This is a genomic window from Okeania sp. KiyG1 (assembly GCF_014132355.1).
In the GTDB taxonomy this organism is placed as follows: Bacteria; Cyanobacteriota; Cyanobacteriia; order Cyanobacteriales; family Microcoleaceae; genus Okeania.
In genome coordinates this window covers 1-43,282 of the sequence record NZ_BLZO01000125.1, presented here as the reverse complement: position 1 = coordinate 43,282, position 43,282 = coordinate 1, and the positions used below count along the sequence as shown (strand labels likewise).

General features: G+C 36.0%; 34 protein-coding genes and 3 pseudogenes. 19 read left to right on the top strand and 18 right to left on the bottom strand.

Annotation, left to right across the window (positions count from 1 at the left end; translation table 11 throughout):
• Positions 1 to 259 precede the first annotated feature (259 nt).
• On the top strand, positions 260 to 1,009 hold the full coding sequence (locus SAGCYANO_RS30240; RefSeq protein WP_202223446.1) for a cobalt-precorrin-6A reductase: 750 nt from the start codon (positions 260 to 262) through the stop codon (positions 1,007 to 1,009).
• A 714-nt stretch (positions 1,010 to 1,723) separates the two neighbouring features.
• On the opposite strand, the gene SAGCYANO_RS30230 is transcribed toward SAGCYANO_RS30240, so the two are convergent.
• Positions 1,724 to 3,139: an ATP-binding protein gene (locus SAGCYANO_RS30230; RefSeq protein WP_202223444.1), complete on the bottom strand. Its 1,416-nt coding sequence runs from the start codon at positions 3,137 to 3,139 to the stop codon at positions 1,724 to 1,726.
• Positions 3,140 to 3,357: 218 nt separating this feature from the next.
• Here SAGCYANO_RS30230 and SAGCYANO_RS30225 point away from each other — a divergent pair, with 218 nt between their 5' ends.
• The 5 genes from SAGCYANO_RS30225 (at position 3,358) to SAGCYANO_RS30205 (ending at position 6,653) form a co-directional block, all read left to right on the top strand.
• Positions 3,358 to 3,804 (top strand): hypothetical protein, encoded by a 447-nt coding sequence (locus SAGCYANO_RS30225; RefSeq protein WP_202223443.1) that lies wholly within the window; start codon positions 3,358 to 3,360, stop codon positions 3,802 to 3,804.
• 82 nt (positions 3,805 to 3,886) lie between these two features.
• Positions 3,887 to 4,303 (top strand): hypothetical protein, encoded by a 417-nt coding sequence (locus SAGCYANO_RS30220; protein WP_202223442.1) that lies wholly within the window; start codon positions 3,887 to 3,889, stop codon positions 4,301 to 4,303.
• Between the two features lie 91 nt (positions 4,304 to 4,394).
• On the top strand, positions 4,395 to 4,979 hold the full coding sequence (locus tag SAGCYANO_RS30215) for a hypothetical protein (RefSeq protein ID WP_202223441.1): 585 nt from the start codon (positions 4,395 to 4,397) through the stop codon (positions 4,977 to 4,979).
• Positions 4,980 to 5,084: 105 nt separating this feature from the next.
• Positions 5,085 to 5,765 carry a hypothetical protein gene (locus SAGCYANO_RS30210; RefSeq protein ID WP_202223440.1) on the top strand — a complete coding sequence of 227 codons (681 nt, stop codon included), beginning with the start codon at positions 5,085 to 5,087 and terminating at the stop codon, positions 5,763 to 5,765.
• A gap of 219 nt (positions 5,766 to 5,984) precedes the next feature.
• Complete coding sequence (locus SAGCYANO_RS30205) at positions 5,985 to 6,653, top strand: hypothetical protein (protein WP_202223439.1); 669 nt, start codon at positions 5,985 to 5,987, stop codon at positions 6,651 to 6,653.
• A 527-nt stretch (positions 6,654 to 7,180) separates the two neighbouring features.
• On the opposite strand, the gene SAGCYANO_RS30200 is transcribed toward SAGCYANO_RS30205, so the two are convergent.
• Complete coding sequence (locus tag SAGCYANO_RS30200) at positions 7,181 to 7,636, bottom strand: hypothetical protein (RefSeq protein WP_202223438.1); 456 nt, start codon at positions 7,634 to 7,636, stop codon at positions 7,181 to 7,183.
• A gap of 296 nt (positions 7,637 to 7,932) precedes the next feature.
• On the opposite strand from SAGCYANO_RS30200, the pseudogene SAGCYANO_RS30195 reads away from it, so the two are divergent.
• From SAGCYANO_RS30195 to SAGCYANO_RS30185, 3 genes and pseudogenes are all read left to right on the top strand, one after another.
• Positions 7,933 to 8,888, top strand: a pseudogene (locus SAGCYANO_RS30195) (hypothetical protein).
• Positions 8,889 to 9,054: 166 nt separating this feature from the next.
• Entirely contained in the window at positions 9,055 to 9,294 is a 240-nt protein-coding gene (locus SAGCYANO_RS30190) for a hypothetical protein (RefSeq protein ID WP_202223437.1), read from the top strand.
• A 229-nt stretch (positions 9,295 to 9,523) separates the two neighbouring features.
• The gene (locus SAGCYANO_RS30185; protein WP_202223436.1) at positions 9,524 to 9,733 is read left to right on the top strand and encodes a hypothetical protein; all 210 of its coding nucleotides are present in this window, start codon (positions 9,524 to 9,526) and stop codon (positions 9,731 to 9,733) included.
• Between the two features lie 52 nt (positions 9,734 to 9,785).
• On the opposite strand, the pseudogene SAGCYANO_RS30180 reads toward SAGCYANO_RS30185, so the two are convergent.
• Positions 9,786 to 13,048: pseudogene (locus tag SAGCYANO_RS30180) on the bottom strand (efflux RND transporter permease subunit).
• A 951-nt stretch (positions 13,049 to 13,999) separates the two neighbouring features.
• Positions 14,000 to 15,970: an efflux RND transporter periplasmic adaptor subunit gene (locus SAGCYANO_RS30175; protein ID WP_237396852.1), complete on the bottom strand. Its 1,971-nt coding sequence runs from the start codon at positions 15,968 to 15,970 to the stop codon at positions 14,000 to 14,002.
• Between the two features lie 254 nt (positions 15,971 to 16,224).
• Here SAGCYANO_RS30175 and SAGCYANO_RS30170 point away from each other — a divergent pair, with 254 nt between their 5' ends.
• The 5 genes from SAGCYANO_RS30170 (at position 16,225) to SAGCYANO_RS30150 (ending at position 21,676) form a co-directional block, all read left to right on the top strand.
• Positions 16,225 to 17,073 carry an Npun_R2479 family HD domain-containing metalloprotein gene (locus SAGCYANO_RS30170; protein WP_202223435.1) on the top strand — a complete coding sequence of 283 codons (849 nt, stop codon included), beginning with the start codon at positions 16,225 to 16,227 and terminating at the stop codon, positions 17,071 to 17,073.
• Entirely contained in the window at positions 17,063 to 17,206 is a 144-nt protein-coding gene (locus SAGCYANO_RS30165; protein ID WP_202223434.1) for a hypothetical protein, read from the top strand. The genes SAGCYANO_RS30170 and SAGCYANO_RS30165 overlap by 11 nt, the downstream gene beginning before the upstream one ends.
• A 247-nt stretch (positions 17,207 to 17,453) precedes the next feature.
• Complete coding sequence (locus SAGCYANO_RS30160; RefSeq protein ID WP_202223433.1) at positions 17,454 to 18,563, top strand: AI-2E family transporter; 1,110 nt, start codon at positions 17,454 to 17,456, stop codon at positions 18,561 to 18,563.
• 533 nt (positions 18,564 to 19,096) lie between these two features.
• A complete protein-coding gene (locus SAGCYANO_RS30155; RefSeq protein WP_202223432.1) occupies positions 19,097 to 20,164 on the top strand; it encodes an ABC transporter permease in 1,068 nt (355 codons plus the stop codon).
• 597 nt (positions 20,165 to 20,761) lie between these two features.
• Entirely contained in the window at positions 20,762 to 21,676 is a 915-nt protein-coding gene (locus SAGCYANO_RS30150) for a class I SAM-dependent methyltransferase (protein ID WP_202223431.1), read from the top strand.
• 245 nt (positions 21,677 to 21,921) lie between these two features.
• Here SAGCYANO_RS30150 and SAGCYANO_RS30145 read toward each other — a convergent pair whose 3' ends face one another.
• Positions 21,922 to 22,275 (bottom strand): Dethiobiotin synthetase, encoded by a 354-nt coding sequence (locus SAGCYANO_RS30145; protein ID WP_202223430.1) that lies wholly within the window; start codon positions 22,273 to 22,275, stop codon positions 21,922 to 21,924.
• A gap of 264 nt (positions 22,276 to 22,539) precedes the next feature.
• Here SAGCYANO_RS30145 and SAGCYANO_RS30140 point away from each other — a divergent pair, with 264 nt between their 5' ends.
• Positions 22,540 to 22,767 (top strand): hypothetical protein, encoded by a 228-nt coding sequence (locus tag SAGCYANO_RS30140; protein ID WP_202223429.1) that lies wholly within the window; start codon positions 22,540 to 22,542, stop codon positions 22,765 to 22,767.
• Between the two features lie 21 nt (positions 22,768 to 22,788).
• Here SAGCYANO_RS30140 and SAGCYANO_RS30135 read toward each other — a convergent pair whose 3' ends face one another.
• From SAGCYANO_RS30135 to SAGCYANO_RS30110, 6 genes and pseudogenes are all read right to left on the bottom strand, one after another.
• Complete coding sequence (locus SAGCYANO_RS30135) at positions 22,789 to 24,018, bottom strand: DUF6232 family protein (protein ID WP_202223428.1); 1,230 nt, start codon at positions 24,016 to 24,018, stop codon at positions 22,789 to 22,791.
• Positions 24,019 to 24,275: 257 nt separating this feature from the next.
• Positions 24,276 to 25,454, bottom strand: coding sequence for a pentapeptide repeat-containing protein (locus SAGCYANO_RS30130; RefSeq protein WP_202223427.1), 1,179 nt, complete (start codon positions 25,452 to 25,454; stop codon positions 24,276 to 24,278).
• Positions 25,455 to 26,021: 567 nt separating this feature from the next.
• Positions 26,022 to 26,396 (bottom strand): hypothetical protein, encoded by a 375-nt coding sequence (locus tag SAGCYANO_RS30125; RefSeq protein WP_202223426.1) that lies wholly within the window; start codon positions 26,394 to 26,396, stop codon positions 26,022 to 26,024.
• Positions 26,397 to 26,743: 347 nt separating this feature from the next.
• Positions 26,744 to 26,887, bottom strand: a pseudogene (locus SAGCYANO_RS30120) (carotenoid oxygenase family protein); the annotation flags it as partial.
• Positions 26,888 to 27,052: 165 nt separating this feature from the next.
• Complete coding sequence (locus SAGCYANO_RS30115; RefSeq protein WP_202223425.1) at positions 27,053 to 28,522, bottom strand: carotenoid oxygenase family protein; 1,470 nt, start codon at positions 28,520 to 28,522, stop codon at positions 27,053 to 27,055.
• Between the two features lie 1,117 nt (positions 28,523 to 29,639).
• Entirely contained in the window at positions 29,640 to 31,058 is a 1,419-nt protein-coding gene (locus tag SAGCYANO_RS30110) for a folate/biopterin family MFS transporter (RefSeq protein ID WP_202223424.1), read from the bottom strand.
• A 1,094-nt stretch (positions 31,059 to 32,152) separates the two neighbouring features.
• On the opposite strand from SAGCYANO_RS30110, the gene SAGCYANO_RS30105 reads away from it, so the two are divergent.
• The 4 genes from SAGCYANO_RS30105 to SAGCYANO_RS30090 all read left to right on the top strand — a co-directional run bounded on the left by SAGCYANO_RS30105 (position 32,153) and on the right by SAGCYANO_RS30090 (position 38,565).
• Positions 32,153 to 32,920, top strand: a complete 768-nt coding sequence (locus SAGCYANO_RS30105) for a WG repeat-containing protein (RefSeq protein ID WP_202223423.1) — start codon at positions 32,153 to 32,155, stop codon at positions 32,918 to 32,920.
• A 1,399-nt stretch (positions 32,921 to 34,319) separates the two neighbouring features.
• Positions 34,320 to 35,975 carry an ATP-binding protein gene (locus tag SAGCYANO_RS30100; RefSeq protein ID WP_202223422.1) on the top strand — a complete coding sequence of 552 codons (1,656 nt, stop codon included), beginning with the start codon at positions 34,320 to 34,322 and terminating at the stop codon, positions 35,973 to 35,975.
• A 403-nt stretch (positions 35,976 to 36,378) separates the two neighbouring features.
• A complete protein-coding gene (locus tag SAGCYANO_RS30095) occupies positions 36,379 to 37,422 on the top strand; it encodes an RNA-guided endonuclease TnpB family protein (RefSeq protein ID WP_237396850.1) in 1,044 nt (347 codons plus the stop codon).
• A gap of 876 nt (positions 37,423 to 38,298) precedes the next feature.
• Entirely contained in the window at positions 38,299 to 38,565 is a 267-nt protein-coding gene (locus SAGCYANO_RS30090; RefSeq protein WP_202223421.1) for a hypothetical protein, read from the top strand.
• A 370-nt stretch (positions 38,566 to 38,935) separates the two neighbouring features.
• On the opposite strand, the gene SAGCYANO_RS30085 is transcribed toward SAGCYANO_RS30090, so the two are convergent.
• The 7 genes from SAGCYANO_RS30085 to SAGCYANO_RS30055 form a co-directional block, all read right to left on the bottom strand.
• Complete coding sequence (locus SAGCYANO_RS30085; protein ID WP_202223420.1) at positions 38,936 to 39,628, bottom strand: sigma-70 family RNA polymerase sigma factor; 693 nt, start codon at positions 39,626 to 39,628, stop codon at positions 38,936 to 38,938.
• Between the two features lie 739 nt (positions 39,629 to 40,367).
• Complete coding sequence (locus SAGCYANO_RS30080) at positions 40,368 to 40,811, bottom strand: YbjN domain-containing protein (RefSeq protein ID WP_202223419.1); 444 nt, start codon at positions 40,809 to 40,811, stop codon at positions 40,368 to 40,370.
• Positions 40,812 to 40,956: 145 nt separating this feature from the next.
• The gene (locus SAGCYANO_RS30075; protein WP_202223418.1) at positions 40,957 to 41,169 is read right to left on the bottom strand and encodes a hypothetical protein; all 213 of its coding nucleotides are present in this window, start codon (positions 41,167 to 41,169) and stop codon (positions 40,957 to 40,959) included.
• 476 nt (positions 41,170 to 41,645) lie between these two features.
• Positions 41,646 to 42,422 carry a WD40 repeat domain-containing protein gene (locus SAGCYANO_RS30070; RefSeq protein WP_202223447.1) on the bottom strand — a complete coding sequence of 259 codons (777 nt, stop codon included), beginning with the start codon at positions 42,420 to 42,422 and terminating at the stop codon, positions 41,646 to 41,648.
• Positions 42,419 to 42,793: a WD40 repeat domain-containing protein gene (locus tag SAGCYANO_RS30065; protein ID WP_202223417.1), complete on the bottom strand. Its 375-nt coding sequence runs from the start codon at positions 42,791 to 42,793 to the stop codon at positions 42,419 to 42,421. Before SAGCYANO_RS30065 ends, SAGCYANO_RS30070 begins: the two co-directional genes overlap by 4 nt.
• Positions 42,763 to 42,951, bottom strand: coding sequence for a WD40 repeat domain-containing protein (locus tag SAGCYANO_RS30060; RefSeq protein WP_237396853.1), 189 nt, complete (start codon positions 42,949 to 42,951; stop codon positions 42,763 to 42,765). Before SAGCYANO_RS30060 ends, SAGCYANO_RS30065 begins: the two co-directional genes overlap by 31 nt.
• 29 nt (positions 42,952 to 42,980) lie before the next feature.
• Positions 42,981 to 43,282: WD40 repeat domain-containing protein (locus tag SAGCYANO_RS30055; protein WP_375340020.1), on the bottom strand; the 302-nt coding region annotated here is incomplete at its 5' end.

Sequence of the window (43,282 nt, the reverse complement as noted above, 5' to 3'; positions counted from 1 at the left end):
CAAAACACTATATGTACCATAGTGCTATAGTTATTATCTACTATATGTACTTCCTTTGCGTAAGTCCTGATAATTAGTGATAAAAAAACTTTCTCCTTCTCCTCCTCTTTGTTCTTCTTTATTTCCTCCTGACTCCTGTACGTCGCCAATCCGACGGTTCCCCTACCTGACTTCCCCTCCACGGTCGGGGTTAGGGGTGGGTTGACTCCTAAGAAATATCCTAGCTATTTGTAGCAAAAACTTATCAATTTGATATAAAATGACAAAACAAAAACGAGTGCTGATTTTGGGAGGCACTGGAAATGGATGGAAACTGGCAGCTTTAGCTACTAAAATACCAGGGTTAGAGGTAATCAATTCCCTAGCTGGTCGCACTCGTCAACCTTCGATAAAATCTACCCATACAAGAATAGGGAATTTTGGTGGTGTACCAGGGTTAACAGAATATCTACGATCGCAACAAATAAATTTGCTAATTGATGCAACTCATCCTTTTGCCGTTCAAATTTCTTGGAATGCAGCGATCGCTACTTCAGAATTGAATATTCCTCATTTGATGCTCATCTCCCCTGCATGGGAAAAAACAGAAGGCGACCGCTGGGTGGAAGTAGCAAATAACGAAACTGTTATCGAAATTTTACCAAAATTCGCTCAACGAGTATTTCTGAGCATCGGTCGTCAAGAGTTAGCAAGTTATGCTCATCTCCACAACCTCTGGTTTTTAATGCGGACCATAGACCAACCTCAACTGAATAGCTTAATACCCCCAGGAAAACTATTGACTAAACGTGGACCTTTTTCCTTATTAGAAGAGCGGTCGCTTTTACAAAAATACAATATAGAGGCGATCGTTAGTAAAAATAGTGGTGGCGATGCTACATATCCAAAAATTATTGCGGCGCGGGAATTAGGTATTCCAGTGGTAATGATCCAACGACCTCCTCTTCCTGATGGAAAACAGGTAACTGATGTAGAAAGTGCCGTCTCTTGGATCGGAAATTATATTTAGGGTTTGCTTATGGAAGTCTTATGGGTGAGAGTAGGAGTCAGGAGTCAGGAGTCAGGAGACAGGAGAAATGGGAATGAGCGAGGAGTTAGGAGTAAGAATTGTTCCTTGATTTTTCTGTCCAAAGGAAGAGGAAGAATAGGAGAAGAAGAAGAAAGTTTTTTTATAACTAATTATCCGGACATGATATTAGGAGTCAGGATGGAAAAAGAGGGAAGAGCAGGAGAAAGTTTTTTTCATCACTAATTATCCGGACATGATATAACTTCTTGGATAGTCCTGCTCGCGTAATGGTAGATGGGGATGAACAGCGACGCTTCATGGGAGCAAAATACGAGTAATATGATGTCCGGTTGAACAGTGATAAATAAATAACTACGGAGGAGTCAGGAGTCAACCCACCCCCTAACCCCTCCTGGGAGGGGAAGTCAGGAGTCAGGAGGAAAGAGGGAAGAAAGAAGAAGAACTGGAGTTGAAGGAGAAAGTTTTTTTTTATAACTAATTATCCGGACATGATATAAGGGAAGGGAGCAAGATGCTCCCACTGTTTTTGTCCTTGAGCAAAATAATTACTTTTCAAATTGATGAACCACATCGTCACAACAAAAATCGTGTAGGGGCGTTTTGCTCCGCAACATATAAAGCAGCAGCTCTACGTTAGCAAATGGCCATCCGCCCCTACTTCTTCCCTCTTCCCTCTTCCTTCTTCCTTCTTACCTATGTCCTTACCCGATAATTTTTTATGTAATGCTTAAATATAGCTTTAACGCCAAATGAAATCTCTTTTTCCTCTGTAATTTTATCTATCAAACTTCGTCTTTCTAGAGATAGTAATGTTTGAAATAATTCTGGTGATGATAATTGGGATTTTTCTAATATTTGGGAAACTGAAACAGATTTTGGTTGTTCGCTGAGTAGAAAAATAATTTGTTTTTCTAATTCAGACAAACGTTGAAAATGTTGCTGGAAAATATTGGTTAATTCTCTGCACAAAAATAATGGTTGATAACTCAAATATTGAGCGACACTCCCACCCAATAAATTTTTAATTGTCTGCCCTACTAATTTTAACCATTGAGGATTACTTTGATAGAAGTTTATCAATTCTTGCCATTTTTCCTCATCCGATAATCCTTGATTTTTCAGCATCTCACGCGCCACCTTTTCCGTTAAACCAGTTAACTGAAATAAATGTACTGCTGAGTCATTATCTGTAAAACTGAAAACTTCTAAAGGTGGCTCCCAACTATTCAGAATCAAACAACTATTGTGAGGAAGTTCGCCGATAATTTTAAATAGGTTGCCATAGTTTTCGTATGCTGGTTTATAGTTACCAATAAGTTGCCCACTACTGAGTATTTGTTGTAGGTCATCTAGAATAATTAGACAACGCATATCTCGTAATTTTTCAACGAGCAATGACAGTTGACCATCGGTGTTATTGGAGAGGTTTATTTCTGTTACGTTGGAGATAATTTCAATTAAATTTTTGAGGGTTACGTTTAGGGGTGGAGATGTGCGGAGGGTGCGCCAGATGATGTAGTCGAAATTAGATTCTATTTCTGGGATGAGGTGACGAATAATAGTGCTTTTACCGATACCGCTTATTCCTGAGACGGCGATAAGACGACAGCGATGTTTGACTATCCAGGTTTTGAGAGTTGTGAGTTCGGTGGAGCGATCGTAGAATGTTTTTTTGATATCTGGTGCGTCTCTGAGGTCGAGTTTTGGCAGTGGGGTGTTATTTTTGTTTGCTGTTTGTGTAGTGGGTAATTTTTGTTTGGTTTCTGGGGAATGAGTGTTATCTGTACAGAGATTAATATTACCTTTTACATAATTACTTTGTCCGAAATTAAATATACTTGAAACATTAGAAACTTGATATCTTTCCATCGCAGCGCGGAAATTTGACTTATGAATTTTTTCTTTTAATTCCTGAGAAATAAGTTGCCATAAATTGGAAGCGACATTGCCCACATGAAATTTAGTGCAGTGATATTGTTGAGCAACCTTTGAGTATTTTTCCCCTTGCCAAGTAGCGCGTAAAATAGCTTCTTGCAGACTATCAAGGTGTTTGCCAGTTTTGTCAAAAACCACATCATCAACAAACCTTAAAACTTCATTAAGAGTCATTAGTCAAATTTAGTTAGGAATTTATTCCTATTATATCTGATGTTTTCTGATATTTCGGGAAAAAAATCTGATATTTTCTGATGATTATGTTTAGTCATACATTATTTTTTGTGAGGTTTTATAAGTAGTAGGTCTGATTATCTGTTGTAGTAAATTATTAGGTATTAGATTACTTGGTAAAACTATAACAATTTTTATCGCTGGAGAATATCTAATCTATGAAAGCCACAAAAGTTACATCTATGTTTTTCAATAGAAAAAAACGCAAAAAACAAGAAGAACTTAAGAAGGTAATTAAATTACTTTCTCAACTAAATAACAAAACATCAACAGTTAGAAAAAATCAACACAATCCATCATTTAAAATACCGAAAGCCCTTTGGGTAGCTGTTAGGTTAGCTCTAATTTTTGGACCAATAATTGGATGGGCAGAACCAGCAATAGCAGACGTTTTTGAGGATCTTGATTGGGATGGAGATGACATAGACATTAATGAAATTGATCCGACAGTTCTAGATAGTTTTACTGATATATTAGACAGTTTAAACGAGCTAGATTTTGATGAATTATATCTTAACGTTGAATATATTGATGTTAGCGATTTAACTTTAGATGAATTACAGTCTGCTAGGTGTAACATTGAATTGGTATTAAGAAACTTATGAAAAATTCAAAATTGATCGGGTATTAAGACATATTTCATTAGCTGTTTATGAACACTAAGTTATTTACTAATAAAGGATAAGTATGAAAAATCAATATTTAAAATTAACGGCTGTTTTGTTAATTACCTTTCCTTCATTATTGGGATGTAGAGTAGCAAAACAGCTTATTAAAATTGGGCCTGAAGTAATTGAACCAGCATCAGATGCTGTAAGACAAGGGGGAAGAGCGTTAAAAACCCTAGACCAAAGCCAAGTTTCTCAGTTGAAAAAGTCAATTAGACAAGCAGCATCTTTCAATATTACACAAGAAGCAATTAATAATGGGAATAAAATTTCCAAGCAGAAGGTAGAAAAACATATTGCCGACGAGATTGAACGAGAAATGAAAAGAATGAAGCGAACCTTGAATAGGACACAAAAACAACAAATAGAAGAAGAGGTAGAAGAAGAAGTAGAAAAAGACCTCGAAGAAAACGGAATAACTGTAACTGGTTATTAAGATTTGAATTATTTGATAATCTTCAATCTATTATTGTCATTATTGATGAATCTATCTATTAATTAAGTCATCCAGATTTAGGATAAATATTATGCCTAAAAACTTCAAAAAAATAGGCTATTGTTTTGTAGCAACAACACTATTGATACTTGGTATTAGTTCAAAAACAAATAGTCAAAATACTGCTCCCGGTTTATGTCTGAGACATACAAGAATAAGTGGTTCATCTGGAAATGTGATAGATACTAATTGGATATGTTCAAGAGCAGGTGATTTTAGTCAATGGATTGGATTAGGAGATGATACTGGTTGGAAGGATCAAGAATTAGCTTTTAGAGCAATTGGTGGCGCAAAAATTTGTTTGGAGCATACTAGAATTAGCCCCGCTAGCGGATTACTTAGAAGTAGCAAATGTAGCAAATCTTATAATGATATTCAGTCAGTAGGTTTAGGAGACGATACTGGTTGGAAAGATCAAAAATTGACTTTTACTATTTATACTCCTAAAGAGAATTACGAAATGTGTTTACAACATAGAAGAAGAAGTGGTAGTTCAGGAAAAGTAATTAATACTGGTTGGAAATGTGCCTGTGAGTATGATATGGCAACCATTTATTTAGGAGATGATACTGGTTGGAAAGACCAAAATTTAAGATTTACAGTAAGAAATAGATAATAACTTTAGAAAGGGAAAGATAACTATTTCTTGAAAATTTAATTATTTGACAATATTCCATCTATTAATTTGACGTAAAGTAAATTTTTAATAGGAATAAAAATTATGAAATCACGAAAATTATTGAATCTAGCCACAACATTTCCAATCGTCAGAAAAAGAAAGTTGTTCAAAAACTTATTGTTGTATCCTACTGCGCTTTTAACAGCTTTAAGTTCAACTTTTTTGATACAGGAAAAAACCAACTCCATTGATATTGAAAATGTTGAAATACGTGCCCCTATTCAAGTCTGCAACGAATATAAAAATAAAATATATGTAGCTAGGGCAAGACGGCGAGTTTATATAGGAGGAGGAAGAACTGGAATTGGTACTCGATACAGTACAACACTACAAGCATCAAAAGTTACGGGATGGATTTCGGTTCTTCCTAACCAATGTAAAAATTTTTACACTCTAGCATTAGATGCTGCTCATCCAAAAAATTTAAAAAGTTGGGGTCAGGAAAACTGGATATATATAGAGAGTTCTGACAATAAAAAGTTTCCTCCGCAAAATATAACCAGTTATAAAAAGCAGGGGCGTAACTATACAAAACCAGAATTTTGTGTAACTAATAAGGGTTTTAATTTTTCTTCGAGAAACTATCAAGACTCTCAAAGAATAGGAAACAGAATTTGTCCTGGTTATCATGATGGGTATCAAAAATCTACCTTACCTGAAGGTGCATACTTTGTCAGATTTTATTATGTTACCTCCAAAAACAATGAGATAGTTTTTCGCTAGATTTAGTTCTCGTGGGCAAATTTTGATAAATCTATATGAACAGTAAAATTTTTTATATTTGCCTATCCTGCTCCTAGCGATCGCTGTAAACCACGAGCAATAAGAAATAGATAATAACTTTATAAAGGGAAAGATAACTGTTTCTTGAAATTGAAATTATTTGACAATATTCAATTTATTAATTTGACGTAAAGTAAATTTTTAATAGGAATAAAAATTATGAATCCACAAAAATTATTGAATCTAACCACAGCATTTCCAATAGTCAGTAAAAGAAAGTGGCTCAAAAACTTATTGTTGTATCCTACTGCGTTTTTAACAGCTCTAAGTTTAACTTTTTTGATAGAGGAAAAAACAAATTCACAAGTAAATATTATTACTGAAATATTTTACAATGTTAAAGTCTGCAACGAGTATAAAAAGAAAATATTTGTAGCTAGGGCAAAACAACGAATTTATACGGTAGCAGGAGCTCGCAATTATGGTAGTCCATACGGTGTAACAGTAGAAGCATCAAAACTGAGGGGATGGGGTTCAGTTCCTCCTAACGAATGTAAAAGTTTTCCCATTTTAAAATTAGATATTGATGCTCCACAAGGACGGTATGACCGCACAGAAGACTGGATATATCTAGAGAGTTCTGACAATAAAAAATTTCCTCGACAAGACATAACAAGTTATAAAAATTCTCAGGGAGGTAACTCTAGAAAACCAGAATTTTGTGTAACGAATAAGGCTTTTAATTTATCTTCTAGAAATTATCAAAAAATAGGAACCAGAATTTGTCCTGGTTATAATGCTTATCAAGAATCTACCTTACCTGAAGGTACATACTTTGTCAGGTTTTATAGGGTTTCTCCTGAGAAAAATCAGATAGTTTTTCGCTAGATTTATTTATGGTGGGCAAATGTTGACGAATTTATATCCACAGTAAAATTTTTGATATTTGCCTACCCTACTTATTACTTTAATACCTAATTACAAAGACTTAACCGATCTAATCATTTCCACCAAAATTCTTATAATTTTCCTCGAATCTTTAATATAGTAATTCTCCACATCAATAAACACTTCATTCTTTTCCAATTTCAAAAATTTCCAGACATGACCTGTCTTCATTAATTGATAATTGATAATGGATAATTGATAATTACCTCGGGTTTTAACCGTTACGGAATTGAATATAAGGAAATATTATTTCTTTTTTTTCCCCGATCAAGGGGAAGCTTTAAACCAGAATTATTTAATTATTAATTATTAATTATTCGGTAACTACACCATAAATAAATAAAAGGAACATCTTTACCGAAAAATTGTGGTTGAAAGCCTCCTCTTTTAAGAGGATAAAAAGAAAAATTTTCATAATTAGTCAATCTTATCCGTTTTAAAGGAGAGGTAATTCTAAATTCTAAATTCTAAATTCTAAATTCTTGAACATCTTGTTTATTATATATTTCCGCCGCCACCATTTCTGCAATACATTGTCCTAAACCACCAACTATCCTTTCATTTTTAGCCTCTACAAGAACAATGACAGGAGTATCCAAATATAGTTGTTCCGGAGATTGACTAATAATAAAATCACAAAATCCATTCAATCCCTTATCTCGATCCACTGAGAAATCTATACCCGAAAAAAAACTAATTTGAAGTTGCCTTTTAATCTCCAACAAAATATTAATAATTATTAGTTCAGAACTTGCCTTTTCTGTAGCGATCGCTAAAGCAATAGGAACATTTTGCTTTAACATTTCAGCTAAAAGATTACTAATCTCTACAGGTTCAACTTGAGAAAATAAATCTTCTGTTTCTATAATTTTTAAATTAAACTCAGCTTTGACTTTTTTTAAATCAAAATCACTATATGACATTTTACCTATTCCTGATTTCCTCAATCAGAATTTTCCGATTAATTACAAAGAATTTTATATCCTCAACTATACTCTTAATTACCCATAAAACTTCCTGTAAAAAACTGATAACTGAAGAGTTGCACCCACGCGAGCAAGATGCTCGCACTGGGAAAATTAAATTATTAATATCTGTACTTCAGATACTTGGAATATGCTGTAATTTTTCCATAAATTATAAATAATTTGATATCCTCAATTATACTCTATGATTACCCATAAAACTTCCTGTAAAAAACTGATAACTGATAACTGAAATGACGCGAACTCCCCACGACCAATTTGCCAAACAATATTTAGAAGAATTACTAACTCTATTAGGCAAAGTAGAAACCAGTCGCGATGTTGCCAGCGAAGTCCGAGAAATAGACGTATATTTCATCTTATTTTCAAAAAGAGGTAATTCTAAATTCTAAATTCTAAATTCTAAATTCTTGAAGAGCCATTTCGCAATCAACCACAACGACTAGAAATACTCGACTGTCAAGCCAAACTTAACTTTGTTATTAACCAACAAAAACGTAAAGCTAGACGAGAAAACACTCCTTATACTGAAGCTGAATGGCCTCTATTGTGGATTTTGTCCCCCTCTTGTTCGGCCAGAATCATTGATGGTTTTGGCGCTAAACTAGACTCAAGCGGTCAATGGCCTACAGGTGTTTATTTTTTACCAAAGTTTCAAAACACAGCAATAGTAGCCATTAATCAATTACCAATTAACCAGGATACTCTCTGGTTAAGGGTATTGGGAAAAGGTCAGACACAAGAGCAAGCCATTTTAGAATTAGAAGCTTTACCACCAGGAAACCCACTTAGGGAAAATCTAACCGAGCTTTTGGCAAGCTGGCACATCACAATTCAAGTAAGAGACAATATAAATGAAGATGACCAGGAGTTACTAATGAAACTATCACCTGTTTATTTGCGTTGGCGCGAAGAGACCTTGGAGGAAGGTATCCAGCGAGGTATCCAGCAAGGTATCCAGCAAGGTATCCAACAAGGTGTCCAACAAGGTATCCAGCGAGGTGTCCAACAAGGCGAACAAAGGATAAAGCAACAAATGATTGAAAATTTCCTCAATGTCCGGTTTGGCTCCCTCGACCCAGAACTATTGGCCATTATCGAGCCGATGTTGCAGTTGTCTCCAGAGGAGTTGACTCCTTTATTATTGAGTGCTTCGCGGGAGGAATTATTGGAGAGGTTTGGTGAGTAGTTACTGATAGGAGTTACTGATGAAGCGATCGCCTGTTTATTTACGATGGCGCGAGGATACCTTGGAGCAAGGTCGCCAAGAAGCTCGCCAAGAAGGCCAATAGAAAATAAAGCAAATAATTGAACATTTACTCAATGCTCGGTTTGGTTCCCTCGACCCAGAACTATTGCCCATTATCGAGCCGATGTTGCAGTTGTCTCCAGAGGAGTTATATCAAATCCGTTTAATTCGGTATAAAAAAATGTTCCATCTTCAACGATTACCAAATATTTCTCCATCTCCCCATCCCCCATCTCCCCATCCCCCATCTCCCCATCTAATTACACCGATGCTACCGGATTTGATATTAGCTCCTTTGTTGTTAAATGGTTCTCGTGAGGAATTATTGGAGAGGTTTAATGGGTAATTTGATGAAGTTATTTTCTATTTGTTGAAGTTGTGGCTAGGATATTTTCAGCTTGCTAAAAATATCCACAGAAAAATCAAGAATAGTAGGAAGGTAGGCAAATATTTAGTTAGGGCTTGCTGATTAAATATCAAAGCATTGACTGATATTGGTTTTAGCATTTTTTGGTCTAAAAAAGTGTCAGCTTTTCGGTGGAAAAAGCTCAAAAAGCTGCTATTTTGGGATGATTATGGCAGAACAATTTTGGGAAAATTTTCCGACTACCTCTTCTATAATTCCCATTTCTCCTATCTCCTGTCTCCTACCCCCACCAAAAGACTTTATTCAGCAAGCCCTAGTTATCTATCTCAATGGTAAATATTGTGATTTTTGTCTACCCGCTCTTTTCTTAAAGATAATTGAATTTATAGATCGAGAACTTATGAGTATGAAAGCATAAAAAAATGTTGGGTTTCGCTACCGCTTAACCCAACCTACAGTATTGTAACTAATTAGTTAATAATAGAATCCTTTTTCAATACACTCGGACTTTTCCCATTACCATTACCATTACCATTACCATTAACAGAAACATCTAACTGCGGGCGAATTTCCTTACCCCGGAATAATTTCTGTAACCAATGTATAAAATTATCAATATAGGTAAACCACACAGGTACTACCAACAACGTCAACAATGTTGCAGTCGAAAATCCACCAATAACAGCGATCGCCATGGGACTTCTTTCTGCTCCTCCTGCTCCTAATTCTAATGCGATGGGTAACATTCCAGCAATAGTAGAAAGGGTGGTCATTAAAATTGGTCGCAACCGGGAAATACCTGCCTCTCGCACTGCATGAAACTGAGACATTCCTTCTTTTTCATTTGCCAACGAACAGTCTACTAACAAAATTGCATTCTTAGTTACCAAACCCATCAACAATACAATACCAATTAAAGCATATAAACCCAACTCTTTCTGCATCACTAATAACCCTAACAACGCTCCACCAATAGATAACGGCAATGCCACCAAAATTGCCATTGGATAAAGAAAGTTATTGTATAGCAATACCAAAATTGCATAAATACATAACACTGCAAAGCCCAGAGCGCTCAAAAACCGACTAAACACCTCAATCATAATCTCGGCATCACCATCAGACTGTTCCATAACATCCTCAGGTAGTGGGTTCATTGCTGGTAATGCTTGCACCTCTGCTACTGCATCTCCTAGAGAAATTCCCTGTAAATTGGCCTCCAAGGAAACTTGACGATAGCGGTCAAAACGATTAATTTCAGCAGGCCCACTACCTATAGTAATTTCAGCTACTGCAGACAATGGCACTAACCCACCATTTTGACTAGGAATGCGTAAATTTTTAATTGCATCCAAGTCATTTCTAAATTCCCCTGCCAACTGTACTCTAATCGGAATTTGACGGTCTGGTAAATCAAACTTAGCTAAATTTGACTCATTATCTCCCAAAGTCGCCAATGAAGCTGTACGAGCGATCGTCTGTACAGAAATGCCTAGATCTCCAGCCCTAGCAGGTAATGGTTTAATCAAAATCTCCGGTTTCACCAAGCTGGCACTGGAAGTCACATCCACCAAACCAGGAACTTCTCGCATTTGCCGTTCTAAAGCATCTGCAGTCTGCTTCAGAGCAGTTGCATTTTCACTTTTAAGAACAAGAGCTAAGTCTTTATCACTACCTCCTGCACCCCCACCAGCAAAACTCAGCCGCGCCCCTGGAATATTCTGAAATAGAGGTCGCATCTGTTGTTCAAACTCCTTTTGGGAAATCTCCCGCTCTTGCCTAGGCAATATATTCACATACAACTTGCCTTCATTTACGGCTTCACTATTGCCCCTAGTACCAACTTCAGCAAACACACTGTTAACAATCGAATTTTGCTCTAATAATTGCATTGCCTGTTGAGCTACTTGTTCAGTTTCAGACAAAGTCGATCCAGGAGGCAATTCTAGGGAAACTATACTCACAACATCGTCCCCACCACTTATGAACCCTTTAGGAATTAGTGGAACCAGTTGCAAGCTACCAATAAAGAAAGCTACTGCAATAATTAAAGTAGTAATTTTATGGCGCAGTGCCCAAGTTAATAAGCTATTATAGGGACGATTTTTGCTTTGTTTGTGATGTTTTACTCCCACTTTACCATTGAAAAATGAAGAACTTTGAGACTGTTTCGACTTCAACAACCGCGCTCCTAACATTGGTGTCATAGTACAAGCAACCAATGTGGAAAACATGGTAGAAACTGCTACCGTTACCCCAAAAGGCTGGAAGAATTGACCGGGGACTCCCCCCCATAAACGCCACAGGTAAAAACACTGCCACAATAGTTGCGGTTGTTGCTACCACAGCCAAACCAATTTCTGCTGACGCATCTAGAGCTGCCTGGAATGGCTTTTTACCCATCTGAGTATGTTGGTCAATATTCTCGATCATACAGATGGCATCATCCACTAAGTTTCCCATTGCTAATGCTAGTGCTAACAAGCTCATATTATTGAGGGTGTAGTCTAAAATTTGCATTACTAAAAAAGGTGGGAATAATGGATAATGGCAATGCTACTGCCGTGACTAGAGTCGGCCGCCAATCTCGCAAAAATACACCGACCACTACAACAGTGAGAATAGAACCAATAATTAGAGCGTCTACAGATGCTTGATAGGATTCTTCTATATCTGTTGCCCGGGTAAAAATTAGTTCTAAATCTACATCTTCTGGTAATGTTTGTTCTAGTTCGGCAACTTTTGCCCGCACACCTTTTTCTACACTCACCAGGGTAGTACCTGTGCTACGGAGTACGCTAAAAGCAACAACTGGTTTACCAATTTTATTTGACTGGGTAGTGGTTTTTATTGATGAGTCTTGTGCAAAACCCTGAGTTTCATCTTCACTATTTTTTTCTACTAACCAAGCTGTTTGTCTAGTTTCGCCAAAACCATCAATAACTTCACCTACACTGGAAAGTGGTATTGCTCCACCAGAGGGAAGGATGATTCGATATTCTTTCAAAGCTGCTACTGTGTTAGCACTACCAAGGGTACGAATACTTTTTTCTGTGCCTCCACCTTGAGAACGTCCACCGGGTATATTAGTGTTGAGGGCGCGAATTTGGTCATTGACTTGAGTAGCAGTAATGCCAAGACTTTCGAGTCTGTCTGGGTTGAGTTCGATCAGAATTTCTCGGTCTACTCCGCCAATACGGTTGATTTCGGCAACACCGGAAACGCTAAGAATAGCACGACTAATTTCTTTGTCAACGAGTTCACTTAGTTCTTCGACTGAACGTTTGTCTGAGGTGACAGCGTATGTAATGATCGGACCGCCTCCAGCAAATTCTAATCTTTTCACAACAGGGTCGTTGATATCTGAAGGTAGGTCCTCGCGAATTTCGGTAACGGCATTACGAACGTCGTTGGTGGCGCGGTCGCTATCTACTCCCAAGTCAAAAGTGATGGTGGTTGTAGAAACTCCATCAGTTACTGTTGAGGTTAATTTATCGATATTTCCCAAACCCGCCACAGAGTCTTCTATTTTTTTTGTTACCTGAGTTTCTAGTTCTGTTGGGCCTGCTCCTCGTTGAGTTACTGTGACTGATACTGCTGGAACATCGACATTAGGAGTGTTGTCTATTCCTAGTTGGAAAAATGACATTAATCCTACTATTGTTAAGATTAAAAACATCACAATGGTAGGAACTGGTTTTTTGATTGATAAAGCTGAGATATGAAATGACATAGTTATTAATTCAAAAGTCAAAAGTCAAAAGTCAAAAGTAAGAAGTAATTAATTCAAAAGTTAAAACTAATTAATTCAAAAGTTAAAAGTCAAAAGTCAAAAGTAAGAATTAATTAATTCAAAATTTAAAAGTCAAAAGTCAAAACTAATTAATTCAAAATTTAAAAGTCAAAAGTAAGAATTAATTAATTCAAAAGTTAAAAGTCAAAAGTCAAAAGTAAGAACTAATTAATTCAAAAGTCAAAACTAATTAATTCAAAAGTTAAAAGTCAAAAGTCAAAAGTCAAAACTAATTAATTCAAAAGTTAAAAGTCAAAACTAATTAATTCAAAAGTCAAAAGTCAAAATTTAAAAGTCAAAAGTCAAAACTAATTAATTCAAAAGTTAAAAGTCAAAACTAATAACTAATTAATTCAAAAGTCAAAACTAATTAATTCAAAAGTTAAAAGTCAAAAGTCAAAAGTCAAAACTAATTAATTCAAAAGTTAAAAGTCAAAACTAATAACTAATTAATTCAAAAGTCAAAAGTCAAAAGTAAGAATTAATTAATTCAAAAGTCAAAAGTCAAAAGTAAGAACTAATTAATTCAAAATTTAAAAGTCAAAAGTCAAAAGTAAGAATTAATTAATTCAAAAGTCAAAAGTCAAAAGTAAGAACTAATTAATTCAAAATTTAAAAGTCAAAAGTCAAAAGTAAGAACTAATTAATTCAAAAGTAAGAAGTAATAGGGAGTTAATTTGAGTATGTTTAAGCAAGCAAAGTTCGTTTATATACTATTCTAAAGATGTGTTTTAGCTGTTCAGCAAAAATTCATTCCTAGATTCAGCAACACCGTTATGTTAGTTGAATGCTAGTTATTTATAAAAGGTGGAAATATGGAAATCAACTAATCTATAAAGTACATTTTTTTATTGTTATGAAATTTCATCCAAAATCCAAAATTTACTAATTTTATTCAATTACTTTTACAACATCTCCATCTTTGAGATAACCTGCACCTGCAACAACTACACGATCGCCTAATTTTAAACCTTCTTTTATTTCAATTTTAGCATTAGCTAAATCGCTATTTTTACTCAGGATTTTTCCTACTTCTATAGGCACGGCTTTAACTTGATTATTTTCTGCCAAAACATAAACAATAGATGTTCCATCTGCTTGAGGTAATACTGCTTTTGTCGGAACTTTCAACCCTTGATTAGTTGCTGTTGTAATTGTTGCTCGCAAAAACATTCCTGGTCGTAATAAATCGCTTTTAGGCAGGTCAATTTTGATTGTAGCTTCGCGACTTTCTTGGTCAACTAATGGCGCTATTTCTCTAACTGTTCCTAACATTTTTATCCGACTATCAGCATCAGAACTTATCTGAACTTTCTTGCCAACTTTTACTTGCGCTAATTGAGTTTCTGGTACTTTTAATTGTAGTTCTAATTGATTATCTTTAATAATAGAAAACAACATTTTACTACCAGAAGTAACATCACCAACCCTAGCTATCCGTTCCGCCACTATGCCATTTGCTGGTGCCCGGACTAAAGTCTGTGCTAACTGAGTTTGTCTCTCTTCTACACGAGCTTTGTCACTGTTAACATTTGCGATAGCACTGTCAATATTTGATAAAGCGCTATCAACTTCTGCCTGAGCACTATTTACATTAGCACTTGCACTACTAACTTTTGCTTCTGCACTGCGTAGTTGAGCCATAACACTACTGACATTTGCTTCTGCACTTTCAACTCTAGCTTCTGCACTGCTAACATTTGAGCTAGCAATATCAACTTTGGCTTTAGCACTACTAACGTTGGCATCGGCAATTTCAATTTTGGCTTCAGCACTACTGAGGTTAGCATCAGCAATTTCAACTCTAGCTTTAGCACTATCAATATTAGCCTCAGCAACTCGCACTCCTTCCCTAGCAGTCTTCACAGCAGTACTACGAGTTTCTAATTCTTGAGCACTAATAACTCCCTCTGACTCCAGAGTTTGATATCGCTCAAACTCTCTCAGAGCTTGTTCTTTGTTAGCTTTAGCTTCTGCTAACTTAGCTTCAGTTTGAGCGACAGATGCCAGAGCTTCATTACGACTCGCTTGTGCTTGTTTCAGTGCAGCAACAGCATCATTACGACTTGCTTGTGCTTGTTTCAGTGCAGCAACAGCATCATCGCGACTTGCTTTTGTTTGTTTCAGGCCAGCGATCGCCTCATCTGTACCTGCTTTGGCCTGAGTAATAGCAGCTTTAATTTGGTCCCGGTCGGCCTCAGCTTGTTCGCGGGCAGCAATTGCTTGCTCTACCCCTACCTTAGCCTTGCTGTAAGTAGCTCTTCTTTGTTTAACTTGACTGTCAGCAGATTCTACTTGAGATTTGGCCTGGTTAATTTGCGATTTCAAAACGGAGTCATCTAAAATTGCCATTACTTGGCCTAGAGTAACTTTGTCTCCTTCTTCTATCAATACTTGTTGAATTTGCAACCCAGTCGCCTGTGGCAATACTGGCAACAAATCAAAGGCAACAACATCACCTGTGGCATCAAAGGTACGTTCTACTGTTGCTAATTCTACGGTCGCTACTGTGACACTCATACTAGGAGCCAAGTTATTTTCGGCCGCATCTGTAACAGTTTGTGTGAGAGAATTTCCCGGAATAGTTTCGCTCCCAGGGTTGTCCTTTTGTCCAGAAACTAACTGCATACTTGCCACACTAGCAACTACACCGATGCCAATACCAATTATTAATCCTTGCCATCTAACTCTATTTTTCTGGGGAGGAAATGCGCCATTGTCACTAATGATTTCTTCGCCTTCCTCTTTTTGAGCATAGATACTCAGAGTATCTATATTGTAGGTCTCGCCTTGATGACAATCGTCTAGACGATCGCTATCTTGCTTTTTTAGTATATTTTCTGGTATAATGTTACTTTTCAATTTACTTTCACCCATTTCCATAACCACTCAACACTTATTTATATTGTAAAGAAAAATTATAGTTTTGTTAGATTTCTTTAAACCATAAAGTAACAGGAGATAAAAATGACTCTGAATGTTGGTTTCTGTGTATCATTACCTTTAGCACTATTTATAATATTAAGTAAGAATAAATGACTTCAGAAACCAAAAATAACTCAAACAACTACAATATTAAAAAAGTCTAAACAATCAAAACAAATTTAAGAAAAAATATGTTTAATGCCACTGAAGTATTAATTAATTCATTTGTCGAAAAAATTAAAGATGGCTACCGTCGTACTTACGGCGGTTATAAGTCTAACTACGAAGAAATTATTGGTTGGGCAGGAAATATGGCACTAGAAAATATTGCCAATAGCGATGCCCTTTACCATAATGTAGAACATACTATTCTGGTGACTCTTGTAGGCCAAGAAATTCTACGAGGAAAACATATTCGAGAAGGAGGAGTTGCCTGTGAAGATTGGTTACATTATATTATTTCCTTAGTTTGCCATGACATTGGATATGTAAAAGGAGTTTGTCAGAAAGACAAAAAAGGGTGGTACGCTACGGGTAAGGGAGATGAAATGGTTAATTTGCCATTAGGTTGTACGGATGCTAGTTTAACTCCTTATCATGTGGACCGGGCAAAATTATTTATTAATGAACGATTTGGCGGTCATAAATTAATTGATGTGGAAATAATTAAGTACAATATTGAGCTAACGCGTTTTCCTGTTCCTACAGAATCAGATCATCAAGATACTGTTAATTATCCTGGTTTAGTACGAGCGGCAGATTTAATTGGCCAGTTAAGTGACCCCCGCTATCTCAATAAAATTTGTTCTTTATATTATGAATTTGAAGAAACAGGTTTTAATGAAAAAGTAGGGTATAAAAATCCTAGCGATCTGCGTGATAATTATCCGCAATTTTTCTGGCAAGGAGTTCATCCTTATGTCAAAAATGCTCTGAAATATTTGTCTCTAACACAGCAAGGTAAGCAAATTATTGCTAATCTTTACTCTAATGTATTTGTCATAGAGCATGACCCTTTATCTAATAAGGTTGCTGTTTAGAGAAGGAAGAAGGAAGAAGGAAGGAGGAAGAAGGGAAGAGGAAGGAGGAAGGAGGAAGAAGGCGTTTAGTTATCTAGACAATTTGTGGGATGGGGCGGGTCCATCTAAATTTAATGTTGAGCAAGAAATTTAATGCGGAACCCGCTCCTACTATGGGATGGTGAGTGCATTAGATTATTGGGGCGGGGGCGGGTTTACTCAGTCGTGGGTTACACCATTAACTTAACGTGGAACCCGCCCCTACTATTGCACCATTTTAAGCGTGTCACGCCACTACGCGATTTAATATTTATTTTACTAAAATTATGTAAAACTGAGATTTTATAAATGTTGAAGCTGTCTAAGCTATTACTAATTACTAATTACCAATTACCGACTTTATGAATGTCAAATTTTCACCTATTCAACAGTTTCTAATTACATGGTTATTGTTATTAGTAGCAGGATGGTTAACAATCGAAGCAATTAGTTATGTAGGTGAAATAGTTAGTATTCTAATTACAGCAGGATTAGTGGCATTTTTGTTAAACTATCCAGTGTCTAAACTACAAAAAATTTTGCCCCGAACTTTGGCAGCAGGTTTAGTATATTTAACCGCTGCTTTAATAATATTAGTTATCGTCCTAACTATTGTTCCACCAGTTCTTAATCAAGCTCGACAATTGTGGTTGAAATTTCCCGACTTATTAGAATCTGCCAGATGGCAATTAACAGAATTTCAAACCTGGAGTGAAAATAATAACTTACCCTTCGATGTCGGTATTTGGCAACAACAATTACTAGCAGAAACCCAAGAACAAATACAGGCGATCGCCACTACCAGTTTTGGTTTGGTCTTAGGAACAGTTAACTGGTTTTTCGACTTAATCTTAATCTTAGTAATCTCTTTTTATATGCTCTTGGATGGAGAAAGAGTTTGGGATAATCTTACAAGTATTATTGTTCCAAAAGTACGGGATGTATTTACAAAATCCCTAGAAGTTAATCTGCAAAGTTTTGTCTCTGGACAGTTGTTATTAGGTTTATTTATGGCAACTACTTTATCTTTTGCTTTTTGGCTTCTTGGTGTTCCCTATTTTCTACTATTTGCAGTATTTATAGGTGTCATGGAATTAATTCCATTTATTGGGGCAACTTTGGGCATTGGGACTGTAGGCAGCATAGTAACATTTATTAATTGGTGGTTAGCTTTAAAAGTATTAATCGTAGCGATCGCTCTCCAACAAATTAAAGATAATATAGTTGCCCCGAGAGTCATGGGTAAATTAACCGGACTTAGTCCAGTAATTATTTTTGCAGCATTACTATTAGGTGGTAAAATAGGAGGACTTTTGGGAGTAATATTAGCAATTCCACTCACTGGAGTTTTAAAAAGTATTGTAGAAGTTGTGCTAAATCCAAAATTACCACCCCAAACAGGCTCTTTCTTTTATAATCCTATGGATGAAGAAAATGGATTCTCAGAAATAGAAATAAAACAATTAAATTAACAAATTTATTCTTAAATTTTTCCTTTTTATCTCCTAGCTTCTGTCTAATATCAAGTCTCATTAATTAGCCATAAGAAATTAGCTATCTTTAGTCATCTATTAGAGGATATCTGAAAAGTTTTTTGATACTAAATTTTGCCCCCCTAACCCCCCAACTTTGGGGGGAACAAGAGTCAATTTGCTATCTTTAAGTCCCCCAATTTTGGGGGATGCACGGGGGCTTGGATGTAGTTGCCAAGGCAAGTTTGCCAAAGATTGAATTTTGCCCCCCTAACCCCCCAACTTTGGGGGGAATAAGAGTCAATTTGCTATCTTTAAGTCCCCCAATTTTGGGGGATGCACGGGGGCTTAGATGTAGTTGCAAAGCCAAGTTCGCCAAGGATTTCAATCCTTGGCTAATAGTTTAAGTCATCTTAAGATGACTATTGAGAAGTATGCCATCTTTTTATATTGTGGTTAATCAGTGCAACTTGATATAATTTATTAAATTTCTTCCTTCTTCCTTCTTCCCTCTTACTTCTTCCTTCTTAAATATGAAATGGTGGAAAAATCTTAAAAAAAATCCTCTAGCAAGATTTGGTGCATTATTACTATTAGTTTTTTACATAGTAGTAATTGCTGCTGATTTTGTTGCCCCTTATGACCCCTACACATCTCAAACTAATGGTTCCCTATTACCACCCACTACAATTTATTGGCAAAACAAAACAGGTGATTTTATTGGACCCCACATTTACCCCACAACTCAAGGACCAGTAGACTTAGAAACTGGACTGCGCAAATTAAACGTAGACTTAGGTAAACCATCCCCTCTCAGTTTATTTGTTAAAGGAACACCCTATAAACTGTTTGGCATCTTGTCGCTAGATCGACATTTATTTGGCAGTACAGGTGAAGCAAAATTTAACTTATTAGGCACTGATGAACAAGCAAGAGACCAATTTAGTCGCCTAATTTTTGGCGGTCGTATTAGTCTATTTATTGGTTTAGTAGGTATTATGATTTACTTTCCTCTAGGGATGATTATTGGAGGAATTTCTGGTTATTTTGGTGGTTTAGTAGATAGTATTTTGATGCGCTTTGCCGAAGTACTAATGACAATTCCAGGTATCTATTTGTTAGTAGCATTAGCTGCTGTATTACCACCTGGTTTAACTAGCACTCAAAGATTTCTATTAATTGTAGTTATTACTTCATTTATTAGTTGGGCAGGTTTAGCAAGGGTAATTCGTGGACAAGTACTATCCATAAAAGAACAAGAATTTGTCCAAGCTGTGAGGGCCATGGGAGCAAATTCTTTTTACATCATCATCCGTCATGTATTGCCTCAAACTGCAACATACATAATTATCTCAGCCACCTTAGCTATTCCTAGCTTTATTATCTCAGAATCAGTTTTAAGTTTGATTGGTTTAGGCATTCAACAACCAGACCCATCTTGGGGAAATATGCTATCTCTAGCCACGAACGCTTCAATCTTAGTATTACAACCATGGTTAGTATGGCCACCAGCACTATTGATTATTTTGACAGTATTAGCCTTTAATTTATTAGGAGATGGGTTGCGAGATGCTCTAGATCCAAGAAATTTACAACGGTAATTGTTGTCACAGAGATAGTAGGGGCGGGTTCCACGTTAAGTTAATGGGTCTCATCCAGGACTGGGTAAACCCGCCCCCCAACAGTCAGAGAGCTCGTAGGGGCGGGTTCCGCGTTAAGTTAATGGTCTCACCCACGACTGAGTAAACCCGCCCCCGCCAGTCAGAGAGCTCGTAGGGGCGGGTTCCGCGTTAAGTTAATGGTCTCACCCACAACTGGGTAAACCCGCCCCCGCCCCAATAATCTAATGATCTGGTAGGGTGCGTTAGACGGCTAAAATCTAGATTGTGAAAGGCATTTAACAATCCATCGCAACGCACCATTCTAGCTGTGTCTGTCCACTACTAGGGGATGGGGCGGGTTTATCTAAATTTAATGTTAAGCAATTAATTTAATGCGGAACCCGCCCCTACAGGGGATGGGGCGGGTTTATCTAAATTTAATGTTAAGCAATTAATTTAATGCGGAACCCGCCCCTACAGGGGATGGGGCGGGTTTATCTAAATTTAATGTTAAGCAATTAATTTAATGCCGAACCCGCCCCTACGATTGCAACATTATGGTATTTACTAACTGATAACTGATAACTGATAACTGAAATGACTACTACTTTAAAACCTAAGTCTGATATAGCGACACAATTAGTAAATGGAATTCTCTCTATTAAACCTCTGTCAAATTTGGCAAAAACTCAAGCACGAAAGATGATTATTAAACGTGCAGAAAAAATTGGTGTACCTTGGCGCAAACAAGCAAAGGAACTTTCTGAACGTAATTGGAATAAAGAATGGGAAATAGTAAATAATCCTAATTTGATTTATCCAGAATATTACTTTACTTCATTTCATGCTTATGAAAAAGGTAATATGAGTTGGGAAGCTGCAACAGAAGTAGAAGCAGCATCTCTAGCAGTTCATGCAAGTATTTGGCCGGAATTAGGTATTGCTGGAGATGCTAAATTTCGTCAGAGTTATTCTGATATTCTCAAAGCAGAAATTCCTACACCAAATGATATTTTAGACTTGGGATGTAGCGTGGGATTAAATACTTTTCCTCTACAAAAAGTTTACCCAGAAGCTAAGTTGACAGGGGTAGATTTATCACCTTATTTTTTAGCAGTTGGTTTGTATCGTTCCCAACAACAAAATTTAGATATTAATTGGGTTCATGCTGCTGCGGAAGAAACTGGTTTGCCTGATGCTTCTTTTGATTTAGTTTCTATTTCTTTAGTCTGTCATGAACTACCACAAACTGCTACTAGAAAAATATTTCGGGAGGCAAGGCGGTTATTACGTCCAAACGGCAGTATTGCAATTATGGATATGAACCCTAAATCAGAAGTTTATGCCACAATGAAACCTTATGTTTTTACCTTGTTGAAGAGTACGGAACCTTATATGGATGAATATTTCACTTTAGATATAGAAAAAGAATTGATAGATGCTGGTTTTATGACTCCCAAAATAATATGTAATACTTATCGTCATCGCACAGTTATTGGTTTGGTAAGGTGAAATATAGCGATCTTTAGAAGGCGTGAGGTACATCAACGATCCCCTAAATCCCCCTTAAAAAGGGGGACTTCCGGTTCCCCCCTTCTCAAGGGGGGTTAGGGGGGATCTCCAGCATCGTAGCTAAAACTTACTGAATAATGCTATAATTACTTAATTTTGAGTTTTTAATTAGGGTTTGCTGGGCGATCGTTTAAGTCCCCATCCACTTCTTCCTTCTTCCTTCTTCCTTCTTCCTTCTTCCTTCTTCAATTACCTTCAGGCCAAACACCAGAAAAGATATTTTTCACTGCAATTGAAATTCGTTCAATATCTTCTTTTAAAAGTGGCGGCCACATTACTCCTTTTCGTCTACCAGCTTCAAATAATTTGAGGCTTTCCATTGCTAATAAATATAATCCGGCAACTAATTCTCGGTCTAGAAGGGGGTCTCCTTGTAACATTTCAAAAGAGATTTTTAGGGCTAACAAAATATTAGTTGCTTGACCAGGAATAGGAGGTTTTCCTTGTTCGAGACGCATGAGGAAAGCATCTGGATTAATTTTAGTTTCTAAAGCTGTTCCTTGATCGATGAGAAATTGACGGGCAGTTTCGTAATTCATTTTAATAATTAGGTTTCAACAATTAATTATTAATTATTAATTATTAATAATTACCTTTCCTTGAAAAGAAGAGGACTGACTCAAAAGAAAATTTTTACTTATTATCCCCTTAAAAGGGAAAGCTTTAAACCACAATTTTTTAGTAAGTCTTAGGCGTTAGGTAGTTGGTTGAGAGAAGATTTACCAGATATGGGCATTTGGTCTTTCAGGACAAAGTGCTATGATTCAACTATATTTATTTAAGTTGTACCACTTATAGCAAAAATGTCACGGGAAAATATAGCAACGGTTGTTAAAATTTTAGAATCTCTTTCTGATGCACAACAAGAGCAAATTATTGAGCATTTACGGGAATATATTGCTGATTTAGAAGATGAATTACAGTGGGATAAATCTTTTCAGAGAACACAAAATAAATTAGTAGAAGTAGCCAGACTTGCTAAACAACAAATTGTTCAAGGAAAGGGGCAAGTAATAATAAATTATATATAATTCGGATGAAAAATAATCATATCAAACCCTAGTTTTTCGTACCTCATCTGTAAGTCTTGAATATTTGGTATCAAATCCAATAGCAAAGGAAGAATTTTGGTTTACTACGTCTTCATTAGACACCTTGAAAGTATAGTTAGCAGGTTTATCCTGGTTGTTCATAATTTCAGCAATTGTGTTAAGAATTCTGTTGATGAGACTTTTATCTTTAGATATGAGCAATTTGCTCATTCCGGCGTTTGTTTCTATGGCGATGCCATATCTTTTAGACTTAGTAAATCGCTCTATAATCCCACATGCAGCCAAAAAAATTACGCTAAATGTAAACCACTTCACATCTGGGTTACTTTTCATCAATTCAATTCCAATCAAACTGAGGATTACACAAATAATAATAAAATTTAACTTGAAAAAATAGTTTGGTTTAATTCGGTACTTTCCAACAGCAGTAATATTTCTAACTTGGTAAATTTCGTTGTTCAAAGTAATAGTATTGTTAGTTACATTTAATATACTCATTTTGATTTTGTTGAGGTCGGATCTACTGAAGTTTAATTTTTTGTCTCCCTTATTAGGTCTAATTTTCTGAATTAATAGTTCTGTTTCATCAACTCCAGTAACTGCAGTTTTGAGCTTTGCCACATCAGTGTAAGAAATATCTCCAGCAATTGTAAATGCTAATTTTTCCTTCTCAGGCCCGATAAATTCAACACTTTCTATTGGCACATCAAATATTTCTGTTAATTCCCCAGAGTTAAATAATCTTTCAATTCTTTCTAGACCTTCTGGAGAACCTTTTAACACAAACTTTAAACTTCCTTCATCAACATCATCAATTACTAATGTTGGGTCACAACCTAATTCTTGTAGAAGTTTTTCAATTGCTTTTACTTTCCGTTTGTGTCTAGTATTTTTGATACTGCCAGTGATAATAAATTCTATATCTGTCTCTTCTTTTAGATTCTCAATTTTTTCAGATTTATCTACAGATGAATCTAATAAATTACTGGCTTGATATATTTTAGAAACTTTAATTTCTACGCTAATATTTTCTTGAGGAGGAGTTTCATTGATTTGATATATGTTATTACTGTTACCCTGAATAATTTGATTATTATTTTCCTTATCGCTAACTGTATTATTATTTTGTTGAGATTCTATTTTGCCATTATCCTTAATCACATTTGCATGACTCAAAGCTCCATCAATAGTATTGTCAGAAATTTCAGATTTAGACTTGTTGGTTGACATAACTTTTGTATTTCTATATTGGTTCAACATAACCCAGAAGAAAGTCAATTATTCCTCTCAACTATTTCTCTTCAGATTTTCAATCCTGATGGCACTTTTGTCATTTTTCATCTACTAATATTTGGCTTGTAGTTTCATCAAAAAATTATTATTGCCAGGGTAGTAAATAACTTCTTAAGTTTGAGAATTCCTTTATTTCATTCGCAATGACTTATTATTCAGTAGTAAAGCGGGTCACTTCAGTTATCAGTATTATTCTATACAAGTAGTGTAAGTGCCATAAATATTAATTGCTTCACACTCTCAGTAACTGCTGCTTCATCTGCTTTAGTTAATAGAAATTTTCCCAGACTTTTGAGACTTTCCTTAAATGAAGGATTTTGTTTAGCTTTTGTAGCAATTTCTTCTGCTGCTTTTTGTTTAGCTTCTTCAGGGTTAGAGTAAGTTATAGAAAGTTGGTCTAACAATTCCTGAATTTCTGCTGCAGCTTCTGCTAAAAATTTTTTCTCCTCAGAAGAATAGTTGTATTGATGTACTTCTACTTTGCCGTGGTCTTTGATAATATTGGTATTAACTACAGGTTCTTCAAGTCCTCTAACAGTATTTCCTGATATTTCAGATTTAGACTCGTCGTTAATCATAAGGTTAGCTCTATTGAGGTTAGATCTACTGACGTCGGCTCCACTGAAGTCAGCTCTTCTGAGGTTAGCTTCACTGAGGTTTGCTCCTCTAAGATTTAATTTTTCGTTCCCTTGATAAGTTCTAGTTTTCTGAATTAATAGTTCTTTTTCATCAACTCCAGTAACTGCAGTTTTGAGCTTTGCCACATCAGTGTAAGAAATATCTCCAGCAATTGTAAATGCTAATTTTTCCTTCTCAGGCCCGATAAATTCAACACTTTCTATTGGCACATCAAATATTTCTGTTAATTCCCCAGAGTTAAATAATCTTTCAATTCTTTCTAGACCTTCTGGAGAACCTTTTAACACAAACTTTAAACTTCCTTCATCAACATCATCAATTACTAATGTTGGGTCACAACCTAATTCTTGTAGAAGTTTTTCAATTGCTTTTACTTTTCGCTTGTGTCTAGTATTTTTGATACTGCCAGTGATAATAAATTCTATATCTGTCTCTTCTTTTAGATTCTCAATTTTTTCAGATTTATCTACAGATGAATCTAATAAATTACTGGCTTGATATATTTTAGAAACTTTAATTTCTACGCTAATATTTTCTTGAGGAGGAGTTTCATTGATTTGATATATGTTATTACTGTTACCCTGAATAATTTGATTATTATTTTCCTTATCGCTAACTGTATTATTATTTTGTTGAGATTCTATTTTGCCATTATCCTTAATCACATTTGCATGACTCAAAGCTCCATCAATAGTATTGTCAGAAATTTCAGATTTAGACTTGTTGGTTGACATAACTTTTGTATTTCTATATTGGTTCAACATAACCTAGAAGAAAGTCAATTATTCCTCTAAACTATTTCTCTTCAAATTTTCAATCCTAATGGCAACTTTGTCATTTTTCATCTACTAATATTTGGCTTGTAATATCATCAAAAAATTATTATTACATTTCTCAGTAAGTGTGAATTACAGTGCTGGAGATCCCTCCTAACCCCCCTTTACAAGGAAGTCCCCCTTTTTAAGGGAGATTTAGGGGGATCTTTTTTAGACTTGTTAGTTGACATAACTTTTGTTTTTCTATATTGGTTCAACATAACCCAGAAGAAAGTCAATTATTCCTCTCAACTATTTCTCTTCAAATTTTCAATCCTGATGACACCTTTGTCATTTTTCATCTACTAATATTTGGCTTGTAATCTCATCAAAAATTATTATTTCATTTCTCAGTAAGTATTAGATAGAGTGCTGGAGATCCCCCCTAACCCCCCTTGACAAGGGGGGGACCGGAAGTCCCCCTTTTTAAGGGGGATTTAGGGGATCTTTACCTTTTATCTGATTTTTATTAATTGCCGTATTATTCTACAAAAGTAGTGCAAGTGCCATAGGTATTAATTGCTTAACACCCTCAGTAACTGCTGTTTCACCCGCTTTGCTTCCTAAAGATTTACCCAGATTTTTCAGACTTTCCTTAAATGAAGGATTTTCTTGAGCTTTTGTAGCAATTTCTTCTGCTGTTTTTTGTTTTGCTTCTTCAGGATTAGAATAAGTTTGAGAAAGTTGGTCTAACAATTCCTGAATTTCTGCTGCTGCCTCTGCTAAATATTTTTTATCTTCAGAATAATAGTTATTTTGATGTGCTTCTATTTTGCCGTGGTCTTTGATAGTATTGGCATTATTTAAATTGCCGTTAATAGTATTTCTCGATATTTCGGCTCTAGACTTGTTGTTACTCATATTTTTAATTTTTAGATAAGTTAGTTTGAATTGCCTTTAGCTTAACAAATCAATTTTATATACAGCAGCTTCCTACTTGATGAAGTACATATATTGATGGTTTTAGGCAGTAGGAAGTAGATAAGATGGGGAGGAAATAAAAAATAAATTTTGCTTTATTCTTTTCTTTTACCTAACACCTAATACCTACCACCCATAGCACTTCTCTAATTTATGAGATACAGTTTTAGATCCCCCCTAACCCCCCTTAGTAAGGGGGGAACTTTCAAAGTCCCCCTTTTCAAGGGGGATTTAGGGGGATCGTAAATTTACTTCATCTTTATCAGAAATGCTATACCACCTATCACCTATTCCCCAAAATAATGAGGTGTAAAACTCCCATGTAAACCATAAGGAATATGATGCTTTAAATGCAATCTTGCCACAGGTTTTTTATTCAAATCTCTAGCATCCAAAATCACAACATCTGACCGATGTTCCGCCGCGTCATAATACCTACTACCTATAGCACTTCTCTAATTTATGAGATACAGTTTTAGATCCCCCCTAACCCCCCTTAATAAGGGGGGAACTTTCAAAGTCCCCCTTTTTAAGGGGGATTTAGGGGGATCGTAAATTTACTTCATCTTTATCAGAAATGCTATACCACCTATCACCTATTCCCCAAAATAATGAGGTGTAAAACTCCCATGTAAACCATAAGGAACATGATGCTTTAAATGCAACCTCGCCACAGGTTCCTTACTCAAATCTCTAGCATCCAAAATCACAACATCCGACCGATGTTCCGCCGCATCATACATCAACATTAATAACCAACCATCATCCTCATTCACCCCATTCGGAAAAGGAACAAATAAAGGTTCTCCCGCAAAACCTCGCGGTGCAACACTAAAAATTTGACGTTCTCCTGTTTGCCAATCAATCTTTAATATTGCTTGTAAAGGAGCATTTCCTGTGGGAATATCCGTAGCGCCAATAAACAAATATCGATAAGCTTTTCCCACATTATTCGGATGTAAAGTTGGAAACTCACAACAACGACTTTCTACTACTTTACTTTCCACATTTTCCTGAGCAAGATTAATCTTAAATCTCCATAACTGACCTTCAGGAACTGAGTCAAAATCTACATCTTTAAAATTAATATCGGGGTCAACTTGTGGGAAAGAATCATAACAAATAGAATCTACATAAATTTCCCCATCCTCTTCCCAAGCATTGGCATGATGAAACACAAAACAAGGCTCAGTTTCCAAAATTTTCATGTCTTTACTACCATCACGAGGAATTACAATAACCTGCGTCGGTTGATTAGGTGAAAATTCCAAACATTGACCAGCACCTCGCAGTCCTAATAAGAAAGGAATAGGATTCAAAGTAACAGGATTTTGGAAAAAGATACAATAATTTGGAGTAATTACCATATCGTGTAAAAAGGCAAAACCAGGAATCGAATGAGAATAACGTTTTAATAACTTTCCCTGACTATTAAACTCAAAAATAGTGATAGTACTCGATAAACCAGGCTTTACAGAAAAATTAACTAAAACATCTCCTTTGCCATCCTTTCCTTTCTCAATTCTGGGGTGAGCAGAAAAAGCTTGACCAGGTTGTAAAATTCCATCTAAATCATCAATTCCAATAGTTTCTAAATTATTTGGATTTAAACGATGAGGTCCTGCTCCTTCCCACAATGCCAAAAGTTTATCGCCCCAATAAAGAATACCAGTATTAGCAATATTTTTATTGTTCAAATCGAAAATATTAGCTAACCAACCACCAGGTTTTTGAGTGCCAAAAACCCCTCGATAGAGAATTTTTCCTGCTGCCTTTTCTGCCACATAACCTTCCGTTTTAACAAAGCTATTTCGGAAGTAGGCACGACCATTTTTAAAACCAATAGCACAAACCATTCCATCCCCATCAAAAGGATGAGCGATCGCCTGACCGTTAATATCTAATAAACCGGGTCCGTTGCGGAAAAAAGTACCATTCAAATCTGTTGGTATTTCACCTTCTATATCATCAATCCAATAACTATATTCATTGGGTTGAGATTCATATCCTTTTTGCCAATCTTCACGAGTATAAGATGTAGATTTTTCAATTTGTAAATTTGCCATTTTAGTTATCAGTTATCGAGTTGATGAAAGTACAAAGTTTTATGTTTTTAGGGAATAGGGAATACCGTTTCACGGAATTCAAAAGTCAAAAGTCAAAAGTCATGCATTATGATTTTATAGCTCAAAAATTTGATGCTTCAGTAATTTCAGCAAATTATTCTACATCTAAAGTTTTAAACTATTTTAGGACTTACGCATGAACGCTATTGGTAGGGTGTGTTAGCGACAGCGTAACTGAGCGAGACCCTATATATATTGCCTTTGCGTAAATCCTGTATTTGTAACATTCTTTTTTCAAATTGGTAGAACAGGGAACAGGGAACAGGGATAAAACAATGAATAAAAATTACAGCAAATTCCATTGAGGTACACCCATCGCGGGCAAGATGCCCGCACTACATTTCTACATTTGATTAATTTATAGTAGTTGAAGTCAAGATAGTAGATATATTTATTGCCTCTTTTTCATTGTCTATTTTATATCCTATTAATTTGGGATTTTTTGGATTCAAATTTAACATATTTTCCTCAGTTATCGAGTTAATGAAACTACAAATTTTTATGCTTTTAGGGAACAGGAAACAGGAAATAGAGATAAAACAATGAATAAAAATTACAGCAGATTCTATTTTATAGAGGTACACCCGTCGCGGGCAAGATGCCCGCACTACATTTCTACATTTGATTAATTTATAGTAGTTGAAGTCAAGATAGTAGATGTATTTATTACCTCTTTTTTATGCTCTATTTTATATCCTATTAATTTGGGATTATTTGGAGTCTAGGTTAACATATTTTCCTCAGTTATTGAGTTGATGAAAGTACAAATTTTTATGCTTTTAGGGAACAGTAAACAGGAAATGAGTAGTAAAGTGAATGCAAGTGCGGGCATCTTGCCCGCGACTGATGTACCTTACTAATATAAAATACGCTGTATTTATTATTCCTTCTTCAACCACCTATAAACTTGGTTAATTTATAGTAGTTTAAATCAAGATAGTAGATGTATTTATTGCCGAAATATTGTGGTTTAAAGCCTCCCATCTTAAGGGGATAATAAATCAAAATTTTCCTTTGAGTCAATCCTCTCCTTAAAAAGAAGAGGTAATTCTAAATTCTAAATTCTTAATTCTAAATTCTTGAACTCTTCTTCATGCTCTATTTTCTCTCCTATTAATTTTCCAGTCTTGGGAGTCAAAGTTAACATATTTTCCTCCTCTTTATCCCCTGTTTGAGCATTAGCTGCGGGCAACCAATTTAGTAAAAGTAATGGCAATAAGGTAGATAGGTTAGTGATAACTATTAACAACCACAAATTATCAAAATTTGTCTCTGTAACTTCTAACCAATGCATTAACAATGCACCTCCTTCATGGGATATAAGTCCAGCTAAATTATAGATAGACATTAATAAAGCAAATAGGGTTGCTTCTACTCCCGGTGGGCAAAGTCTAGCAGCTAAAACTAATACGGGCATGAAAGCAATTTCTCCCATTACTGTTAGCACTAAACTATCTCCTAAACTAAACCAATGGTCATCGATACCTAAACTGCGGTTAGCATGAGTAACTAGCAGTAAGGTAGTCATTCCTAAAACAGCAGAAATAACTATAGACCATCCGAAAATTTTCCGAAAAGGAACAGATTTAAAAAAGCGTTGAAATAGCCAAACACCTATAAAAGCAGCAATACTTGTTACTAACCGTATTCTGCCTAAAAATTCTGGTTGAAATCCTAATTCATTTGTGGAAAAGAAAAAGAAAGCTGACTCAGAATTAGGAGTTGCCTGCCAAAGAAAAAGGAAAGCAGTTGGTAATAAAATTGATTTTTTTGTAACAGCTATTTTTACCTGCTTAATTTGCTGTTTTACATTGTCAAAATTAATCCCAATAGTAACTTTTTCTTCATTAATTAACCAGGCTACAGCAGAAACAATCAAAGGAAAAATAGCTGTCATTAAAAACACAGTTTGATTGCTAAAATGCTCCAGTAAATAACCACTCAAATAAGCAGTTATTAGTCCTCCTAATGCTGAAGCAGCCCAACATAAAGATTGTAGAGAACCCGTACTACTAACAGATTCTTTTTGCACCCTTTGTACAACTAAAGAATCAACAATTACATCACTAATAGCCACCGATAAAGAACTAAGAGCGATCGCTCCTGTAGCTGCTAGTGGAGTATGTACCCATTTTGCCAATGCTACCCAAGAAAACGCCCCCAGTATGCCAGAAAAAATCATATAAGGTCGTCGTCGATAGCCTAATATTGGCACTCCATCTGAAATGAACCCAAAAACAGGTTTAATCATCCACGGTATGACCACAACGCCCAACATTGCCGATACTTCAGCGGGACTCATGGCCAATTCATCTTTGAGAAAGAAACTGACAGCCAGACGTCCCAATCCTAAAATTCCTTGGACGAAGTAAACAAGCAATATAGCTATGAGTTCCGGTGTCGGTTCATTGCCAAAAAATACTCTCTGTTTGAGGGATTTTTTGAGCTTGATTATGCCTTGAGAAGATATAAACATCAGTTAACGCTTATTAACATTTTTTAACCAATATAATCATATCTTAACTAGCCATCAGCTATCAGTTATAGCGCTGTGCGCAGGCAACAGCTCCGGAAAGCAACAGCTCATCTGGGGGAATAAATTGCCTATCATACAAGACTTTTAGCTATTTGGCCTTTCCTGTAATTTGTAAATATACCAGCGCTCATTGCTATATCAGCCGAAAAATTTGTGCATATATTTAGACACCTGTTTGCGCAGTATTTCGTTAGGAAAGGCTTTTAAATGCTACTTTTTCGTAGATTTTTCGCCAATAACAGGACAATTTATCAGGACTTACGTAAAGGCACTATTTATAGAGTATAAAGACTATTGGACAATAGTTTTGAGCGCTATATATAGCGTATCTGCGTAAATCCTATTTATATCAAAAGTATGAAATTCAAGTTATAGCGATCGCCACAACAAAAACTAATCTAAAATCTAAAAACCCAGGCGCTATAGTTGAAAAAACATCAATCTATAGATTCACACTATCTATATCTATAGCGATCGCCACAACAAAAACCAATAGAACTTACGCAGATACACTATATATAGTACTCATAACTATTGTCCAATAGTTACTGGACTCTATACACAGTGTCTTTGCGTAAGTCCTGACTTTTTTACTTTTTTCGTCGATCAAATTCCGAGTAAATAATTAAGTATAAATACTTGCTATACATGATTACTCAATCGCGGCAGCTATGATTTTGTTCTAAAATTCTGTCTCCTTAGTTCCCCTCCCCTCCTGGGAGGGCTAGGGGTGGGTTGGGAGGGGAGGGGCTAGGGGTGGGTTGTCTCCTGACTCCTTCTTCGGTTGCTACATTTTGTCGTGCGGAATGTAGGCTTAAACATCACTTTTTCGTAGAGTCATGGCCCACAATAAGACAATTCATATCAAAAGTATGAAATTTATTTTGATTATCTCTATGTATTGCTGATTTTTGGGAATTTTTGCAATATTTACGATTTGAAATTGAGTCTCTTTAAAAGCATCAACTGTAGTTTGAATTGAAGTATAATAAAATATTATAAATTCTCGCCAAATTTTGCATAAATTATCATCAATGACTAAGTTTTTAATCCCTTTTCAGAGTGATGGGAAATGGGGGTATAAAGATCGAGCTGGAAAGGTTGTAATTCCGCCAAAATTAGAAACAGCAAGTGAGTTTTCTTTAGGAGTAGCAAAAGTCAAGATTAATAATCAAATTCAATATATTGACTCTAATGGAAAATTTTTGGATGTTAATCAACCACAAGAATTAAAAAATTATCATGATGAAGTAACCGATAATACTGAAGAATTAATACGATTTAAAGTCAACGATATGCATGGTTATAAAAATAGAGAAGGAAAAGAGATAATACCTCCTACTTATGTAGCAGCTTGGCAATTTTCTGAAGGTTTAGCACTTGTAAAACAAGACCAAAAGTGGGGTTATATAAACTATAAGGAAAAAATTGTTATTGATTTTATCTATGATTTTGCCGATAGTTTTAGTCAAGGAATAGCAAGGGTAAGGCTAGACAAAAAATATGGTTATATCAATAATTGTGGAGAGGAAGTTATTCCAATTTGTTATGACGAATTAGGAAGATTTAATGGAGAACTTACATTTTTTAAGCAAGGAAAAAAGAGGGGATATATTAATAAAAGGGGAGAAGTAGTTGAAACACCTACTAATCAAGATTTACCAAAGAAAAAACAAGTCAATCTAAAATGTCAAGATACCAAAGCGAACCAAAGTACAATAACAAAAAAACAACTGGAAAATACAAACTATTCACGCAGCAGAAGAACACGCAAAAGAAGTAGCAGCAAAGTCAAGAATTAAAATATAGTGCTTCTCAGATTCATGAGTTACACTTGTTTTTCTTCTTTTCTCTTTCCTGTTCCCAGTTAAAATATTCCCAGTTAAGGTTTTCCCTAAAACCCATAACTTTGTACCTCACAAATATAATAATGTAAGCATTCAGCTATTAGCTGTCAGCTATCAGCAAAAAGATTCTTTCTTATGGGAAAGTGTTTAAATTAATATAGACTTTAAGGGCAAGGGAAGCAACTTTTGTAGTAATACCATTAAATATTGCTTTTATCCTAAACTAAAAGCAATAGCTGATAGCTGATGGCTGACTGCTGAATGCTTACACTTTTTGGTCACTAAAGCTGAAAAGTTGGCACTTTTTTTTCCCTCCAAAAAGGCTAAAACTTTTATATGTCAGTGCTTTTAGATTTAATCAACAAATCCTAATTATTTCTGTTTTAATCTCCTAAAAATCAAACCTAAAATATTATTTAATTTCATAGATTATATGTAAGCATTCAGCCGTCAGCTATCAGCTATCAGCCATGAGTTATTAACTTATTATCTTGGAAGAAGGAATGAGTAGTCAAGGAGTGAAATATATTTGCGCAGCATTCCGCAGGAAATGAAATATTTCTGTCAGCTAACCTTAGTATTTACTTGATTCTTTAAAAAGCTGATAGCTTTTTGTGGAACATTCCGTAGGAAATGCGAGCTAGCTGAATGCTTACATAATAATTGCTATATTCCCTAGATACACTGACCTTTTTACAGCAAAATTAAAATTATGATTTTTTTGATTCAGGAGATGGTATTTATACTCCCAGATTTATTTCTGCTTCCTGCCTGATAAATCACATTCCCCATATCAATTTGCCATATAGAACCCCCGATTATATCTTCATAAATATGCGCGTTTTTTTAGCTAGGAGTTAGGAGTCAGGAGACAGGAGACAACCCACCCTAATCCCTCCCAGGAGGGGGAGGTAAGAGGAAAGAGGGAAGATGTGGGGATAAACAATACAAAAAACACTCCTTCTTCAGATTTTTCCTCAAAATTGATGCGCGAAAAGACTTGACTACCATAATTATATAGATATTAAATGGGTTCCATACAAAAAAAGTATAAAAATCGGTGAATTACCAAATATTTATAATCTGCAAATCATGATAATAAATCAAGAATAAACACTTAATTTATTCTGGCAATTAGCAATAAATATTCACCTCTCAATACTGACTACTAAGTAGGTGAACATAAATAAATTAAATATTAGAGAGGGCTGATTTTTAGAACTCATCACGCTTAATTCAAAGCTTTCGGTTAAACCTGCCCCTAAAATTTTTTGAACGTTTAATTAGACCTACCTACTTACTGACTACTTATCCTTTATACTATGTTTTGAACTGCGAAATGTAGGTGATAAATATGTTTCAAAAAAGTCGTCGTCGTTTAGCAATTTGGTACACCACAGTAACAGCTATTTTATTACTAATATTTGTCACAGGATTTTATATCTATTTCCGAAATACCTTAATCGAACGCATCGACGATACCTTACTTCATGTCGTAGAAGTAGTAGAGCGATCGCTAGTCATCGAATCTTTTCCCACTAAAAATAGTAAAAATTTTCGTGTTAACCTCGAAGCTAGCTTTCGAGATAATGCCAATACAGTAGAAGATGACCATATCGACCTTGAATGGTTTAGCTCCACAGGAGAACTAATTTGGTCAACCTTTTCCGCTCCCCTAAATATTCCCATACATTCCAACCGCACTGGAGAAACAGTACGAATAACTCCTCACTTGGAAAAAATTGAAACATTACAACAACCCATAGATAATAATTTACTACTACGACAGATAACAGATAGAGTAGAAGTCCATCGCCAAGTCTTAGGATATTTGCGAGTCAGTCATCCTTGGTTTGAAGTAACAAAGCCAATTCGCCAATTAATGCTAGACTTAAGTATCATTACCTGTTTAGTAATAATTTCAGTAGGAGCAATAGGTTGGTTACTTTCTGGGTTAGCAATACAACCAGTACGGGAGTCTTATCAACATCTGAAAAAATTTACTGCTGATGCTTCCCACGAACTTCGCAACCCCATAGCAATGATTCAAACTAATGTACAAGTTGCTTTAGCAGACCAGGAGTTAGCATCATCCGAACATCAACAACAACTACAAGTTATCGAACGTTTGACTCGTCGGTTAGGAAAACTGGTAGATGATTTACTATTTTTGGCACGTCAAGATAGTGGAATAGTACAGTCGCAATTTTCATCAGTGCCATTAGATGCTTTATTGATAGAAGTAGTAGAAGAACAACAGGCGATCGCTACTGCCCAAAATATAAATCTAGAATTAAAAATTTCCCTACCCGATATTATTGAAAAGGCAGTTGAAGAAGGAGTCAGGAGTCAACCCACCCCTAACCCCTCCCAGGAGGGGGAGTCAGGAGTCAGGAGGGAAAATTGCATGGGGTATCTCACCTCAAACAATTTTGAACACCGTGTAGACGGTGGGGTATTAAACCCGCAAAAAAAAGATAAAAATCAAGACAAATTTTCAACCATCAAAAATCTTACATCTGAGGAAGATATTACACTCACAGGAGATTGGGACCAACTAGCCAGGTTATTTACAAATCTGATTAGTAATGCAATTCAGTATACCCCATCTGGTGGTCAGATAGTAGTAGAGTTGCAGCATCTTCCCAAAGTCAAAAAAGCAACTTTAAGGACTCAGAAAAGGGAACTAAACAATAGCTCTGAAAGTAGTGGAGTAATTTTCAGAGGTTGTCAAAACCTTAAATATAAATATGACTGCCTTCAAATAACAGTCAAAGATAATGGTATTGGTATTCCTCTTGATACATTATCACGATTATTCGATCGCTTTTATCGAGTAGACCCTGCTCGTTCACATCATGGTACAGTTGGGTCAGGTTTAGGGTTAGCGATCGCCCTAGCTATTATAGAAAATCATCATGGCCAGATATCCATAGAAAGTCATCCTCAAGTTGGTACTATGGCCACAGTCACTTTACCTATAGATCGGAGCCAAATCAAATCCGGTTGAATACTTATCATATATTTTAGGGTGAGGAGCAGGGTAGTAGGGGCGAATGGCATTCCCCCGGGAGTAGGAGAGATTGAAGTAATTCTAGAATTTTCAAGAATTTAGAATGCGCGAATTTATAATTTAGAATTACCTCTACCTTATAAAGAAGAGGATCGACTCAGAGGAAAATTTTTCTTTTTATCCTCTTAAAAGAGAAGGTTTTCAACCGCAATTTTTCGGTAAACATATATTATATAACCGGATTCTATATCAGATTAATATTTGATTTACGAAAGATGGACGATAGTTTGAAAGCCACGTCTTTTTAAAGCGTGGATGAAAAACGAACGGGGGATTTTAATCGCCTTAAAATTTGTCATTTTTCTTCTTTAATGTTATCCTATTAAAGGAGGTAATAAAGATGTATGGATGTCAGCAAGAGTTAATTAAAATTCCCGAAATTATTCCGTTTTTAGAATACTTATGTACCACAGCAAATAAACTCATTAATTGTGGGATTTATTTGGCTAGGCAGTGGTATTTTAAGTTAGGTAAGATTCCGGGCAAATACAACTTAGAAAAGAAGTTAAAGTCCAATAGTAATTATCAGTTTTTGTATTCTCAAGCAGCACAACAAACTCTTAGAGGAGTAGCAGAAGCATTTAAGTCTTATCAAGCACTTTCTCAGAAGTATCTCAAAGGAGAATTAACTGATAAACCTCAACTGCCAAAATATCGCAAAAAGGGAGGAATGGGGGTAATAACTTATCCTAGACAAGCTTTAAAGCTGGAAAATGGTCAAGTTAAAGTACCTCTGGGAAGAAGGGTTAAAGCAGCATTTAAAGTTGATAGTTTTCTCTTATATTTCCCTAGTAATCTTAAGTTTAAAGAAATCAGAGAAATTAGAATTTTACCTCGTAACTTCTGTTTTTATGTCGAATGGGTTTATGAGCTAAAAGCCGATCGACCTCAGCTAGATAAAGCCAAAGTTATAGGCATAGACCACGGAGTTGATAATTGGTTAAGTTGTGTTTATAATGTAGGGACAAGTTTTATTATTGATGGTAAACACCTGAAGTCAAAAAATCAATGGTACAACAAACAGATAGCTACAATTAAAGACAATAAACCCCAAGGATTTTGGTCAAATAAATTAGCGCACATAACTGAAAAACGCAATAGGCAGATGCGTGATGCTGTTAACAAAGCAGCCAGATTGCTGATTAATCATTGTCTTAAACATGGAATTGGTCGAATAGTTTTTGGTTGGAATAAACGACAAAAAGATGGTATTGATATCGGTGCAAAAAACAACCAAAAGTTTGTACAAATCCCCACGGCTAAACTCAAAGAAAGAATTATTCAGTTATGCGAATTATACGGCATAGAGTTTATTGAAACTGAAGAGTCGTATACCTCGCAAGCTAGCTTTTTAGATGATGACTTCTTGCCAAACAGGGCGTGAAAAACCCAGAAGTTGGAAGCCATCAGGCAAGCGAATTAAGCGATGCAGCGCCGCCAAAGGGGGTTTCCCCCATGAGCGACTGCATCAAGACAACGAGGACTCTATCAAACTCAAAAGGGTTTGTTAGTTAATGCTGATTGCAATGGCGCGGCTAATATCCTCAAAAAAGTAGCGGCAACTTTAAGGTTTTCCCTTAAAGAAGTCAGTAGAGGCAGTTTGATCATGCCTTTGAGAATCCTGTTTTGGATTGCTTAAGAATCCCCTGTGCTTCAGCCAGGGGAATATCAAAAGAACGGTTAACTTATCTAGTGTAGTATTATTTAAGGATTTTTTTGGCAGTTCTGTCATCTGAAAACCTCATCTAATAGTTTCATACCTTATGAGTGTTGGTCTTATCTGTTTGCGCAGCATGACCTAGGAAACTGTATTGACTGATAACTGATAACTGATAACTGAAATGACCTCTGATTCAAAATCTCAGGATATGATGACTCAATACCTTTCTAAACTTGTGGAAAAAAACCCCGATCGTTAGTACCATTTGTAGCAGTTTAATCATGGGACTAATTACAGTTGCTATAGCTGGAGGGCCACCCCCCTGGTACTACTAAACCACCTACTCAACCTTCAAGACAAGAACCTGCGGAAGTAGAAGAGAATACTCAACCTCGTCGTCGTCAACCTCCTGGTAGTCAGCCATCTGGCGGTCAAGGAAAACCAGTAGAGGCCCAACCAGAGAATACTGAACCTCGTCGTCGTCAACCTCCTAATGTAGGAAACCCTGGTGGCCAGCAGCAAGAGATTAATCAAACACCACCACAATTTCCTGAACCTGCGGGTAGAGTTACGCCTGTTGAAGGTCTCATTACTCTAAGATTGATTAATCAAACGGATGCCGTAATTAAATATCAAGTAATTGGTGGCCGACATAGGACTCTAGGAGAAAGGTCAGTAGTAGAAATATATGAATTGCCAGTCCCATTAACGTTAACCTACCAACGTCCTGATGGAGGGTTATTATTAGTAAGTCCTCGGGGTATTTCTCCTAGAGTATTAGAGGTGAGGTTCAATTCCACAGAAAATTTTGATTTAGATACTAAGTCATTAAATATTACTGGGGGAGGAGGAGTATTTTTGAACTAGCGCCGCGATGTGGAAGTTAAAAGTCAGAAGTCAGAAGTCAGAAGTATTGATTTGTAAAAGTCAAAAGTCAAAAGTCAAAAGTCAATCATTTTTGATTTGTAATTGTTTTCGGTAAAAGACCTACTTCTTATGGGGACGTTTTGCTAATGCAAAGCTTTCCTCATTAATTCTATGGAAATGCAAAGAGCATTAATGCCGAACCATTTTGTTTTATAGCAAAAAAAGACTTGCTTAGTAGATAAATTGACGATATATCTCAGACAGACAAATTTTTTTCCCACAGATGAACTGTTACCTATTTGCTAGAGTATTGACAACTGACAACTGATAACTGATAACTGATAACTGATAACTGATAACTAAAATTATGTCAGGATTTTGGTTCTTTTGAAACTTGGAGAAATTGATTTATATTCGTACTAACCTGTTCCATATCATCATTAAAATAGATAGCTTTAATATCCTCTGGTAAATTATTATCTAGATTATGGTATCCCTGCTGCAACAAAGACTTTACCTGCTCAGATGAAATAGTTTCTCCCTCAGCTTGGAGATATGCCGCAATTCTTGTTTCACTCCAGTGGAAAGTCTCAGACATTAACAGAATCAAACGGAGGAGTGCATCTAACTGTTCTAATACTTGTCTAACATAACACCATAAAGGCGGTGGAGCTATCTGTAAAGAATAACGAATTGATTCCACAGGAGGAATTTCTGCTTGGTTAAGACTAACAGCAGTAACATTTATTAACCAATTCTGGAGAGTAGTATTTTCGTTGCTTGGATCTGCCCCCTCTCGTAAATCTAGGCCACGCAGTTCATAAAATATATGTTGCCAAGTTTGGGCAAATAGATAATCTGCTTGAACCGGGGACCGCACGGAATGTTGAATTAAAGTTTGGACTATCATACCATAGCGACAAAAAATTGTTACGAAGTATTTTCCTTGGTCTGGATAGTTTTGAAATAAGGTCAATAGTTCCTGGTCACTATGATGGAATAGTGACTTAACTATAGGGTGATTAGATTCAGGAAATGTGTAAGTAGGCTCTGTTTTTAGCATATATAAAAAATTTAGATTATTGAATATTCGGCCTAACCAATATTAATTCTAAAATAAGGCAATTAAAATTATTAAGCTGTTCAGAATTTAGGCGTTGCTAGTTAATAAAGTCAGAAGTCAGAAGTCAAAAGTCAGAAGTTGTTTTTGTAACGGGGATTTGAACAACCCTCCAAAAACATTTCGCCAATCAAGGCAGGGTTTAAAACCCAATTATTTTGATAAATGTATGATATTACATAAGTTAGAAGTCAGAAGTTAGGAGTTGAAAAGGAGTTTTTTCCTAACTATTAGAGTAGAGAGAGGTCTAATAGACATCTCCAATAGACATCTCCAATAATAAAAAATAAAATTAATTATTGTACAGAAATTACTAATTCTTCTCGCCTACTCCCTACTCCCTACTCCCTAATAATAAAAAATAAAATTAATTATTGTACAGAAATTACTAATTCTTCTCGCCTACTCCCTCTTTTCTAGAGAGGTCTAATATAGGGCTTGTGCTCATAAAGCTAAAAGTCAGGAAAGCTTACGGTAATGGAGCTTTTTAGATTCAGTTTATCTCCTAGTTATTTGCTCTTATTTGCCTCAAAATACCGAAATTTTCTGCTGAAATTCAAGAAAATTTCTTTACATAAAATGGCCAAAACCGTTGCGTTTTCCCCCATTCTCCGCGTCCCCGCGTCTCCGCGTCCCCGCGTCTCCACGTCCTAGCCCCACCAACCAATTTTTTCCGCAGACCCTAATATATTCTGTCCATGGCCCTATGTCCACCCCACTGTTCAACAATTTTATCGTCGTATTCATCAGAAATTGCTAAAACTGCTCTTACTGATGCTTCTAATTCTGGTTTATCGCAAGTAGAACCGACTATTGTATGTTCAAATATAATGCTATTATTTTCATCTATACCAAAAGCACCAAACCGCATTTTACTATTTTCTTGCAGTAAAAATTTCATCAAATCTGTTTTTAAATCTACATTGGTCACAACATAGGAGCGAGTATTTATTATTGCTTCATTATCCCCCCAAGCAAAAACAGATACTTCAACTAAGGCAGAACCCATAAACAAAGTAATACCTGGTAAGTCTTGTCTCACGCAGGGAAATTTATCAAATAATTCTCTCATCCAGAGAGATACTTTGTTGTAACAAGCTTCTTGTACATTTGTCTCAAATTTCATTATTTTTCTCCAAAAGCTTTACTAGAAACTATAGCGCTATACCCAAGTCAAAAGTCAAAAATTAAAAGTCAAAAATTAAAAGTCAAAAGTAATCCCTAGTATAGAAGTCGAAGGAAAAGGCGTGGACAGATCAAAAGCTTAAAGCTCAGACAAAGTAAGATTTTTCCTTCTTGCTTCTTGCTTCTTGCTTCTTGCTTCTTGCTTCTTGCTTCTTGCTTCTTGCTTCTTGCTTCTTGCTTCTTGCTTCTTGCTTCTTGCTTCTTGCTTCTTGCTTCTTGCTTCTTGCTTCTTGCTTCTTGCTTCTTTCTTCTTCCTTCTTCCTTCTTTCTTCTTCCTTCTTCCTTCTGCTATATATCAATTTTTGAAGTTTGAGATAAAATAAACTATAAGTTGATTATTTTCCTAAGGATACAATTATGAGTGAAATATTAACACCTAATTTAGTAGCCCAAATTCTCACTGTACTTGGATCGGTGGGTTTTTTATTCCTGGCAATTCAAGCATTGCAATTACTAAAACAATAACTATTACAACAATAATGACATTGATATATTGATTTCTATCGGGCGATCGCAGTAATTTTTGCTCAAAAGCAATTTGTTCTTAGATGATTGAGCGATCGCTCTTTAATATTATGTCCACTTAAATATCACCCAAGACAAACTTTCTCTTCTATCCTTCTTTCGTCTTATATAGAACCCAATTATACAATGTATCTTTAATAATTCTATAATTACTTCAATCTCCTCTACTCCCCTACTCCCCTACTCCCCTACTCCCTACTCCCCTACTCCCTACTCCCCCACTCCCCCACTCCCTCACTCTCCACTCCCTCTATTCCCTATAACTTTCTAATGTTAAAAAATGTACCCTTCCAGAAGCTTCACCAACAATAATTTTTACTCCATCTTCTGCCACAGCGCAACATTCCAAAGAACTCTCTCCTGTAAAATGAGCGATCGCCTGTCGCTGTTCTAAGTCCCAAACTTTGAGAGTATGATCGTCAGATGCAGAAATCACTTGCTCACCATTTGGTGTGACTGCAACTGAACTTACCCAGTCAGTATGACCGCTCAAACTAAATAGTTCCTCCGCAGTTTCCAAGCTCCAAACTTTAATAGTCTTGTCAAAAGACCCAGAAATTAGTCGCTTACCATCTGGTGTTACTGCCAAAGCTTTCACCCACCCATTATGACCGACTAAAGTAGAAACTGCTTCTCCAGTTTCCAAGCTCCAAACTTTAATAGTTTTATCAAAAGACCCAGAAATTACTCGCTTACCATCTGGCGTTACTGTCACTGAACTTACCCAGTCAGTATGTCCTATCAGAGTAGCAACCTCCTTTAAAGTTTCTAAACTCCAGACTTTTAGAGTTTGGTCAGATAAACAGGCGATCGCTCGTTTACCATCTGGTGTAACTGCCACAGCAAAAATACATCTAGTGTTACCTTTTAGACTCAACAACTCCTGTGCTGTTTCCCAGCTCCAAATTTTAAGAGTATTATCATCCGAACATGATATAATACGTTTGTCTGGTAATGCTGCTACTGAATTAACTCTATCGGTGTGACCTTTAAGAGTACAAACTGATTTTGTTGTGTTTAAATTCAGACCTTAATTGTATTATCCCAAGATGCTGATGCTGCTTGTCTATCTGGCAGTGCTACTGCTGCATTCACCCTATTAGTATGTCCGATAGGAGGTGGTAATTCTACAGAAGTATCAAGACTCCAAACTTTGAGAGTAAAATCATCAGAACCAGAAATTATGCGTCCATCTGGTAAAACTGCAACTGCATATACAGAGTCAGCATGACCTTTGAGAGCAAATAACTCTTCTCCTGTCTGGAGACTCCAAACTTTGAGAGTATTGTCGGAAGCAGCAGAAATAATTCCCTTACTATCTGGAGATACTGCTACTGCATTTATCCCTTTGGCGTGACCTTTGAATGTCAAAGTAGTTTTTGGCTGTGCAAATTCCAAACTTTGATTGTGTTGTCAGAAGAACCGGAAACTACTTGTCCTTCTGGAAGTTTCGCCACAGTTCTCACGCCACCCGTATGACCACTCAGTGTTAATAATTCTTCTCCTGTCTGGATATCCCAAATTTTGAGAGTGCGATCCGATGAACCTGAAATAATTTCTCGGTCGGATAATACCGCTAACGAATTTACCCAACCTTATGACCAGTGAGGGTTAATTCTTCTTTTTGTGTTTCCAAATTCCAGACTTTAATCGTATTATCTGAAGAACCAGAAATTAATCTACCATCTGGTAATACTGCCACTGCTCTTACTCCTCTTGTATGACCAGTGAGGGTGAGAAATTCTTTAGTTGTTTCCAGGTTCCAAATTTTGATGCTGAAATCATCGGAACCAGAAATTACCAATTTTTCATCTAGTAATGCTATAGCTCTAATTCTCCCTCTGTGACCAGTTAAGGTTGCTATTTCTTTCCCTGTTTCCAGGTTCC

What these genes read in the sequence shown, in the direction of transcription:
- SAGCYANO_RS30240 (WP_202223446.1), top strand. Translation starts at nt 260, where the DNA reads ATGACAAAACAAAAACGAGTGCTGATTTTGGGAGGCACTGGAAATGGA.
- SAGCYANO_RS30230 (WP_202223444.1), bottom strand. Translation starts at nt 3,139, where the DNA reads ATGACTCTTAATGAAGTTTTAAGGTTTGTTGATGATGTGGTTTTTGAC.
- SAGCYANO_RS30225 (WP_202223443.1), top strand. Translation starts at nt 3,358, where the DNA reads ATGAAAGCCACAAAAGTTACATCTATGTTTTTCAATAGAAAAAAACGC.
- SAGCYANO_RS30220 (WP_202223442.1), top strand. Translation starts at nt 3,887, where the DNA reads ATGAAAAATCAATATTTAAAATTAACGGCTGTTTTGTTAATTACCTTT.
- SAGCYANO_RS30215 (WP_202223441.1), top strand. Translation starts at nt 4,395, where the DNA reads ATGCCTAAAAACTTCAAAAAAATAGGCTATTGTTTTGTAGCAACAACA.
- SAGCYANO_RS30210 (WP_202223440.1), top strand. Translation starts at nt 5,085, where the DNA reads ATGAAATCACGAAAATTATTGAATCTAGCCACAACATTTCCAATCGTC.
- SAGCYANO_RS30205 (WP_202223439.1), top strand. Translation starts at nt 5,985, where the DNA reads ATGAATCCACAAAAATTATTGAATCTAACCACAGCATTTCCAATAGTC.
- SAGCYANO_RS30200 (WP_202223438.1), bottom strand. Translation starts at nt 7,636, where the DNA reads ATGTCATATAGTGATTTTGATTTAAAAAAAGTCAAAGCTGAGTTTAAT.
- SAGCYANO_RS30185 (WP_202223436.1), top strand. Translation starts at nt 9,524, where the DNA reads ATGGCAGAACAATTTTGGGAAAATTTTCCGACTACCTCTTCTATAATT.
- SAGCYANO_RS30170 (WP_202223435.1), top strand. Translation starts at nt 16,225, where the DNA reads ATGTTTAATGCCACTGAAGTATTAATTAATTCATTTGTCGAAAAAATT.
- SAGCYANO_RS30160 (WP_202223433.1), top strand. Translation starts at nt 17,454, where the DNA reads ATGAATGTCAAATTTTCACCTATTCAACAGTTTCTAATTACATGGTTA.
- SAGCYANO_RS30155 (WP_202223432.1), top strand. Translation starts at nt 19,097, where the DNA reads ATGAAATGGTGGAAAAATCTTAAAAAAAATCCTCTAGCAAGATTTGGT.
- SAGCYANO_RS30150 (WP_202223431.1), top strand. Translation starts at nt 20,762, where the DNA reads ATGACTACTACTTTAAAACCTAAGTCTGATATAGCGACACAATTAGTA.
- SAGCYANO_RS30145 (WP_202223430.1), bottom strand. Translation starts at nt 22,275, where the DNA reads ATGAATTACGAAACTGCCCGTCAATTTCTCATCGATCAAGGAACAGCT.
- SAGCYANO_RS30140 (WP_202223429.1), top strand. Translation starts at nt 22,540, where the DNA reads ATGTCACGGGAAAATATAGCAACGGTTGTTAAAATTTTAGAATCTCTT.
- SAGCYANO_RS30135 (WP_202223428.1), bottom strand. Translation starts at nt 24,018, where the DNA reads ATGTCAACCAACAAGTCTAAATCTGAAATTTCTGACAATACTATTGAT.
- SAGCYANO_RS30130 (WP_202223427.1), bottom strand. Translation starts at nt 25,454, where the DNA reads ATGTCAACCAACAAGTCTAAATCTGAAATTTCTGACAATACTATTGAT.
- SAGCYANO_RS30125 (WP_202223426.1), bottom strand. Translation starts at nt 26,396, where the DNA reads ATGAGTAACAACAAGTCTAGAGCCGAAATATCGAGAAATACTATTAAC.
- SAGCYANO_RS30115 (WP_202223425.1), bottom strand. Translation starts at nt 28,522, where the DNA reads ATGGCAAATTTACAAATTGAAAAATCTACATCTTATACTCGTGAAGAT.
- SAGCYANO_RS30110 (WP_202223424.1), bottom strand. Translation starts at nt 31,058, where the DNA reads ATGTTTATATCTTCTCAAGGCATAATCAAGCTCAAAAAATCCCTCAAA.
- SAGCYANO_RS30105 (WP_202223423.1), top strand. Translation starts at nt 32,153, where the DNA reads ATGACTAAGTTTTTAATCCCTTTTCAGAGTGATGGGAAATGGGGGTAT.
- SAGCYANO_RS30100 (WP_202223422.1), top strand. Translation starts at nt 34,320, where the DNA reads ATGTTTCAAAAAAGTCGTCGTCGTTTAGCAATTTGGTACACCACAGTA.
- SAGCYANO_RS30095 (WP_237396850.1), top strand. Translation starts at nt 36,379, where the DNA reads ATGTATGGATGTCAGCAAGAGTTAATTAAAATTCCCGAAATTATTCCG.
- SAGCYANO_RS30085 (WP_202223420.1), bottom strand. Translation starts at nt 39,628, where the DNA reads ATGCTAAAAACAGAGCCTACTTACACATTTCCTGAATCTAATCACCCT.
- SAGCYANO_RS30080 (WP_202223419.1), bottom strand. Translation starts at nt 40,811, where the DNA reads ATGAAATTTGAGACAAATGTACAAGAAGCTTGTTACAACAAAGTATCT.